This is a genomic window from Paucibacter sp. DJ2R-2, assembly GCF_025717675.1.
Lineage (GTDB): Bacteria > Pseudomonadota > Gammaproteobacteria > Burkholderiales > Burkholderiaceae_C > Paucibacter_A.
On record NZ_JAJIRT010000013.1, the window covers coordinates 1 to 57,671 of the forward strand.

Annotated in this window: 49 protein-coding genes (1 of these 49 running past the window's edge); 29 read left to right on the plus strand and 20 right to left on the minus strand. The window is 63.4% G+C overall.

Translation table 11 applies throughout. The features are described 5' to 3' along the window. The 6 genes from LNV28_RS22340 to LNV28_RS22365 all read right to left on the minus strand — a co-directional run. A partial coding sequence (locus LNV28_RS22340; RefSeq protein WP_263520021.1) for a GTP-binding protein occupies positions 1-379 on the minus strand: 379 nt, incomplete at its 3' end. Continuing rightward, positions 379-1,338, minus strand: a complete 960-nt coding sequence (cysD, locus tag LNV28_RS22345) for a sulfate adenylyltransferase subunit CysD (RefSeq protein ID WP_263520020.1) — start codon at positions 1,336-1,338, stop codon at positions 379-381. The genes LNV28_RS22340 and cysD, both read right to left, overlap by 1 nt. Continuing rightward, positions 1,335-2,135, minus strand: coding sequence for a phosphoadenylyl-sulfate reductase (locus LNV28_RS22350; RefSeq protein WP_263520019.1), 801 nt, complete (start codon positions 2,133-2,135; stop codon positions 1,335-1,337). Before LNV28_RS22350 ends, cysD begins: the two co-directional genes overlap by 4 nt. Further along, positions 2,132-2,620, minus strand: coding sequence for a DUF934 domain-containing protein (locus LNV28_RS22355; protein ID WP_263520018.1), 489 nt, complete (start codon positions 2,618-2,620; stop codon positions 2,132-2,134). Before LNV28_RS22355 ends, LNV28_RS22350 begins: the two co-directional genes overlap by 4 nt. Before the next feature lie 23 nt (positions 2,621-2,643). Beyond that, on the minus strand, positions 2,644-4,356 hold the full coding sequence (locus LNV28_RS22360) for a nitrite/sulfite reductase (RefSeq protein ID WP_263520017.1): 1,713 nt from the start codon (positions 4,354-4,356) through the stop codon (positions 2,644-2,646). Positions 4,357-4,411: 55 nt separating this feature from the next. Further along, the gene (locus LNV28_RS22365; protein WP_263520016.1) at positions 4,412-5,179 is read right to left on the minus strand and encodes a sulfite exporter TauE/SafE family protein; all 768 of its coding nucleotides are present in this window, start codon (positions 5,177-5,179) and stop codon (positions 4,412-4,414) included. Positions 5,180-5,390: 211 nt separating this feature from the next. On the opposite strand from LNV28_RS22365, the gene LNV28_RS22370 reads away from it, so the two are divergent. The 19 genes from LNV28_RS22370 to LNV28_RS22460 all read left to right on the plus strand — a co-directional run bounded on the left by LNV28_RS22370 (position 5,391) and on the right by LNV28_RS22460 (position 26,736). After that, positions 5,391-6,317 carry an NYN domain-containing protein gene (locus LNV28_RS22370; RefSeq protein ID WP_263520015.1) on the plus strand — a complete coding sequence of 309 codons (927 nt, stop codon included), beginning with the start codon at positions 5,391-5,393 and terminating at the stop codon, positions 6,315-6,317. 119 nt (positions 6,318-6,436) lie between these two features. Beyond that, complete coding sequence (locus LNV28_RS22375) at positions 6,437-6,955, plus strand: DUF1993 domain-containing protein (RefSeq protein ID WP_263520014.1); 519 nt, start codon at positions 6,437-6,439, stop codon at positions 6,953-6,955. A gap of 150 nt (positions 6,956-7,105) precedes the next feature. Then, a complete protein-coding gene (locus tag LNV28_RS22380) occupies positions 7,106-7,246 on the plus strand; it encodes a hypothetical protein (RefSeq protein ID WP_263520013.1) in 141 nt (46 codons plus the stop codon). A gap of 205 nt (positions 7,247-7,451) precedes the next feature. Next, complete coding sequence (locus LNV28_RS22385; RefSeq protein WP_263520011.1) at positions 7,452-8,999, plus strand: FAD-binding oxidoreductase; 1,548 nt, start codon at positions 7,452-7,454, stop codon at positions 8,997-8,999. Positions 9,000-9,060: 61 nt separating this feature from the next. After that, positions 9,061-9,486, plus strand: coding sequence for a gamma-butyrobetaine hydroxylase family protein (locus LNV28_RS22390; RefSeq protein WP_263520010.1), 426 nt, complete (start codon positions 9,061-9,063; stop codon positions 9,484-9,486). Positions 9,487-9,554: 68 nt separating this feature from the next. Further along, positions 9,555-10,286, plus strand: coding sequence for a bifunctional demethylmenaquinone methyltransferase/2-methoxy-6-polyprenyl-1,4-benzoquinol methylase UbiE (gene ubiE, locus LNV28_RS22395; RefSeq protein WP_263520009.1), 732 nt, complete (start codon positions 9,555-9,557; stop codon positions 10,284-10,286). Between the two features lie 387 nt (positions 10,287-10,673). After that, complete coding sequence (locus tag LNV28_RS22400; RefSeq protein ID WP_263520008.1) at positions 10,674-11,705, plus strand: EpsD family peptidyl-prolyl cis-trans isomerase; 1,032 nt, start codon at positions 10,674-10,676, stop codon at positions 11,703-11,705. A gap of 8 nt (positions 11,706-11,713) precedes the next feature. Next, positions 11,714-12,565 carry a polysaccharide export protein EpsE gene (gene epsE / locus LNV28_RS22405; protein WP_263520007.1) on the plus strand — a complete coding sequence of 284 codons (852 nt, stop codon included), beginning with the start codon at positions 11,714-11,716 and terminating at the stop codon, positions 12,563-12,565. Positions 12,566-12,574: 9 nt separating this feature from the next. Continuing rightward, complete coding sequence (gene epsF / locus LNV28_RS22410) at positions 12,575-13,984, plus strand: chain length determinant protein EpsF (RefSeq protein ID WP_263520006.1); 1,410 nt, start codon at positions 12,575-12,577, stop codon at positions 13,982-13,984. Between the two features lie 69 nt (positions 13,985-14,053). Then, positions 14,054-14,914: a polysaccharide biosynthesis tyrosine autokinase gene (locus LNV28_RS22415; protein WP_263520005.1), complete on the plus strand. Its 861-nt coding sequence runs from the start codon at positions 14,054-14,056 to the stop codon at positions 14,912-14,914. Then, complete coding sequence (gene xrtB / locus LNV28_RS22420; RefSeq protein ID WP_263520004.1) at positions 14,914-15,813, plus strand: exosortase B; 900 nt, start codon at positions 14,914-14,916, stop codon at positions 15,811-15,813. Before LNV28_RS22415 ends, xrtB begins: the two co-directional genes overlap by 1 nt. Then, the gene (epsI, locus tag LNV28_RS22425) at positions 15,803-16,495 is read left to right on the plus strand and encodes an exosortase-associated protein EpsI, B-type (RefSeq protein WP_263520003.1); all 693 of its coding nucleotides are present in this window, start codon (positions 15,803-15,805) and stop codon (positions 16,493-16,495) included. The genes xrtB and epsI overlap by 11 nt, the downstream gene beginning before the upstream one ends. A gap of 103 nt (positions 16,496-16,598) precedes the next feature. Then, positions 16,599-18,101 (plus strand): hypothetical protein, encoded by a 1,503-nt coding sequence (locus tag LNV28_RS22430; protein WP_263520002.1) that lies wholly within the window; start codon positions 16,599-16,601, stop codon positions 18,099-18,101. Continuing rightward, positions 18,098-19,621 (plus strand): polysaccharide biosynthesis protein, encoded by a 1,524-nt coding sequence (locus LNV28_RS22435; RefSeq protein ID WP_263520001.1) that lies wholly within the window; start codon positions 18,098-18,100, stop codon positions 19,619-19,621. Before LNV28_RS22430 ends, LNV28_RS22435 begins: the two co-directional genes overlap by 4 nt. A gap of 263 nt (positions 19,622-19,884) precedes the next feature. Continuing rightward, entirely contained in the window at positions 19,885-20,310 is a 426-nt protein-coding gene (locus LNV28_RS22440; RefSeq protein ID WP_263520000.1) for a serine O-acetyltransferase, read from the plus strand. Continuing rightward, positions 20,307-21,557, plus strand: coding sequence for a glycosyltransferase (locus LNV28_RS22445; protein WP_263519999.1), 1,251 nt, complete (start codon positions 20,307-20,309; stop codon positions 21,555-21,557). The genes LNV28_RS22440 and LNV28_RS22445 overlap by 4 nt, the downstream gene beginning before the upstream one ends. Before the next feature lie 61 nt (positions 21,558-21,618). Then, positions 21,619-23,487 carry an asparagine synthase (glutamine-hydrolyzing) gene (gene asnB, locus LNV28_RS22450; protein WP_263519998.1) on the plus strand — a complete coding sequence of 623 codons (1,869 nt, stop codon included), beginning with the start codon at positions 21,619-21,621 and terminating at the stop codon, positions 23,485-23,487. A 112-nt stretch (positions 23,488-23,599) separates the two neighbouring features. Beyond that, a complete protein-coding gene (locus tag LNV28_RS22455) occupies positions 23,600-24,730 on the plus strand; it encodes a glycosyltransferase family 4 protein (RefSeq protein WP_263519997.1) in 1,131 nt (376 codons plus the stop codon). After that, entirely contained in the window at positions 24,727-26,736 is a 2,010-nt protein-coding gene (locus LNV28_RS22460) for an alginate lyase family protein (protein WP_263519996.1), read from the plus strand. Before LNV28_RS22455 ends, LNV28_RS22460 begins: the two co-directional genes overlap by 4 nt. A 90-nt stretch (positions 26,737-26,826) precedes the next feature. Here the strand turns inward: LNV28_RS22460 and LNV28_RS22465 are convergent, their stop codons facing one another. The 3 genes from LNV28_RS22465 to wecB form a co-directional block, all read right to left on the minus strand. Further along, positions 26,827-29,328: a heparinase II/III domain-containing protein gene (locus LNV28_RS22465; protein ID WP_263519995.1), complete on the minus strand. Its 2,502-nt coding sequence runs from the start codon at positions 29,326-29,328 to the stop codon at positions 26,827-26,829. Positions 29,329-29,547: 219 nt separating this feature from the next. After that, positions 29,548-30,264, minus strand: coding sequence for a WecB/TagA/CpsF family glycosyltransferase (locus tag LNV28_RS22470; RefSeq protein WP_318013892.1), 717 nt, complete (start codon positions 30,262-30,264; stop codon positions 29,548-29,550). A gap of 148 nt (positions 30,265-30,412) precedes the next feature. Further along, on the minus strand, positions 30,413-31,531 hold the full coding sequence (gene wecB / locus LNV28_RS22475; protein WP_263519993.1) for a non-hydrolyzing UDP-N-acetylglucosamine 2-epimerase: 1,119 nt from the start codon (positions 31,529-31,531) through the stop codon (positions 30,413-30,415). A gap of 308 nt (positions 31,532-31,839) precedes the next feature. Here wecB and LNV28_RS22480 point away from each other — a divergent pair, with 308 nt between their 5' ends. Both LNV28_RS22480 and LNV28_RS22485 read left to right on the plus strand, forming a co-directional pair. Beyond that, a complete protein-coding gene (locus tag LNV28_RS22480; RefSeq protein WP_263519992.1) occupies positions 31,840-32,847 on the plus strand; it encodes an NAD-dependent epimerase in 1,008 nt (335 codons plus the stop codon). Between the two features lie 201 nt (positions 32,848-33,048). Further along, positions 33,049-34,386 carry a UDP-glucose dehydrogenase family protein gene (locus tag LNV28_RS22485; RefSeq protein WP_263519991.1) on the plus strand — a complete coding sequence of 446 codons (1,338 nt, stop codon included), beginning with the start codon at positions 33,049-33,051 and terminating at the stop codon, positions 34,384-34,386. Between the two features lie 63 nt (positions 34,387-34,449). On the opposite strand, the gene rfbC is transcribed toward LNV28_RS22485, so the two are convergent. From rfbC to LNV28_RS22530, 9 genes are all read right to left on the minus strand, one after another. Continuing rightward, positions 34,450-35,001: a dTDP-4-dehydrorhamnose 3,5-epimerase gene (gene rfbC / locus LNV28_RS22490; protein WP_263519990.1), complete on the minus strand. Its 552-nt coding sequence runs from the start codon at positions 34,999-35,001 to the stop codon at positions 34,450-34,452. Then, positions 35,001-35,888, minus strand: a complete 888-nt coding sequence (gene rfbA, locus LNV28_RS22495) for a glucose-1-phosphate thymidylyltransferase RfbA (protein ID WP_263519989.1) — start codon at positions 35,886-35,888, stop codon at positions 35,001-35,003. Before rfbA ends, rfbC begins: the two co-directional genes overlap by 1 nt. Before the next feature lie 48 nt (positions 35,889-35,936). Further along, a complete protein-coding gene (gene rfbD / locus LNV28_RS22500) occupies positions 35,937-36,821 on the minus strand; it encodes a dTDP-4-dehydrorhamnose reductase (RefSeq protein ID WP_263519988.1) in 885 nt (294 codons plus the stop codon). 1 nt (position 36,822) lies between these two features. Then, positions 36,823-37,881 carry a dTDP-glucose 4,6-dehydratase gene (gene rfbB, locus LNV28_RS22505; protein WP_263519987.1) on the minus strand — a complete coding sequence of 353 codons (1,059 nt, stop codon included), beginning with the start codon at positions 37,879-37,881 and terminating at the stop codon, positions 36,823-36,825. Between the two features lie 32 nt (positions 37,882-37,913). Then, positions 37,914-39,194, minus strand: coding sequence for a nucleotide sugar dehydrogenase (locus LNV28_RS22510; protein WP_263519986.1), 1,281 nt, complete (start codon positions 39,192-39,194; stop codon positions 37,914-37,916). 51 nt (positions 39,195-39,245) lie between these two features. After that, positions 39,246-40,685, minus strand: coding sequence for a mannose-1-phosphate guanylyltransferase/mannose-6-phosphate isomerase (locus LNV28_RS22515; protein WP_263519985.1), 1,440 nt, complete (start codon positions 40,683-40,685; stop codon positions 39,246-39,248). Between the two features lie 14 nt (positions 40,686-40,699). Next, on the minus strand, positions 40,700-41,722 hold the full coding sequence (gene galE, locus LNV28_RS22520) for a UDP-glucose 4-epimerase GalE (RefSeq protein ID WP_263519984.1): 1,023 nt from the start codon (positions 41,720-41,722) through the stop codon (positions 40,700-40,702). An 11-nt stretch (positions 41,723-41,733) separates the two neighbouring features. Beyond that, a complete protein-coding gene (locus LNV28_RS22525) occupies positions 41,734-42,981 on the minus strand; it encodes a porin family protein (RefSeq protein WP_263519983.1) in 1,248 nt (415 codons plus the stop codon). Positions 42,982-43,073: 92 nt separating this feature from the next. Further along, the gene (locus tag LNV28_RS22530) at positions 43,074-44,462 is read right to left on the minus strand and encodes an undecaprenyl-phosphate glucose phosphotransferase (RefSeq protein WP_263519982.1); all 1,389 of its coding nucleotides are present in this window, start codon (positions 44,460-44,462) and stop codon (positions 43,074-43,076) included. Between the two features lie 189 nt (positions 44,463-44,651). On the opposite strand from LNV28_RS22530, the gene LNV28_RS22535 reads away from it, so the two are divergent. The 8 genes from LNV28_RS22535 to LNV28_RS22570 all read left to right on the plus strand — a co-directional run bounded on the left by LNV28_RS22535 (position 44,652) and on the right by LNV28_RS22570 (position 56,263). Then, complete coding sequence (locus LNV28_RS22535; protein WP_263519981.1) at positions 44,652-45,176, plus strand: hypothetical protein; 525 nt, start codon at positions 44,652-44,654, stop codon at positions 45,174-45,176. Next, positions 45,173-46,729, plus strand: a complete 1,557-nt coding sequence (gene ubiB / locus LNV28_RS22540; RefSeq protein ID WP_263519980.1) for a ubiquinone biosynthesis regulatory protein kinase UbiB — start codon at positions 45,173-45,175, stop codon at positions 46,727-46,729. The genes LNV28_RS22535 and ubiB overlap by 4 nt, the downstream gene beginning before the upstream one ends. 68 nt (positions 46,730-46,797) lie before the next feature. Beyond that, on the plus strand, positions 46,798-50,703 hold the full coding sequence (locus LNV28_RS22545) for a two-component regulator propeller domain-containing protein (RefSeq protein WP_263519979.1): 3,906 nt from the start codon (positions 46,798-46,800) through the stop codon (positions 50,701-50,703). A 132-nt stretch (positions 50,704-50,835) separates the two neighbouring features. Next, the gene (locus LNV28_RS22550; protein ID WP_263519978.1) at positions 50,836-52,296 is read left to right on the plus strand and encodes a high affinity choline transporter 1; all 1,461 of its coding nucleotides are present in this window, start codon (positions 50,836-50,838) and stop codon (positions 52,294-52,296) included. A gap of 55 nt (positions 52,297-52,351) precedes the next feature. Then, the gene (locus LNV28_RS22555; protein WP_263519977.1) at positions 52,352-52,690 is read left to right on the plus strand and encodes an FmdB family zinc ribbon protein; all 339 of its coding nucleotides are present in this window, start codon (positions 52,352-52,354) and stop codon (positions 52,688-52,690) included. Positions 52,691-52,760: 70 nt separating this feature from the next. Then, on the plus strand, positions 52,761-53,417 hold the full coding sequence (locus LNV28_RS22560) for a DUF502 domain-containing protein (RefSeq protein WP_263519976.1): 657 nt from the start codon (positions 52,761-52,763) through the stop codon (positions 53,415-53,417). A gap of 142 nt (positions 53,418-53,559) precedes the next feature. Continuing rightward, complete coding sequence (gene aspS, locus LNV28_RS22565) at positions 53,560-55,365, plus strand: aspartate--tRNA ligase (protein ID WP_263519975.1); 1,806 nt, start codon at positions 53,560-53,562, stop codon at positions 55,363-55,365. An 82-nt stretch (positions 55,366-55,447) separates the two neighbouring features. Continuing rightward, entirely contained in the window at positions 55,448-56,263 is an 816-nt protein-coding gene (locus LNV28_RS22570) for a CsgG/HfaB family protein (protein WP_263519974.1), read from the plus strand. A 295-nt stretch (positions 56,264-56,558) separates the two neighbouring features. On the opposite strand, the gene LNV28_RS22575 is transcribed toward LNV28_RS22570, so the two are convergent. After that, complete coding sequence (locus tag LNV28_RS22575; RefSeq protein WP_263519973.1) at positions 56,559-57,056, minus strand: hypothetical protein; 498 nt, start codon at positions 57,054-57,056, stop codon at positions 56,559-56,561. A gap of 155 nt (positions 57,057-57,211) precedes the next feature. Further along, positions 57,212-57,671 carry the 3' portion of a YDG domain-containing protein gene (locus tag LNV28_RS22580; RefSeq protein WP_263519972.1) on the minus strand. The gene runs 8,348 nt beyond the window's last position, so only the last 460 of its 8,808 coding nucleotides appear in the window; its start codon lies off the right edge, out of view — the gene reads right to left on this strand; its stop codon occupies positions 57,212-57,214.

Genomic DNA, 57,671 nt, shown 5'->3' on the forward strand with positions numbered 1-57,671 from the left:
TGGTGGCGAAGTAGCGGTAGGCCACATCGATGGTGATGCCTTGCTCGCGCTCGGCCTCCAGGCCATCGGTCAGCAGGCTCAGGTCGATGGGCGCACCGGCAGCGCGCTTTTCCAGGGTGTCCAGCTGATCGGCCAGGATGGCGCGGGAATCGAACAGCAGGCGGCCGATCAGGGTGCTCTTGCCATCGTCGACGCTGCCGGCCGTGAGGAAACGCAGGGCGCGGTGGTGCGAATCTGTGGACCCCTCGCCCAGGAGTACCTGGTCGGTCCCCCGAGGGGACGCCGCAGCAGGCTGCGGCTGCAGCAGGCCTTGGGACGGCCCGGCGCCCTGCTGCAGTTCATCAATGCGGGCCGCGGTCGTGGCGGTGCTCGTGCTCATCAGAAATACCCTTCCTTCTTGCGGCGCTCCATCGAGGCCTCGGACGTGCGGTCGTCCATGCGGGTGGCGCCGCGTTCGCTGACGGTCACGGTCAGCGTCTCGGCCACGATGTCGGCCGCGCTGGCAGCCGAGCTTTCCACCGGGCAGGTGCAGGTCATATCGCCCACGGTGCGGAAGCGCACGGTGGCGGTTTCCACCGTCTCGCCTGCCTCGGGCGGGGTGACCTCGGTCACCGGCACCAGCAGGCCCTTGCGGCGGATCACTTCGCGCTGATGTTGGTAGTACAAGCTGGGCAGGGGGATGTTCTCGCGGGCGATGTAGAGCCACACATCGAGCTCGGTCCAGTTGCTGATCGGGAAGGCGCGGAAATGCTCGCCCGCGCGGATGCGGGTGTTGAACAGGTTCCACAGCTCAGGACGCTGCTCCTTGGGCTGCCATTGGCCGAAGCTGTCGCGGTGGCTGAAGATGCGCTCCTTGGCGCGGGCCTTTTCTTCGTCACGGCGGGCGCCGCCGATCAGCACATCGAAGCGGTGCTCTTCGATCGCTTCCAGCAGGGTCACGGTCTGGTGGCCGTTGCGCGATTCCAGCGGGTGGGCCAGGCGCACGGAGCCCTTTTTGATCGACTCGTCCATGTGAGCCACGATCAGGCGCTCGCCCATCTCGGCCACGCGCTTCTCGCGGAATTCGATCACTTCGGGAAAGTTGTGGCCGGTGTCCACGTGGACCAAGGGGAAGGGCAACTTGCCCTTGAACACATTGCCGGCCACGCGTTGCTTGAAGGCTTTTTCGGCCAGGCGCAGCACCACGCAAGAGTCCTTGCCGCTGGAGAACAGCAGGCCCGGGCGCTCGAAGGCGGCGGCCACTTCGCGCAGGATGAAGATGGCCTCTTCTTCCAGGTGGTCCAGGTGGCGCTGGTCCACCGTGGCGGCCAGTGCTTGCAGATTGAGGGGGGCGTTCATGCCGTGGCTCCTGACTTCAATTCTTCGTTCGAGCGGGCTTGGTGCAAGCCGCACTCCTTGGCGTTCTCGTCCTCCCACCACCAGCGTCCCGAGCGGAAATCCTCGCCGACCGAGATCGCCCGGGTGCAGGGCGCGCAGCCGATGCTGGGCATGAACTGGTCGTGCAAGGCGTTGTAAGGGACTTGGTGGGTGGCGATGTAATGCCAGACATCGGCCCAGCTCCAGTCGGCCAGCACATTGAGCTTGACGCGGCCTTGGCCGTCCAGCTCCTCGGCCGGCACTTCGGCGCGGTTCTGGCTCTGCTCGCGGCGCAGGCCGGTGATCCAGGCCGTGCGGCCGGCCAGCATGCGGCCCAGGGGCTCCAGCTTGCGCACGCCGCAGCAGGCCTTGCGCAGAGCCAGGCTCTCGTACATGGCGCGCTCGCCATACGTCTTCACGAAGTGCACCACTTGCTCGGCCACCGGACGGAAGACCTGAACCTGCAGGCCGTAGCGCGCCTCAATCTGCGGCAGCAGGGCCAGGGTTTCCGCATGCAGGGCGTCGGTGTCCAGGGTGGCGATATCGATGGTGATGCCGTGGCGCGCGATCAGGTCGGTGATGACCATGTCCTCTGCGCCCAAGCTGCTGCTCTGGATCAGGCCGGCGCCGAAGCGCTCGGCAGCCGCGCGCAACTGGGTGACGCTGGCGGCCACGCGCTCTTCAAAGCCGGGCGTGGCGCGGGCATACAGGCCCACGGCCGAGGCGCTGGCTGCGGCACCGGGCAGGCTGCTCAGTGAAGAGACGCCTCCGTCGCTCATGCCGCGCCTCGTGCAAACACCGGCTGGCTGTGGTCCACATCGCCCTGGTAGTGGGCCGGGAAGAAGGCCAGGGCGCGCTCGGCCGCCGCCTGGCTTTCGCCGGCGCGCAACTGCACGGCATTGAAGCCGCAGCGGGCCAGCAAGGGCAGCATGTCGACGATCACCTCGCCGGTGGCACGCACCTCGCCAGCAAAGCGGTAGCGGGCGCGCAGCAGGCGGGCCTGGCTGTAGGCGCGGCCGTCCACCCATTTCGGGAACTTCAGGGCCACCAGGGCCAGGCGCGGCAGGTCATGCGCCAGGTCTTCGATGGCGTAGTCATTGGGCACTTCCACGCCGGTGGCTAGGCCCGCGGGCCAGTGGTCGCGCACGGCATGCCATTGCTCCAGGCTCAGCAGCAGGTTGGGCGCCGGGTCCGGGTGCGGCATGGGGCCGTCTTCGCCAAGCACGTGGTGCCATTGGGGATGGGTGCTGTCGATGAATTTCATGGTCGTCGTCGGCTGGGCGGTAGTCATTGGGCTTCGGCAGCGGCATTCGCGCCGGTCAGCGTGCGAACGGCGTTAGCCGGTGCCTTGAAAGGCTCGAGGCCAATGCGGCGCACGGTGTCGATGAAGCGCTCGCTGTGGCCAGCGCGCTGGCTGCGGTAGGTCTGGACGATGGACTCGATCACATCGGGTACCTCGTCGGCCGCGAAGGAGGGGCCGATCACCTTGCCCGGCACCGAGGCACCCGAGAGGGTCGAGCCGTCCGAGCCGCCCAGCGAGATCTGGTACCACTCCTTGCCGTCCTTGTCGACGCCGAGGATGCCGATGTGGCCGCTGTGGTGGTGGCCGCAGCTGTTGATGCAGCCGCTGATGTGCAGGTCGATGTCGCCGATGTCGTACTGCTCGTCCAGGTCCTCGAAGCGCTCGGTGATGGCCGCGGCGATGGGAATCGAACGCGCATTGGCCAGGGCGCAGAAGTCGCCGCCGGGGCAGGCAATCATGTCGGTCAGCAGGCCGATATTGGGCGTGGCGAAGCCGAGCGTGCGGCTGGCTTCAAACAGAGCCGGCAGGTCGGCCTCGCGCACCCAGGTCAGCACCAGGTTCTGGTCGTGGCTGACGCGCAGCTCGCCCAGGCCGAAGCGCTCGGACAGCTCGGCAGCGCCGTCCATCTGCGCGTCGGTGGCGTCACCGGGGGCGATGCCGGCGCGCTTGAGCGACAAGGTCACGGCGCGATAGCCCGGCACGCGGTGGCCATGGACGTTGCGCTCCAGCCAGCGCTTGTAGGGGCCCGCTTCCACGCCCGCGAAGATGTCGCTGCGCTCGCCCGGCTGCACGCCGGCCGGCGTGATGAAGCTGGCGGCCACGCGGTCCAGTTCCGCCTGCGGGATCAGGTGCTCGCGGCCGCCTTCGTCCAGCTCCAGGATCTGCTTGAACTCGGCGTTCACGTCGTCGAAGAAGGCCTGGCCTTCGGCCTTGACCAGGATCTTGATGCGGGCCTTGTAGGCGTTGTCGCGGCGGCCATAGCGGTTGTAGACGCGCACGATGGCCTCGATGTAGACGAGGATCTGCTGCCAGGGCAGGAACTCGTTGATCACCTGGCCGATGATGGGCGTGCGGCCCATGCCGCCGCCGACCAGCACCTGGAAGCCGACCTCGCCGGCCTCGTTCTTCTTCAGCTGCAGGCCGATGTCGTGCCAGGCGATGGCGGCGCGGTCTTCGGCCGCGCCCGAGATGGCGATCTTGAACTTGCGAGGCAGGAAGGCGAACTCTGGGTGCAGGGTGCTCCACTGGCGCAGCACTTCGGCGTAAGGGCGCGGGTCGACGATCTCGTCGGGGGCGATGCCGGCGAAGCAGTCGCTGGTGATGTTGCGGATGCAGTTGCCACTGGTCTGGATGCCGTGCATGTCGACCGCAGCCAGGCGGTCCATCACATCGGCGGCCTGGGGCAGGGGGATCCAGTTGTACTGCAGGTTCTGGCGCGTGGTGAAGTGGCCATAGCCGCGGTCAAAGTCGCGGGCGATGCCGGCCAGGGCGCGCAGCTGGGCGCTGGACAGCACGCCGTAAGGCACGGCCACGCGCAGCATGGGTGCATGGCGCTGCACATACCAGCCGTTTTGCAGACGCAAGGGGCGGAACTCTTCGTCGCTCAGGGTGCCGGCCAGATTGCGTTCGAGCTGGTCGCGGAACTGCGCGGCGCGGGCGTGGACGAACTGGCGGTCGAAGTCGGTGTACTGGTACATGGCGGGCTTGTCAGGAGCAATCGGTGGATCTGAAGGGTTTCGGCCGGGCGGGCGTTCAATGAATGACTTTCCAACCCGCCAGCAGCAGGGAGCCGCAGAGCAGGCCGCGCACCACGCCATCGGGCAGGCGGCGGGTCAGCTGGGCGCCCAGCCAGATGCCGGGCATGGAGCCGATCAGCAGGGGCAGCAGCAAGGTCCAATTGACATGGCCCAGTGTCGCGTGGCCGATGCCCGCGACCAGGGTCAGGGGCACGGCATGGGCGATGTCGCTGCCGACGATGTAGCGCGCTTCCAGGCGCGGGTAGATCAGCAGAATCAAGGTGGCGCCGATCGCGCCGGCGCCGATCGAGGACAGCGAAACCAGCACGCCCAGCAGCACGCCAGCCGCCACGGTCAGCGCCGGCTTGCGCGACTCGGGGATGTGGCGTTCCAGGTGCAGGCCCACGGCTTGCCACGATTTTTTGAAGGCCACAACCAGCGCGGTCAGGAAGAGCGCGATGCCCAGGGAAAAGGTCAGCGTGCTGGCCCAGCCCTTGGTGATGTCGGTGGCGTGCATCAGGGCCACGGTGGCGATCGAGGCAGGAATGCTGCCGGCCAGCAGCAGGGCGGTCAGGCCCCATTTCACATGGCCGTGGCGCGAGTGCGCCACCGAGCCGGACATCTTGGTCAGGGCGGCAAACCACAGGTCGGTGCCGATGGCCACGGCCGGGCTGAGCCGGAATACCGACAGCAACAGCGGCGTCATCAGCGAACCGCCGCCCACGCCGGTCACCCCGACGATGGCGCCGACGCCAAATCCACTTGCAACCGCCAACCAGTCCAAATCCGCTCCTTGAGGCGAGGCGCGTTTACGCGTCTCAGGGCCCGGACTTTATGCAGTTTTCATATATCTTCAAACTATAAATTCGTAGATTGCTTATCTTGTTCTGCATATATAAAGTTCGAGCACAGGCTGGCCGGCATGGGGTCTGCCGCCGGCCTGTCACGACCCGGGGGCGATACTGGCGGCCCCGCAGCTCTGCCTTCCGCCCGCCATGACCTCTTTCCCGCACCCGCGCAGCGAAGTCACCAAGGTTGCCGTTTACTGGGATTTCGAGAACCTCCATGCGGTGCTGGCCAATGCCGCCCATGGCGACGGCGCCTACCGGGAAAACCGGCTCAAGCCGCAGCCCGTGTTCGTGGATCTGAACCCCATCCTGGAGTACGCCGCCTCCCTGGGCGACATCATCATCAACCGCGCTTACGGCAACTGGCAGTTCTTCGCCAACTACCGCCATGTGCTCAATGAAGCGGGCGTGGACTTGATCCAGATGTTCCCGCGCGGCCAGAACATGAAGAACAGTGCCGACATCCGCATGGCGCTGGACGCGCTCAGCGATGTGCACAACCACCCGCACCTGAGCCATGTCGTGGTGATCTCCAGCGACAGTGACTTCATCAGCCTGGCGCAGAAGGTCAAGCAGGCTGGGCGCTTCATCGCTGGCGTCGGCGTGGCCGGGGTCAGCAACCGCTTCTGGACCGCCAGCTGCAACGAATTCAAGTTCTATCAAAACCTGCTGGCGGCCTCGCTAGCGGCGCGTGGGCCACAGGATGAGGCTCAGCCGGCCGCAGCGCTGCTGGGCGGCGTGGTGCCGAGTGCGGAAGAAGCGGAGGACACCGAGGTGGTCGGCTCGCCTTCGTTGGTCGAGGCGCGCGGCGCGCTGCAGCGGGCGCTGACGCAGCTGGTGGATCGCAATGGCGAAAACTATGTGTCTCGCAGCGCGCTCAAGGTCTTCATCAAGCGTTTGCTGCCGTCTTTTGACGAGCAGGCTCTGGGCTGCAGCAATTTCTCCGAATTTCTCAAGCGCTTCCCCGAGCTGGTGAGCGAGATCGACAATGTCAGCGGCGGCCATGTCGCCCGAGTCGGGCAGCCGGTTGGCCAGGGGGTGGCCGAGCCCGAGGGCGAGTCGGCGCTTGATTGATTGAGGGCTTGCTGGCGCGGCCAGCGCCCTTGCGGCTTCGCTGCCAGAATGCGCGGCCAGGGGTGGCACTCCTGCCGCCCATGCCCCACCCACACACTCCCACTTCGCGAGACCGCACCATGACCCACTCCACACCGTTTCTGCAGCAAGCCAGCGTGCCCGTCTTCAAGCAAATGCTGGGCGGCCTGGCCGATGTGCTGAACAAGGCCGAGGCCCATGCCACGGCACGCAATATCGACCCCCAGGTGCTGCTGCAGTCGCGCCTGTTCCCGGACATGTTCGCCCTGCTGCGCCAGGTCCAGGTGGCCTGCGACTTCGCCAAGGGCGTGAGCGCCCGCCTGGCCGGCGCCGAGGTGCCCAGCGTGGCCGATGACGAAACCAGCTTCGCCCAGCTGCAGGCGCGCATCCAGAGCACCATCGCCTTCATCGACAGCCTGCCGGCCGCCGCCTTCGAAGCCGCCGGCGAACGCGAGATCGTCCTGCGCCCCGGCACGCCCAAAGAACGCCGCTTCGCCGGCCAGGCCTATCTGCTGGCCTACGGCCTGCCGCAGTTCTTCTTCCATGTGACCACGGCCTACGCCATCCTGCGTCACAACGGCATCGAGCTGGGCAAGAAGGACTATATGGGCGCGTACTGATCGCTAAGGCCCTGTCCTCTTTCCCCTCAGGGTTTGAGACCCGGGTGCACCGTCTGCGCTTCATGTCAAACTGTCGAGCGGTTTTTCGAGCACGCTGGAAACAACCATTCGTCAATCTGTGCAGCATGCACGCCAACTGAGGAGCGACTCATGGCCAAAGGTCAGCAAAAGAGCAACAAGGAAACCAAGAAGCCCAAGAAGGACAGCTCGCCGCCGAAGCCGATTTCCAGTGGCGCGGTGATGCCCACCGTCACCACCGTGGTGCCGGATCGCAGCAAGAAGGCCAAGTAAGCCCGCGCGTCGGGCGCCATCGGCGCCTGCACGCTGTCGCACAGGCCAGAAGAAAACAGGCCACGGTTGCTTCCCAGCAGCCGTGGCTTTTTTCTTTCTTGGCCCCGTCTCAGCACAAGCCCTGCTGCTGGTTTTTGCTTTTGGTTCTAGACTGGTTTTAAATTGGATCCAGTTTGGTCTCAAAAAAACGAGAGGGAGCAGGCGCATGGACAGACGGCGATTTTTGGCTTGGGGCGGCGTGGGCTGCCTGGCCGCCACGGGTTTGCCGGGCTGCGGTGGTGGCGGGTCAGGCACCGATGCATTGCCTCCGCCCGCCCCGACCCCCGCGCCGACCCCGGCCCCACCAGGGCCTGAGCCTGCGGAATGGCAGCGCCTGGCTGCTCAGCTGCAGGGGCAGCTGCTGCGCCCTGGCGACGCGGCGTATGAAAGCCAGCGCCTGCTCGCCAATGCCCGCTATGACGCCTTGCTGCGCCCGGCCGGCTTGGTTCGCTGCGCCGGCGCCGCCGATGTCAGCGCGGCCCTGGCCTTTGCCAGCCGCAACAGCCTGGCCCTGACGCCGCGCAGCGGCGGCCACAGCTATCTGGGCGCGTCCAGCGGCCCCGGCCTGGTGATCGATGTCGGGCCGATGAACAGCGTGCGGCTGGACGGCGAGATCGCCGTGGTGGGTGCAGGGGCGACGCTTGCCGATGTGTATGAAGGGCTGCTCCAGCACGGGCGCTGCATTCCCTCGGGCAGCTGCCTCAGCGTCGGCATCACTGGCATCACGCTGGGCGGAGGCTTCGGGGTACTGGACCGCGCCCATGGGCTGAGCTGCGATGCCCTGGTCGGAGCGAAGGTGGTCAATGCCGAAGGGCAGACCCTGGTCTGCGATGCCGGCCAGAACAGCGATTTGTTCTGGGCCTTGCGCGGTGGTGGCGGTGGGCAGTTCGGCGTTGTGACCGAGCTGCGCTTTCAAACCCATGCTGAGGGCACGCTGCTGCAGTTCAGCGCCTCTTTCCCCTTGGATGATCTGGAGCCGGTGCTGGCCGCCTGGCAGCGCTGGCCTGAGCAGGGGCTGCCGGATTCGGCCTGGTCGCAGCTTGCCCTGTCGCCGGGCGGCGGCCGGCTTTGGGGTCTGGCCCTTGGTACTCACAGCGAAGCGGCCCAGTTCGCTCCCATCTGGCAGGCGCTGCTGACGCGTATCAATCGTTCAGGCGTAGTGGCTGCCCCTCTGCAGGCCCGCAGCTATAGGGACGTGTTGCTCGGTGATTGCGCTGGTTTTAGCCTGGCGCAATGCCATTTGCCGGCTCAGAATCCGGCCGGCCGACTGGGGCGGGTGGCCATGGCGGCCAGCTCGGACTTCTTCGACCAAGCCTTGCCCGCAGAAGGCATGCTCACTCTGGCCCAGGCCCTGCGGTTGCGACGAGGCCAGGGCTCGGGCGGCGTGATCCTGAATTTGATGGGCGGCGCCATCGCCCGCGTGCCGGCGCAAGCGACCGCATTTGCGCACCGAGCGGCACGGTTCAGCGCCCAGTACGGCGTGGAGTTGCCGCCGTTTGCCGGCGCCGCTGCCGTGGAGGAGGGGGCCGCTTGGTCCCACGGCCTGCGTCAGCTGATGCAGCCTTGGAGCAGTGGCCGGGCCTATCTGAACTACCCTGACGCCGCCATCGCCCAGCCACTGATCGCCTATCACGGCGCCCACCTGGCGCGGCTGCAGCAGATCAAACAGGCCCAGGATCCGGCCGGGGTGTTCAAGACCATCCAGGGGCTTTAGCCCGGCAAAGTTACACTGGCCGCCCAGCGTTTCTCACGCGTTTCTCGCGCCCCCGACAACCATGGCCGGCCTCAGCCCCGACTCACCCAGCCCGACCGACATCACCGTGCACCAGCAGAGCCGGGTGTTGGAGGTGGCGTTTTCCGACGGCGCGCGTTTCCGCATCCCCTTCGAGCTGATGCGTGTCTACAGCCCCTCGGCCGAGGTGCAGGGCCATGGGCCGGGCCAGGAAACGCTGCAAACCGGCAAGCGTGAGGTGCAGATCACCGGCCTGGAGCCGGTCGGCCATTACGCCGTGCGGCCGCAGTTTTCCGACGGCCACGACAGCGGCCTGTTCACCTGGGACTATCTCTACCGCCTGGGCCGGGACGAGTCGCAACTCTGGCGCGACTATGAAGCGCGCCTGGCGACAGCCGGCCTCAGCCGCGATGCGGCCATGAAGCCGGCAGCGGCCGCAGGCGGCGGCCACGGCTGCGCCAGCCATTGAACGCACGAACGAGCAAGCAAGCGCAGGCCGCACGGCGCCGCAAACCCATTTTTCGAGAGCACCGCACCATGAGCAGCACCCATTTCGGCTTCCAGACCGTCGACGAGCGCGAGAAGGCCAGCCGCGTGCGCGGCGTGTTTGACTCGGTGGCGTCGAAGTACGACGTCATGAACGACCTGATGTCCATGGGCATGCACCGCGCCTGGAAGGCCTACACCGTGGCCGTCGCCAATCTCAAGGCTGGTGATCGGGTGTTGGACATCGCCGGAGGCACCGGAGACCTGTCACGCGCCTTCGCCAAGAAGGTGGGCGAGAGCGGCATGGTGGTGCACACCGACATCAATGAAGCGATGCTGCGCCAGGGCCGCAACCGCCTGCTCGACGAAGGTCTGATCCTGCCGACCAATCTCTGCGACGCCGAAAAGCTGCCCTACAAGGCCGGTAGCTTCGACCTGGTCAGCGTGGCCTTCGGCCTGCGCAATATGACCCACAAGGACCAGGCTCTGGCCGAGATGTGCCGTGTACTCAAGCCTGGTGGCCGACTGCTGGTGCTGGAGTTCTCCAAGGTGGCCGCGCCGCTGCAGAAGCCCTATGACTGGTACTCCTTCAAGATCCTGCCCAAACTGGGCCAGATGATCGCCGGCGACGCCGAAAGCTACCGCTACTTGGCCGAGTCCATCCGCATGCATCCGGGCCAGCAGGAACTCAAGGCCTTGATGAAGACGGCCGGCTTCGGCCATGTCGATGTGCACAATCTGAGCGCCGGCGTGGTGGCGCTGCATGCCGGCATCAAGTGCTGAACGCGGGAGCGTGAAGGACGGGCGCTGAGGCACCGCCCGCTGCTGTTTGGGCGACGCGTGCGCTTCGCACGTGTGTGCGAAGCGAAGCACGATCAAATCGGCCGCGGCCGATTGTGACTATTCGAAATGACACATCCATTTCGACCTCTGCCGGAGGTGGTTCAGGGTATTCCCTCGACCGCTGAATCTCGCCCCGGCGAGCGGGCCGCCACTGCGGGTAAACCGCGAGAAAGAACCCCCCCCGATTACCGGTCTGGCCGAGGCTAATTGTCATTTTCCAAAGTTACACTCGCTCGTCCCAGAGAGGGCGAGGTTGCATGCTGCGTTGCAGCATCAGATTTGGCGCCCGAAGCCGGCGCATTGCGCAAGTAGAGAGAAAGACAAGCCATGTACCTGACGAATCAAGAAAATGCCCGCGCTGTGAACGGCTCGGCTGGTTTTGCCGGCTTGCGCGTGGCGGCGGTTGCCGCTGCGGTCGTGGCCGTGATGCTGGCGGGTTGTGGTGGAGAGAGCAGCAAGTCCGACAAGGCGTCGCAGACGGCCGCCAAGGTCAACAAAGAAGAGATCACGGTTCATCAGATCAACTTTGTGCTGCAGCGCCAACAAGGCCTGAAGCCGGAGCAGGCCGAAGCCGCCAGCAAGCAGGTGCTGGAGCGTTTGATCGAGCAAGAGTTGGCCGTGCAAAAGGCGCAGGAGCTGAAGCTCGACCGCGACCCGCGTGTGGTGCAGCAGATCGAAGCCGCCAAACGCGAAATCATTGCCCGCGCCTACGTCGAGCGGATCGGTGAATCGATCGCCAAGCCGACCAGCGAGGAAGTGGCCAAGTATTACAACGAGAAACCCGCGCTCTTCAAGGACCGCCGTATTTACAGCCTGCAGGAATTGGTCATCGAAGCCAAACCCGAGCAGTTTGGTCAATTGCGCCAGAAACTCGAAAGCGCCAAGAATGTGGGCGAGTTTGCTGAGTTTCTCAAGGCCAATGATTTCCGCTTCACAGGCAATCAGGCCGTGCGTGCTGCCGAGCAGCTGCCGCTCAATGGCCTGGAGTCGATCGCCCGCATGAAGGACGGCGACTCTGCCGTGACCCAGACCGCCAATGGCATCACCGTGCTGTTCCTGGTTGGCTCGCGCAGCCAGCCGGTGGATGAGACACGTGCTCGCCCGGCCATCGAAGCCTTCCTGGTCAACCAGCGCAAGTCCGAGGTGGTGCAGAAGGACATCAAGGGCCTGCGTGACGCGGCCAAGATCGACTACATCGGCAAGTTCGCCGGTGGCCCGGCAGCTGCTGCATCGGCCGCTGCAATGCCTGCACCGTCCGCTGCACCGGCGGTGGCTCCGGCCCCTGCGGTCGAGGCGCCGGCGGCTGCCGCCAGCGGCCTCAACGCGGCTGACATCTCCAAGGGTATGGGCCTGAAGTGAAGCGCATCATGACGAAGAAGTCCTTGTCTCTCTCCTCCCTGAGCGGGCTGGCGCTGGTGGCTGCCTTGGTGGCTGCCCAGGCTCCGGCTGCGGCGCAGACTTCGGTCAAGGCCGGTGCCGCCGCCCCTGCGACGCTGGAGTACCAGCTCGGTTCCGGCGACGTGCTGCGCATCTCGGTCTACCAGAATCAGGACCTGACGCTGGAAACCCGGGTCGCCGAGAGCGGCATGATCTCCTTCCCGCTGCTGGGCAATATCCGCATCGGCGGCCTGAGCGCCACGCAGGCTGAGAAGCTGATCGCTGACGGCTTGAAGAACGGCAACTTCGTCAAAAACCCGCAAGTCACCGTGGTGGTGTTGCAGGTCAAGGGCAACCAGGCCAGCGTCTTGGGCCAGGTCAACCGCCCGGGCCGCTACCCGATCGAAACCGCCGATATGCGCCTGACCGATCTGCTGGCCAATGCCGGCGGCATCGCCGTCACCGGCGCCGAAGTGCTGGTGCTCAGCGGCTCGCGTAACGGCCAGCCTTATCGTGCTGAGATCGACCTGCCTGGCATCTTCACGCCCGGCGGCCGCGAGCAAGACGTGCTGATCCAGAACGGCGATGTCATCTGGGTCGAACGCGCGCCCATGGTCTATATCTACGGCGAAGTGCAGCGCCCCGGCCCGATGCGCCTGGAGCGCGGCATGACCGTCATGCAGTCGCTGGCCACCGGCGGCGGCATCACCCAGCGCGGCACCGAAAAAGGCATCCGCGTGCACCGCAAGGGCCCGGACGGCAAGGTCCAAGTGCTTCAGATCCCGATGGACGAGGGCTTGAAGGATGGGGATGTTGTGTACGTCAAAGAGAGCCTGTTCTGAGATCCCGCCATGAACTTCACACAAATTTTCTCAATTCTTAAGGCTCGCTGGGTGGTTGGAGCTTTGGTTCTTGGCGCCACGCTCCTCGCAACTTTGGTGATCAGCCTGATCTTGCCCAAGCAGTACTTGGCTACGGCGAGCGTGGTGGTGGATGTCAAGCCGGATCCGATTTCGGCGATGGCTTATGGCTCCATGGTTTCCCCCGGCTTCATTGCGACCCAGGTTGACATCATTCAAAGCGAGCGTGTCGCCCAGCGGGTGGTGCGCAACTTGAAGCTGACGGAGAACCCACAGATTCGGGAGCAATGGAAGGAAGCAACAGGCGGGCAAGGCAGCTTGGATGCCTGGATTGCCGATTCCTTTCAGAAGTACATGGACGTCAAACCGTCCCGTGAGTCGAATGTGCTGTCGATCTCTTATCGGGCACCCGACGCACGTTTCGCTGCTGGGCTTGCGAACGCATTTGTTCAAGCCTATGTGGAGACTTCACTGGAGCTGAGGGTGGACCCGGCTCGCGAGTACAGCAACTTTTTCGACATGCGGGCGAAGGAGGGGCGTGAGGCGGTGGAGAAGGCTCAGAACAAGTTGAGCGCATTTCAGTCTGAGAAGGGCATCACAGCTGCGGATGAGCGACTGGACATTGAAAACACACGCCTCAATGAGTTGTCCTCGCAACTGGTCGCCTTGCAAGCCCTGGCGTCTGAATCCAGCAGCCGCTTGAACCAGGCGCAAAGCGGCTCTGCGGACAAGATGCAAGAAGTCTTCAACAGTCCGGTGGTTGCGGGATTGAAGGCCGATGTTTCCCGTCAGGAAGCTCGACTGCAAGAATTCAATGTCAAGCTGGGTGAAAGCCACCCGCAGGTGGTTGAGCTGAAGGCGAACTTGAATGAGTTGCGGGATCGCTTGAATTTGGAGGTGAAGCGCATCAGCGGCGGCGTGTCGGTGAGCTACAACATCAACAAGCAACGGGAAGCGCAGGTTCGCTCCGAGCTTGCAGCTCAACGAGCAAAAGTCTTGCAGATGAAGGCGGTTCGTGACGAGGGCGCGGTTCTGGTTCGTGACCTCGAGAACGCTCAGCGTGCCTACGACGCCATCACCGCGCGACGCAATCAAAGCAGCCTTGAGAGTCAGACAACTCAGAGCAGCGTGAACGTGCTCAGCCAGGCTGTTGCCCCTGTGTTGCCGGCGTCGCCCAAGCTGGTCCTGAATCTGGTTCTGTCCCTGTTTGTCGGCAGCATGTTGGCCCTCGGCACGGTCATGGTGATGGAAATGAGGGATCGTCGGGTCCGCAGCCAAGAAGACGTCTCGACCTTGCTGGGTCTGCCGGTGATTGGGGTCCTGCCCAAACCTGGGGCACGCAATCTCAAGGCCCTTCCCAACCAAATGAAACAGCGCGTACTCGGCAACTCAGCTCTCTGATTGCCCTAGCCGCAAGTTACCCGATGCAGTCGCGACCAGTCACGTTGTCTGGCGCAGAAGAAAGACACCATGGCTGATAGTCAAACCTCCATCCAAGATCGCTCCATCGGCAACATCATTGCCGAGACTCGCAACCTTGGGGTCGATCAGGTCGAGAAAATCCTGGCTTACCAACGCGAGAAGCGCGTCAAGTTCGGTGAAGCTGCAGTGGCCTTGGGGCTGGCCAGTTCAGATGACGTTTTGTTCGCCTTGTCGCAACAGTTCCATTACGCCTACGCGCAGGATGAGACGAAGCAATTCAGCGCTGAACTGGTCGCCTTGAACCAACCCTTCTCGGCTGCCTCGGAAACTTTCCGAGCCATCCGCAGCCAGGTGATCATGCGGTTCTTTGGCGAGCCTGGAGCTGCGCCTCGTGCGCTGGCTGTAATCAGTCCGGAGTCCGGCGACGGAAAGAGTTACTTCGCCGCCAACCTGGCTGCAACGCTTGCGCAACTGGGCGGCCGTACCTTGCTCGTCGATGCGGATTTGCGTGGGCCACGCCAGCACGAGGTGTTTCATCTTCGAAATGAATCCGGGCTCTCCGGAGTTTTGGCTGGGCGAGCAGAAGCGAATGTGATCCAGCAGGTTCCGGGCATTCCGAGTCTGTTTGTTCTGCCGGTCGGCGTCACGCCGCCGAATCCAGTCGAACTGGTGGAGCGCCCGGCGTTTGGCTTGCTGATGCGTGAATTGGTGTCGAAGTTCGATCACGTGATCGTCGATACACCGGCTGCTCGCCTGGGTTCTGACGCCAGCGTGATTGCCGCGCGATGCGGCGGCGCCTTGATCGTGGCTCGCAAAGATGCGTCCCGTGTTGATGCCTTGCAAGAGCTCGTGGCAACCGTTGCCGAGTCCTCGGCGAAGGTGGTCGGCGTGATCATGAATGAATTCTGATGATGGTTGCTTCGCCGGCCAACGTGAACAAGGCTGAGCCCGAGCGTTTGATACCCAACGGTGTCGATGTTCGGGTGCTGCTCTTGGTCGCGGCAGCATTTTTGTTGCTTTACGTCCCGAGTTACATCACCTTGTCCTCGACCGTCTGGGCGAGCGATGAGCAAGGGCACGGCCCCATTATTCTGGCCGTGAGTGCGTGGATGCTTTATCGCATCAGGCATGAGCTCGTCGCAGTTCCCGGCACTCCCAGCCCGCAGTGGGCCTGGCCTGTTTTGGTCTTTGCGTTGCTGTTGTATGCGTTCGGGCGCTCCCAAGACATTTTGCTGTTTGAGGTCGGGTCGCAGATTCCGATGCTGGTCGGGCTGCTGCTGCTGTTTGGTGGGCCGCGAGTCCTGCGAAGGGCCTGGTTTCCGCTGTTCTTCCTGCTCTTCATGGTGCCGCTCCCAGATCTTCTTGTGAGTGCGGTCACCAGCCCCTTGAAGATGGCTGTTTCGAGTGTGGCCAGCACGTTGCTGTACCAGCTGGGTTATCCCATCGGCCGCTCTGGTGTGATGCTGACGGTTGGGCAGTACCAGCTTCTTGTGGCTGATGCCTGTGCGGGCCTGAACTCGATGTTCACCCTGGAAGCACTTGGCTTGCTGTACATGAACTTGATGAACTACACCTCAGCGGGGCGCAATATCACCTTGGCTGTTCTTTTGGTACCCATCTCGTTCTGCGCCAACATCGCCCGCGTCATGATTTTGGTGCTGGTCACTTACCACTTCGGCGATGAGGCTGGGCAGGGCTTTGTTCATGGCTTTGCCGGTATGGTGCTGTTCATGGTTGCCTTGGTTTTGATGTTGATTGCTGACAAGGTGCTGGGATTTTTCTTCGACGCCCGTCGGAATGGAGCTTGATGTGACTGTCAACCTGCGGCGTTCGCTGGCGGTGCTGGGCTTGTCATTGCTCACTGCGGCGGTGGCTTACACCTGGCGCCCGACTTTGCATTTGACCGACAGCATCGGGCAGCCCAAGCTTGAGGAGGCCTTCCCGGCTGCGTTTGGAGAGTGGCGTGTGGACGCCAATATGCCGGTGGTCTTGCCGGCGCCCGATGTTCAAGCGAAGCTGAATCAGATCTACAACCAGGTCCTCAGCCGCACCTATGTGTCGCCGCGTGGCGAGCGAATCATGTTGTCGGTCGCCTATGGTGGCGATCAGTCCGATGGGACTCGCGCGCATCGCCCGGAGGTGTGCTACCCCGCGCAAGGTTTCCAGGTCAAAAGCAGCCAAGTGGCTGATTTGAGCTTGCCTGAAGGTCGGACGCTGCATGTGCGGCGGCTTGTTGCGCAGTTGGGACCACGGCATGAGCCCATCACCTATTGGGTGATGGTGGGCGATCAAGTGGCGACCAGCTCAACCGAACAAAAGTTGGCTCAGCTGCGATTTGGTGTGAAAGGGGTGATTCCCGACGGCATGCTGATTCGGGTCTCGTCCATTGATGATCAAACCGATCGTGCCTACGCCTTGCAAGCGCGATTCGTCGCCGACTTGCAGACCGGCATACCCACCGCATCGCGCGCACGAATTTTTGGTGGTTGACATGACGCAGGGTGTATCGCTGCCGGGCTCTGTGCGGCGGGCTCTGTCTGGAGCACGCCGGAGCCGTTCGAGCCCCGCCAATGCGTGGCTCTTGCCTCTGGTGATGTCGCTTCTCGCCGGGTTTGCCGGCATGGTGATTGCGCTCGGCTCTTTGCCGCTTTCCATGCTGGTGGTGGCTTTGATCGTCGGGCCGGCGGTTCTGCTGATGCCTGCGACGGGCTTGATCTCCTTGTTTCTTCTGATGAGCACGGTGATCGCGGGCTGCATGCAGTACTTTTTGCGAATCGAACAATCGCATTGGTTGCCTGCTTTGCTGCTGATCGCCATGTTTGTTCGCCTTCCGGTCGATGCCTTCCGCCATTCCGCGCGCAATCCCGGCCTCGGTGGACTCAGTGGCCTCGGCCTGGTGCTGCTGGTGTTCGGCACCCTGGTGATCGGTTCCGCTCTTGTCAATTTGAGCCCGCCGATGCAGGTTCTGGTGGGGCTGAAGCAGTATGTGTTCCCGCTGGCATTGATCGCCACCATTGTTTTTGCTGGTGCCAAGTGGGGGTATTGGTTGCGTGTTTGGCGCATGGTGCCTTGGCTCATGCTCTTGCAGCTGCCTCTGTGCCTCTACCAATACATCTTTGTTGAGAAGGGCTCCGCCGCGAGTTTTGGGGCGCTGGGGATTGCTTGGGACCGAGTTGTGGGCAGCTTCGGCGGAAACCCTGAAGGCGGTGGTTCCAGTGGTGCCTTGGCCATGTTTCTCTGCTTCGGTTTGGTGGCGACCCTGGCTTTGCGCCGCGGCGGCTACATTTCTGGCCGGCTGACTTGGGCTGCGTGCGTGGCAGCGTTGGCGTCTGTGTTCCTGGCCGAAGTGAAAGTCGTGGCGGTGTTTCTGCCCTTGGCCTTGCTTGTTTACTACCGGCGGCACGTCATGCGTTCGGTCGGCAGCTTTCTTCTTTGGAGCCTGAGTTCGCTGCTGTTTGTTGTGGCCTTGCTGGTGGCCTACCAGGTCCTTCACTACAGCGACAAGGGCAGCAGGTCCATTGATCTCGCTGCGACATTCAGCTACAGCACCCGTGCTGAAAAAGACATCACGATGTACAACCGGCAGACCGGCGAAATGAGCCGGCTCGGTGCTCTGGTGACTTGGGGCCAGGAAAACGTGGGTGCCGGCAAAATGGTGGAGACCTTGATCGGCTACGGCCCTGCGGCCAGCAAGTCGTTCAGCTCCTTGTTCGGTCAAGGTGCGGAGGCCAGGAAGCATCCGTTTCAGCTGCAGGTTTCAACCGCCTCGGCTTTGCTGTGGGATGTGGGTTTGCTTGGCACCGGTTGCTTTGCGCTTTTGTTTGCATTCGGCTTCGTGCAGGCCGTGCGCCTGGCCAATCGCTTGGCCGATTCCGCGCCTTTGCAATCAGGTTTGATGGATATGGCCGCCGTGGCCATTGCGCTGACCTCGGTCGGTCTGATCTATGACGCTTCGAGTTTGTTCGTCGCTCCAGTTCAGATGCTGTCGTCCTGGGCCATCGGATTGGTGGCGCTGGTTGCTGCGTTTGCGCGCCAAGCTCCTGATTCCGCTGCAGCTGCCGTTTCAGCTGGAGCCTTTCGCTCAGCGAAGGCTTGAGCGTGACCGAGGGCGGATCGGCGTATTCGCGCCAACGCACCATCAGCAATGCCAAGGTGTTTGTTCTTGGCAAGGCTGTTTCCGCACTCCTCACCATTGCTTGGTTGGGTTGGCTGCTCCGGCTGCTTGAGCTTCGCGACTACGCCGTGTACGTGGCGGCCATGGCTTGTCTCGAGGCGGGCATTGCACTTTCATCCCTCGGTGTGGAATGGCTCTTGCTGCGCTACGTGCCGGAGTATGTGACCCACGGCGCGAGGCAGCTTCTGGGCCCCCTGATCGTCAAGGTGCTCAGCGTCAGGGTTCTTGGCGTCTTGCTGGCCATCGCTGCCAGCGGCCTTGCCTTGCAGTTTTGGGAGGGACCTGCTGCTTTGGCGAACGCCGGTGTCGGGCTTTGCCTGGCCTTGCTTCTTCTGTCCGAAGCCTGCATGCGTTTGCTCAGAGACAACTCCTTGGAGAGTGTGGGCAAACAGGGCTTCACGCAGCTGGGCATCGTTTTGAGGAACAGCCTCTTGTTGCTGGGTGTCTTCCTGTGTGGCGCAGAGCCCGGCGGCATGGATGTGCAGCGCATCCTGTGGGTCGAGCTTTCGGCATCTGCCGTGACCTTGGTGTATTCGGCTTGGGCGCTCGCTCATGTGTTGCGCACCCTGCCTGCGCGTGCTGATTCCGAGGCGGCGGCCTGGGTGCCCCCGACCTTTGCCCATGCATTCAAGATGGGCTGGAACAACTACCTCAGCAGCCTCATCAGTTTCCCGCTGTCACTCCAAGCCTTGGTGCTGATGGTTTCCAGCGTTGGCAGTGGTGCTCAGTCTGTGGCGACCTTTGGCTTCATGGTCCGCGTTTTGGAAATCATGCGAGGCTATCTGCCAGCGCTGATGTTGATGAACGTTCTGCGGCCTCGCTTCATTGGCCTGTATGCGCGCAACCAAAATCTGGTGGCTGTCGCGCGTGAAGCTGGGCTGGCGAGCCGCTTGAGCGTGCTGACCGTGGCGCCCTTGGTCGGCATTCTGGCGGTTTACGGCAACACCCTGTTGAGCCTTGCTTCTGGCGGAAAAATTGACTCGGGCCAGGGCTTGATGGCTGCGCTTTGCCTGACCCTGATGTTTCGTGTGCATCGTCAAATCACCATGGTGCTGGTGAATTGCGTCGAACAAGGGCGCTCTTTGCTGCTTGCGGCCGGCTTGGCCTTGCTGGTGCTGCCGGTGTCTTGGTGGCTGGCAGCGGCGGGTCATTCAGAATGGGCAGCCTTGCTCGCTGTCATTTGGGATGAGTGCGTTTGGGTTTCGATCTTGGTGCATGGCTTGCGGCGCGCTGGGCATGCCTGGCAGGGGGACTGGTGGTTCATGGCGCGTGCCAGCGCCTGCGCCCTCTTGAGTGCCGCGGGGGTGAGTTTCCTGTCGCTGACAGGTGGCACCATCGCCTCCTTGCTTTTGGGCATGGCCTTGATCGTGGCCATGTTCTTGTTGCTTGTTTGGGCGACCCGAACATTCCGCCCAGCAGATTTGAAACCTCTGCTGTCGTGAGTATCAGCCTGCCCCTCTGCCAATGCTGACCCCGTCCATTTTGGCGCCAGTAGCGATCGGTATGGGTGATACCTCCGAGTTCCCTGTCTTCGCTTGGCGGTGACTGATGTTTTGCTAATGGCACGACCAGTTCGTATTTCTACTTCGTGTATGTTCTGGCGGATTGATAAATGAGTCAATTGCTGCTTGCCTCGCTTGAAGTTCCGTATGCTTCCGAGTCTAAGTTTTTATCAAGCAGGTATGTTTGATTTAAAGATGATTGTATGTTGAAGATTTTTAGGGCTTCTGCTTGGCTGCAAGACCGCGGTGTGCCGCTGGTTCCGCGCCTTTTGTATATTTTCAATAGAATTGTTTTTTCCGTGGCATTGCCCCCGACGGTTCGGGTAGGAGAGCGCGTTCTATTTGGTTACAGCGGCTTGGGGATTGTGGTTCACGCTCGCTCAGTTATTGGGAATGATGTCAAAATTTCTCAGAATGTGACGATAGGCGGTCGATCCGGGTTTTGGGGTGTACCTGTTATTGAAGACGAGGTTGAGATCGGGGCCGGTGCCTGTGTGCTTGGACCCGTGAGAATCGGTCGCGGGGCGAAGATCGGTGCCAATGCAGTGGTGCTCTCCGACATTCCTCCTGGAAGCATTGCTGTTGGGGTGCCGGCGAAAGTCAGATCCCCGTCAAAAGAGAATTCATGATGTCGGGATCTGAGTGTTCAGTTCGAATTATGTTTTGGATGAGGGACTATTTGCCTGCATTCCGACCGGATGTCGCTGAGCTATTCGGGCGGGAATTACCTCGCCTTGGTGTCTGCTCTGATTTGGCTGGGCAGTTGGCAGACGGCGAAAGTAGTAGTGCAAACCAAGCTGCTTGGAAAGCCGGTGAGGTCTACGTATGCGGGCGTCAGCGCGGGGGTGTACTTGGTGATTTGCTGAGAACATTTTTTGATTTGCGGCTCTTTCTTTTCTTGAGGCCCGAACATTCAGTAATTCAGGTTCGGGATAAAATTAGAACTGGCTTGGTTGCGCTGCTCTGGGCTCGTTTCTCGCAGAGGAAATTGACATATTGGATGTCGTTCCCAATGGTCGAGGGCTATTGGGAGCGCTACATTCAAATTGGCGGGCGTCGCGGGCAAATTGTTCAGTGCCTGAATTGGGTACGTGCAAAACTCGCTGCGCAGGCCTACTACCGGTACCTGCTTCCGCGTGTGGATCACTTGTTCGTACAAAGCGACGCGATGCTCGCGATGATGTCCCGCCAAGGAATGCCTCGGGCTCGCATGACTGTCGTTCCCATGGGCGTGAGCATGTCGGTGTTCACTCAAGTGCAGAAGCCAGCGGAGCTACCCAAACAGTTGCATGGGCGAAAAGTTCTGGCTTATTTGGGAACCCTTGGAGTTTCTCGGAACTCAGACTTTTTGCTCCAGGTTCTCGCTTTGGTACGTGAGGCAGAGCCGAGTGCTTTGCTCTTGTTGGTCGGTGATGGGGCGAGCCCCGATGAACAAGCCTGGATTCGCGAGCGCATCGCAAGTTCTGGGTTGTCTGACCATGTGTCGTTGACAGGCTGGTTGCCCCAATCAGATGCATTGCCGTTTCTGAAATGTGCGGCAGTCGGTCTGTCTCCTGTGCCTCGCGGGCCTTTGTTTGACGTGTCTACGCCGACCAAGACTCTTGAGTATCTGGCGCTGGGTATCCCCTGTGTGTGCAATGACATCCCCGACCAAAAGTATGTGATTGAAGTCAGTGGCGGCGGGGTTTGTGTCCCGATGGAGGCGCGTTTGTTTGCAGATGCCTGCCTGCAGTTGCTGCGCGAGCCGGAAGCGGCGGCCTCTGCGGGCGCACGCGGGCGTGCCTGGGTGAAAGACAACCGTTCGTATGACGCGATCGCTGCCAACGTTGCCGCGGTGTACCGCCGTTTGCTGGCCGACAAACAGACTGCCAATTGAGTTCGGCTGTGGCCCTGTGACGGCCGGGCCGGCCTGCGAAAGATGATGAGGGAGTGAAACCATGTGCGGTGTGACGGGTCTGGTGTTCAAGACCGGCGGGTCGGTCCGAGCGGAAGCGGCCTTGCACGCCTTGCGCCGGCGTGGGCCGGATGCTTCGGGGGCGGTGCTCAGTGAGCTGGGGGCCAATTCGGTGTGGTTGGGCCACACGCGCCTGGCGATTCAGGATTTGACCGAAGCTGGCGCACAGCCCATGGTCAGCGTGGACCGTCGATGGCTGCTGACCTTCAATGGCGAGATTTACAACCATCAAGACTTGCGCGCTGAGTTGTCCCGCAGCTGGCGCGGTCACTCAGACACCGAGACGCTGGTCGAGGCGATCAGTCAGTGGGGTGTCGAGGCCACGGTGAAGCGCTTGAACGGCATCTTCGCCTTTGCGGTGCTGGACCAATTGAAGCGCGAGCTCTACCTGATTCGCGACCCCTTTGGCGTGAAACCGCTTTACTTTGCCCAGACGCCCAAAGGTTTTGGTTTTGCGTCGGAGATTCGCAGCCTGTGCGCGGTGACGGAGCAGCGCTTTGAGGTCGATGCAGAGTCCCTCGCCACATTCTTGAGCTTGCGCTTCGTTCCCTCTCCCAACACCTTGTTGGCCGGGGTGCAGCGGCTGCCGCCGGGGCATATTCATTGCGTGCCGGTGGACGGTGGCGCCACGTCGGTCACCCGCTACATCGAGCCCAGTTCAGCACGTTTTGCGGGCGGCCTGGAGGAGGCGGCAGCTGCCTATCAAGTGGGCGTTGCCCAAGCGGTCAAGCGACAGATGTTGTCTGATGTGCCGGTCGGCGTGTTGTTGTCGGGCGGTATTGACTCGGCCTTGGTCGCTGCGATGGCGGCCGATGCGGGCGTTCAGGCGCCGTGTTTTACCGTGGGCTACAAAGAGGACAGCGCGGACTGCGAAATTGGCGATGCCGCCCACACCGCCCAGGTTCTGGGGCTGCCCCATCACGTCGTGAAGTTGGACCATGAGGACCTGTGGCAGGCTTTTGAGCTTGCGGTCAGCGCCACGGAAGAGCCCTTGGTCACCACCTCCGCCTTGCCCATGTGGTACCTGTGCCAACGGGCCCGGGAGGATGTGACGGTGGTGCTGACGGGGCAGGGCAGCGATGAGTTGCTGGGAGGCTATCGTCGCTACCAGGGTGAGCTGGTGAGAGACATTCCGATGTTCAAGACGCTGGTCAGCGTCGCCCGCCCCTTGCTCGAACGCCTGCCCGGTGTGCCCGCTGCCGTGCTCCGGAGTGCCCAGTCTGCGGCGATCGCCCGGGTCAATGAACGCTTCGAAAGCGAGTACTGCGTGTTCAACGCAGCAGCGCGTGGGCGCTTGATCGGCAAGACCGGTTCGGGCCGGGCGCTGAGTTCGATTCAGACCTGGCTGGACTGGTCCGCTGCAGGGCGCCCCTTGAGTGCCGCTGAGCAAATGATGGCCATCGATGTGCGCATGGGCTTGGCCGACGACCTGCTCCTGTACGGCGACAAGGTCAGCATGGCGCACAGCCTGGAGGCGCGGGTGCCGCTGCTGGATACGGAACTGGTTCGCTTCGTGGAGTCCCTGCCTGCGGCTTTCAAGCTGGCGTTGGGCAAGACCAAGATCATCCACAAGCAAATGGCACAAAGCTATTTGCCCAAGGAGATTGTGAACCGCCCCAAGCGCGGTTTTCAGGTGCCGGTCGCAAGCATGCTTCGCCAGGAATGGAAGGACAGGTGCCATGCACTCCTGTTTCAAGACCCGGCCTTGGCGGGCCTGGGCTTTGAGCTGGGCGAAGTGGCGCGGCTATGGGATGAGCACCAGCGCGGCTTCCGCGACCGCAGCCGGGAGCTGTTTGCTTTGCTGGGCTTGGCCGTGTGGCGCCGGCAAATGGCCGATGTCATCGCCGCTTGAACTTGGCATGGCCGTCATTGAAGCGGGGCCTGGGCACTGTGCAGCATGTGCTGCATGTGTCGCCTGTGCAGGGCTCGCGCCTGCCAGGCTGTTGAATCTTGGACGATAGAAGATGAGCAAGCAACAGATCTGGATGCTGTCCACCGCTCCAGCCGGCAAGGGCGGGATCGCGACCGTCATTCGGCAGTACCAGCAAGCCGGGCTGTTCGACAACGGGGCCATGCGCTTGTTGGTCAGTCATCACGACCGCTCGAAGTGGGGCCGCGTGCTGCCGTTTTTGCGCGCGTGCTGGACTTTGTGGCCGGCGCTCTGCCTGGGCCGAGTGTCCTTGGTCCATGCGCACACCTCACATGGGGGCAGTTTTTGGCGCAAGCTGATCTTGCTCGCCCCGGCATTCCTTCTGCGCGTGCCCGTGGTCGTTCATCTGCATGGCAGTGACTTCGAATCGTTCCATGCCGATGGCAGCCGCTGGCGCCAAAGCTGCATTCGTTTCATGCTTCGCCGCTCCTTCCGTGTGCTCGCCTTGTCGACCGAATGGCGCCAATGGGTTTTGCGGGTGGAGCCGAATGCGCGGGTGGACGTCTTGTTCAATTCTTTGTCCTCAGCCACGGAGCAAGGCGCCGATGCGCCGGTTCTGGGCGCTGTGCCGACTGCACTGTTTCTCGGCCGAATCGGCGACCGCAAGGGCACCTTCGATCTGCTGCAGGCCTTCGCGCGAGTCTTGGAACGCCTGCCTGAGGCCCGGCTCGTGATCGGCGGCGACGGGGAGGTGGACAAGCTGCATGCCGAGGTGGCTCGGCTCGGATTGGCGGCCTCGGTTGAGTTCGCGGGTTGGGTGAATACCGAGCGCAAGGAGCAGCTGTTCCATCAGGCCTGGCTGTTCGCTCTGCCCTCCTACCACGAGGGCTTGCCCATGGCCATCTTGGAGGCCATGGCGAGGTCGCGGGCGGTCGTGTCGTGCCCGATTGGCGGTATTGCTGAGGCGGTGCAAGCGGAGCTCACCGGGCTTTTGCGCAGCCCTGGCGACATCCCCGGCCTGGCCCAGGCTTTGCTGACCATTCTGGGTGACCGGCAATGTGCGGAGCGCATGGGTGCCGAAGGCCGGAAGGCGTTTCTCGCCAAGTTCTCTCACCAAGCCAATCTGCCCAAATTGCTGGCCCTGTACAGGCAGGCAGGCCTGCGCGATGTGCCCGAACTCAGCGCCTCATCTGATCATTCGGCGTTGGCGGAATCCAAAGCATGAAGTTGCCCAGTGCCGAGCGTTTGCGTTGGCTGACGCGGCGCCTCAGCCGCATCAGTGCGGCGGAGATTCCCTATCGGGTGGGTGGCTTCGTGCGCACGGCTGCGCAGTCTCGAGGTTTCTGGGACGCGCGCCAGCCGCCGCCGCTGCTGGCCAAGCCGGGCTTTGGTGCTGCCTGGGCCTGGGCACCCGCCTTGAGCGAGGCCGATGGCCGCGAACTGGAGGCAGACGCCCAGACCTTGCTGGCGCGTGGCCCGCGCATTTTTGGCCTGGACCTTGATTTCAGCGCTGCCGCCCCGGACTGGAATGCCGACCCCAGAACCGGCCACCCGGTGCCTCTGGATTTCGGCCTGAGCATTGATTTCCGCCACATGGCCGGCGATATCGACATCAAGTTCTTGTGGGAACTGAACCGCCACCTCTGGTGGGTGCGCCTGGCACAGGCTTACGCGCACACGGGCCACAGCAAGTACCTGCATGCCCTGGGCCAACATCTGGCGCGTTGGCTTGAATCCTGCCCGTATCCCTTGGGGCCGAACTGGTCATCGCCGGTGGAGCAGGGCATTCGCTTGATCAATTGGAGTCTGGTCTGGCATCTGATTGGCGGCGCCAACTCCGCCTTGTTCGTGGGCAGTCGGGGCCAGGCATTGCGGCAGAACTGGTTGTGCAGCATCTACCAGCACATGCGCTTTGCCAGCGACAACTACTCCTTTCACTCCTCAGGGAACAACCATTTGCTGGGCGAAGCGGCGGGCGTCTTCGTTGCCGCGTGCACCTGGGACTGCTGGCCGGCAAGCCAAGCGCTGCGCAACTCGGCGCACGCAATCCTCGAGCGCGAGGCGCAGAAGCAGTTCAGTTCGGATGGCGCCAACTGGGAACAAGCCACGGGCTATCACGGCTTCGCCCTGCAGTTCGTGCTGGCGGCAGGCCTTGCAGGGCGGGCCGCTGGGCACGATTTTTCGGATGCGTATTGGCACCGTGTCGAGTCCGCCATGGTCTTTCTCGGTGCCCAGATGGATTGCCAGGGGGCCACGCCCGGTTTTGGCGATTCAGATGACGGCGAGGTCTTTCGCCTCGGCTACGGCAAGGGCACGCCTGACCAATGCTTGTTGGCTGTCGGAGCTACTTTGTTTCAGCGCGCAGACTTGCAAGCGAAGGCTTGCGCGGTGAACCCTGCCGCAGACAAGGCGGTGTCTTGGCTGACTCGGCAAGCCCCGCCGCCGACCGCTCCCGATCGACTGAGCGAGCTGCCACGACATTTTCCGGAAGGCGGGCTGATGCTGATGGGCTCAGACCTGCACCGAGGTGACGAGGTCCGCGTCAGCTTTGACTGCGGCCCCTTGGGCTGTCTGGGCATTGCAGGCCATGGCCATGCCGATGCCTTGTCGGTGTTGCTCAGCGTTGCTGGTGAAGCTTTGCTGCTGGACTCCGGCACCTATTGCTACAACTCAGCCCCACATTGGCGGAAGTTCTTCCGAGGCACGTCGGCACACAACACCTTGCGTGTGGATGGTGAAGACCAGTCCATCTACGGCGCCAGCTTTCTTTGGCTTCAAGACGTCAACACGCGCATTCATGCAGTCAGTGAAGATGGTGCCGTGATCCACGCCAGCCATGACGGCTACACCCGCTTGAAGGACCCTGTGCATCACCACCGCCGCGTCAGCTGGAATGCCGAGGCCGGCTGCCTGACGGTCGAAGACTGGTTGGAGTGCCAGCAGACCCATGGCGTGGAGCTGTTCTGGCATGGCACGCCGGACGGCCAGATGCATTGGGACGGCGCGGTGCAACGCGGCGCTCTCGTTGCATCAAAAAATCAATTGCAGCTGGAGCTTAGTGGCGCCGAACTCCAGGGTTGGGTGAGCTGCGGTGTCGAAACCGATCAGGAGTTGCAGGGCTGGGCGTCCCATGCTTTCTACGAAAAACGCCCCGCGCCGGTGCTCACGGTCGCTGCTCAGCTCAAGCCCGGTCAGATCTTGCGCACGGTCCTGAGGATTCGACCTCGATGAGGCTGCAACGATGTCGGTGCCTGTAGGTCAAGGTCCCTGAGTCCATTTGTCGCAGGCCGGCTTCACGACAAAGCGGGCCTGCGAGCCCCGTCACGGAGGCAGTTGCGTGGAGCGCTTGTCGAAGCTGATGACCTGATTGCCCAGAACCACGGCAATGCGGGTGCCTTGCTGACTGACTTGCAAGGGCGTGATCTTGCAGCCGTCGCGCAGAACGGTGAGGTGCGCCAGTTCGGTGCTTCGGGTCAAGGCGGTGAAGCGCGCATGAGCTTGGGCCGGCATGGGCGCTTCTGGCGGCACGTCCCAGGCCATGGTCTGCGCGAAGCTGGTGGCGGGGCCGTGGCGATCCAGGCAAACCGAAGCTGCGCCATTGCTGGCCTTGACGGTGCTCGCATCTGCGACAAAGGCATTGGGCGAGTGGAAATTCAGCTCCCATTGCCGGGCCTTGCTGCTGGTGGCCCAGTCGTAAATCAAGGTGACGCCGCTGGCGCGGTCCATCACCACGCTGCGGACAGCATTGCTGAGCTGAGGGGTCCAGGCGCCGGTGTTCATGTCGATGGTGCGGTAGGCCAAGGCGGCATCGCCTGTCACAGCCGAGAGCGAGCCTCTTGTCTCGTGGTAGATGATGTCACCACTGGCTTCCAGGCTGTGTGCCGGATTGGACGGCTTCGCGGAGCCAGCGACACTTTCGCTTTGACCAAAACCGCCGTCATAAGTCAGCGCATTCTTGTAGCGCGTGGCCCGCGTGACTGACTTGTGGTGCTGAGAGTTGTAGTAGGGGTAATAGCCGGCGCTGATCAACAAGGGCTTGCCCTGGGAGACGTAGACAACGGAGTTTTGGTCCGCATGCGAGTGGTTGAACGCACCAAAACGGCTGGAGCGGAAGAACAGGCTGGTGCGTGCGGACAGCTTGGCATCGACATGCAGGGCGGCCAGACCGGCATCGCGGGAAACCCAGCTGTTCTGCGTCGGCGGCAGGGCGGCAGGCATGGGTCGGTCATCAACTCCCAGTAGCAGCAGCTGCCAGATCACCGCGTCGTTGGGGTTGCTGACATTGCCCGGCTTCACTCTCCAATACCAAGCGTCCTGAGCATTGCGTGTCATTTGCGCATGCAGGCGGTAATAGCTGGCGGTGTAGTTGGCGTAGAGATCCTGGGTTTCGGTCTCGTCGCCCAAGGCACTGGGCTGCAACAGATTCGGCGCCGTGAACGCCATCATTTGTTCGCCGGACCTGCGCATGTACTCCAGCTGATAGAGGTCGAAACCGGTGATGGTCCGCACGGACGCTGCGTAGGGTATGGCCCCCACAGCTGCGTACCAGCCGTAGGCGATGCCATTGCCAAAGCTGCCGTCCACATCGCCCCAAATCCCCAGGGTGTAGCGGCTGAGATCCCAGGCCTTGACCAGCAAGCTTTGGGCCTCCGGGAAGCCGGGCAGCCCAGTTGCCAGCAGCAAGGCTTGGTTGACCCAACGAACGTTTTCAACGGCGTGCGAATCGTAGGGTTCTTTGTCGAGATAGCTAAGAGCGGCAGAGGCCTGGAGCAGGCGCGCGCGCAGCGCAGCTGTTACAAGCGTGCGCTCCGAGGCGCTGAGCTCTTGCCACAGCATGTCAATGCCTTGTGCCAGCGCCAGATAGACCTCGCGGTTCGTCTGATCGCTGTTGCTCTCACTGCTGAGCCCTGTGGCTGGCCAAGCCGCGAGATTGAGCAGGCGCAGTTTGCTGGCTGCGAGCATGGCGGCGTTGCCGTCCAAACGACCGATCAACGAGAGCCGTTCCATGAACTCGCGTTCTGTTCGGGCCGTTTGGCGCATGGTTCGCTCATTGACCACCGCGTTCAAACCGGACGCACTTTGGGATGACACAGGGGCAGCAGGCAAGGCCTGCGTGAGCGCAAATCTTGCGCCGGCGCGCAGCGTGTTCAGAACCGGTAGGTTTTCGCTGTTCTGAGCGACCTGCGCGATCTTGGCGTAGCTGCTGCCGCTGGGCAGCATCCTGGGTCGGGCCTTGTTGGTGGCCACGAGCGCGATGGCCTGGCCATCGGGAATGGTGGGCGCTGTCGTGGTTGTTGCCGCGGCGGATAGCGCCTTGCTCAAGGCATTGAGGGGCTCGGCGATAGCGAAACGCCGCCACTGGGTACTGACACGCGCTCCCTGTGTATTGGTGTAGCTGACCGCCCATTCATAGCTGCCCGGTGCCAAGACGGCGCCGAGTTGAAATCGGGGGCTGGTGATGTCGGATCGGTTGAGGAACACGGTGCCGCCACCGCGCTGCCGTATCACCAAAGTCCAGGGGGTTGTGAGTTGTCGGTTGCCTGCCTCGCCCCAGGAGAACAGCGGAGTGCTGCTCAGGCTAGCGCAATCGAGCGGTGAGATGCGCCGCATATGAGCTGGCGTTTGCTCCAACCAGTCGGCCGGCAGCGCTGTGCAGGCATCTCCGCTGGCGGGGATCAGACCGGCAGCCGGCGGGTCCACCTTCAACAGCTCTTGCTCCGGACTTCGAATCTGCGGCTGCTGGCAGGCCGCGAGCAACAGCATCAGCGAAAGCGAGGCGCTGGCGCGGCTCAGGGAAGACAAGCGGGTGGTTGGAGTGGCCATGATGGGTACTACCTAGCACTGAAGTGCGGCGGGCGATCGGCAACCGCCAAAGCGCGCCACTGCAGCAGCGGCGCGCGCCGAAGCATCAATTGTGCCGGCTGGCAGCGGATCTGGCTGTGCGCTAAGCCGGCATTAATCGCCGGAAAAGCGCTTTCTGTTCAGGGATCGCAGGGATTCTGGTCCTGGCAGCCGTCCCGGCCAGCCCTTGGCTCAGAGTCGTCAGCGACGACGCCATTCCTTCAGCAGCAGCCCGAAGAAAGCCATGTCATCAATGAAGTAGCGGCGAAACATGCGGCGCGGCTCCTGCAGGAAGCGATAGAACCACTCGAAACCTGTCTTCTGCATCCAGACGGGTGCGCGTTTGACCTTGCCGGCAACAACATCGAAAGTGCCGCCCACGCCCATGGCAAAAGGGATTTTCATTCGGGCCTGGTAGGCACCGAGGAACTGTTCCTTCTTTGGTGAACTGATGGCGACAAACAGCAGGTCTGCGCGAGCGGCTGCTATTTGGTCGACCACGGCGTTTTCCTCTCCGGCGGTCCAATAGCCATTGCGATAACCGGCGAACACGAGCTTGGGGAAACGCGCCTGGTAGAGCTGAAGCACGCGGGACACGATGTCTTCCTTGGCGCCGAGTAGATAGACGCGCCAGCCCTTTTCAGCCGCACGCGCCATCAGCGCTTCGAACAGATCGACACCGGCCACCCGCTCCTTCAAGGGCTTTCCCAGCAGACGTGAGGCCCAGACGACGGGCATGCCATCGGCATTGATGAGCGCGCACTCGTTGATGATCTGGCGCAGCTCGAGGTCGTGCTGGGCCTTGACCAATTTATCCACATTGACCACGACATGCTGGTGCGGCCGGCCGCTGGCGATGAAGCCTTCGATGGTCTGCAGTGTTTCTTCCATCGACAGGTTGTCGATGGTGCAGCCCATCATCTCGATGCGGGAGCGGTTCATGGGTGGGCAGCTTTCGGCAGTCAAATCAGGCGCGGAGGGCGGGAGCAGGCGGGCGATTCTAGGCGCCCGACATGAAAGTTCTGACCCGGTTGCAGAGTGTTTCTCCGGGCCCTCTTGTCTGGGCTCAGGCCCCGAGCCGGGTCGCAAGAATGTCGACGATGCGTTCAGCCGACTTGCCGTCCCACAGAGCCGGACGACGGCCGCGTTTGCCGCCGTTCTTCAGGGTGTCCAGCGCCAGGGGGATGATGACAGCGGGGTCGGTGCCGGCCAGGACATTGCTGCCCTCGTCCACGGTGATGGGGCGCTCGGTGTTCTCGCGCATGGTGATGCAGGGCACGCCCAGGGCGGTGGTTTCTTCCTGCAGGCCGCCGCTGTCGGTCAGCACCAGGGCTGCGTCTTTCCACAGGTGCAGGAAGGACATGTAGGCCTGCGGGCCCATCAGGGTGACATTGGCGCCCAGTTGCAGGCCGAACTTTTCGATGTTGGATCGGGTGCGCGGGTGTACCGGGAAGACCAGGGGGATCTCGGCCGAGACGGTGCGTAGCACGCTGGCAATGCGCTCCAGGGCTTCGGCGCTGTCGACATTGCTGGGGCGGTGCAGGGTGACCACACCGTAACGCGGATGCTGGCGCTTGTAGGCATCGCTTTCCAGAACCGAGGTGTCCTGGGTCTTGAGCTTCTCGGCCTGGAACAGGACGTTGTCCACCATCACATGGCCGACGTCGTAGACGGTGCTCATGTCCTTGCCTTCACGCTGCAGATGTTGGTAACCGCTGGGCTCGGTGACGAAGTACCAGTCGCTGATGGCGTCGGTGACCAGGCGGTTGATCTCCTCGGGCATGGACATATCGCCACTGCGCAGGCCGGCTTCGACGTGCGCAACCGGGATGCCGGCCTTCTTGGCGACGATGGAGCAGGCCAGGGTCGAGTTGACATCGCCGACGACCAGGCAGGCGGCCGGCTTCTCCGCGGCGCACAGGCTTTCATAGGCCAGCATGATCTTGCCGGTCTGGTCGGCGTGCGTGCCGCCACCGCAACCCAGGCGCACATCGGGCGTGGGGATGCCGAGCTCCTCGAAGAAGACATCATTCATGTCGCGGTCGTAGTGCTGGCCGGTGTGAATGATCTTCCAGGCCAGACGGCCGTCGGCCTGCAGCGCGCGCACGATGGGCGCGATCTTCATGAAATTGGGGCGGGCGCCGGCAATCAGGTGGATGCAGGGCAGGGCGGGGCTGGTGGTCATGGGGTGGCGTCTCGCTGGAGATGTGTGGCCAGACGGTCGTCGCCTCAAAGAGGCTTCGGGCATGGCAAGTGCGGGCGATTCTAGGGGCAGCTTGTGGCCGGACCGTGCGCGGCGCGGCCTTGCCTCGCCTCGAACTCCCCGACATGGGTGGTGATGGTGATTTTTGCCGCTGCTGTGCAAGGGCTGTTGCGGAACCGAGGGCGCTTGTCAGCGAGAATGCGCGCAGCAAACCGGGCACCCATTGCGGTGGAGGGCACGGTAGGGCCGAAGCGTGCAGCTTCGGCTGGGCCCCTGAACCAGGAGATTCTGTGAAAGTACTCGTCACCGGCGCGGCCGGCTTCATCGGCATGCATGTCAGCCAGATCCTTTTGGCGCGCGGCGACCAGGTGGTCGGCCTGGACAACCTCAACGACTACTACGACCCCCAGCTCAAGCACAACCGTCTGGCGCGCTTGACGCCCAAGCCCGGCTTCGAGTTCGTGCAGATGGATGTGGCGGACCGGCCCGGCATCGAAAAGCTGTTCAAGGACCACAAATTCGACCGTGTTGTCCACTTGGCCGCTCAGGCCGGGGTGCGCTACTCGATCGAGAACCCGCACGCCTATATCGACAGCAATATCGTCGGTTTCACCAACATCCTGGAAGGCTGCCGCCACAACGGGGTGCAGCATTTGGCCTATGCCTCCAGTTCGAGCGTCTACGGCGGCAACACCTTGATGCCCTTCTCGGAGCACCACAGCGTTGACCATCCGGTCAGCCTGTACGCCGCGACCAAGAAGGCCAATGAGCTGATGGCTCACACCTACAGCCATCTGTTCCGCCTGCCGACCACGGGCCTGCGTTTCTTCACCGTCTACGGCCCCTGGGGTCGGCCGGACATGGCCTTGTTCCTGTTCACCAAGGCCATCATCGAAGGCAAGCCCATCAATGTCTTCAACCACGGTCAGATGATCCGTGACTTCACCTATGTGGACGACATCGCCGAAGGCGTGGTGCGTGTGCTGGACCGCGCGGCCACACCCGAGCCCGGTTACGACTCGGACAAGAGCGACCCGGCGCACTCGAATGCGCCCTACCGCATCTTCAATATTGGCAACCATGCGCCGATCCAGCTGATGGCCTTCATCGAGGCGATCGAGAAGGCGGTGGGCCGCGAGGCGATCAAGAACTTCATGCCTCTGCAGGACGGCGATGTGCCGGCCACCCATGCCGACGTTGAAGAGCTGGCCGCCTGGACCCAGTTCCGCCCGGCCATGCCGGTGCCGGACGGGGTGACCAAGTTCGTCGCCTGGTACCGCGACTATTACAAGGTCTGATCCCAGGACCTGCCGGCCTGAGTGCCGAGCAGCGCCGCGCCGAGAACGCCAGCCCGCCCGCTTCACTGCCGGCGGGCTTTTTTCTGATCCCCCGCCAAACGGCTCATCAGACCTTCATATTCAGCGGTTAAAAACTGGCCTTGGCGCTACGCTCTGTTTGCGACGCTCTGCCTTGCTCTTACTGCACAAGAAAGCCACTGAATGAAAGTCACCGCCATCGGCACCGGTTATGTGGGTCTGGTCACGGGCGCTTGCCTGGCCGAGATGGGCAACCATGTGGTCTGCCTGGATGTGAATGCAGAAAAGATCCGCATCCTCAATGAGGGGCAGATCCCCATCCATGAGCCCGGGCTGCTGGAAATCGTGCGCCGCAATGTGGCGGCCGGCCGCCTGCAGTTCACCACCGATGTGGATCAGGCCGTCAACCACGGCACCATCATGTTCATCGGCGTGGGAACCCCGCCCGATGAAGACGGCTCGGCCGACCTGCAGTATGTGTTGGCGGCGGCTCGCTCGATCGGCCAGCGCATGACCGATTACAAGGTCATCGTCGACAAGAGCACGGTGCCGGTGGGCACGGCCGACCGGGTGCGAGCGGCCGTGGCGGAAGAGTTGGCCAAGCGCGGTTCGACGCTCAACTTCTCGGTCGTCTCCAACCCAGAATTCCTCAAGGAGGGCGCGGCGGTCGAGGACTTCATGAAGCCCGACCGCATCATCGTCGGCTCGGACGACGAGCAGGCCACGCTCTTCATGCGTGCGCTGTACTCGCCCTTCACGCGCAACCACGATCGCATGATCGTCATGGACCTGCGCAGCGCCGAGTTCACCAAGTACGCCGCCAATGCCATGCTGGCCACCCGCATCAGCTTCATGAATGAGCTTGCGCTGCTGGCCGAGCGAGTCGGTGCTGACATCGAGTTGGTGCGCCGCGGCATCGGCTCGGATCCGCGCATCGGCTACAGCTTTCTCTATGCCGGCGCCGGCTATGGCGGTTCCTGCTTTCCCAAGGATGTCAAAGCCTTGATCCGCGCTGCCGAAGGCGAGGGTATCCCGCTGCGTGTGCTAACGGCGGTCGAGGAGGCCAACGAACGCCAGAAGCTCTTGCTGGTGGACAAGGTGGTGGAGCGCTTTGGCGGCGATCTGGCGGGCCGACATTTCGCGCTCTGGGGCCTGGCTTTCAAGCCCAATACTGACGATATGCGCGAGGCACCGGCCCTGGTGATCGTGCAGGAGTTGTTGAAGCGCGGCGCCACATTGGCTGCCTACGACCCGGTCGCCATGCCCGAAGCTCAGCGTTTGCTGGGCCATCTGGACGGCCTGCGTTTCTGCGACAGCGCCGAGGCTGCCCTGGGCGACGCCGACGCCCTGCTCCTGGTGACCGAGTGGAAGGAATTCCGTACGCCTGATTTCGACGGCATCAAGAGCGCGCTGAAACAGCCCGTGGTCTTCGATGGTCGCAACCAGTGGGAGCCCGCCTTGATGCAGGCCATGGGTCTGGAGCATCACGGCATTGGCCGGGGCGGCCAGTCCATGCGCTGAAGGTGCGTTGCACGGCCTGAAGCGCTTGCGGGTCAGGGCGATGCCCGACCTTGACGCTGCAACTCAGTCGAAGTGCTTGGCGTCTTTCAGCAGCGGCGCCTTCAGGTCTTTCTCCGCCAGCAAGGGAGCCAGCCCCAGGTCCGGCCATTCGATGCCGATCGCCGGGTCATCCCAGCGCACCGAACCCTCGGCTTGCGGGGCGTAGGTGTCGGTGGTCTTGTAGAGAAAGTCGGCGCTCTCACTCAGCACCAGAAACCCATGGGCGAAGCCTGGCGGGATCCAGAGCTGGCGATGGTTGTCGGCGCTCAGTTCGACGCCTGCCCAGCGACCGAAGTGGGGACTGGAACGCCGCAAATCCACGGCTACATCGAAGACCGCGCCCGACACACAGCGCACCAGCTTGCCCTGGGCATGCGGTGGCAGCTGGTAGTGCAGGCCGCGCAGCACGCCGCGCGCCGAGCGCGAGTGGTTGTCTTGGACGAAGCGCACGGGCTGCCCCACCGCTTCGTCAAAGACCTTCTCACTCCAGCTTTCGGTAAAAAAACCTCGGGCATCACCGAAGACTCGCGGTTCGATGATCAGGAGGTCGGGCAGGGAGGTGGCGGAGACCTTCATCAGAACGCCTTTTCAGACAGCAGCTTCTGCAAGTACTGGCCATAACCGTTCTTGGCAAGGGGTTGCGCCAACGCCGCCAGCTGTTCAGCCGAGATCCAGCCCGAGCGGAAGGCAATCTCTTCCGGGCACGAGACTTTCAGGCCTTGGCGTCGTTCCAGCGTGGCAATGAACTGGCCGGCTTCCAGCAGGCTGTCGTGGGTGCCGGTGTCCAGCCAGGCATAGCCGCGGCCCATCATTTCCACCTGAAGCTGGTTCTGGCGCAGGTACTGGGCATTGACGTCGGTGATTTCGAGTTCGCCACGAGGGCTGGGCTTGATTGCAGCGGCGATGTCACAAACTTGCTCGTCATAGAAATACAAGCCGGTCACTGCGTAATTGCTTTTCGGCAACTTGGGTTTTTCTTCGATCGACAAGGCCTTTTGCTGCCCGTCGAACTCCACCACGCCGTAACGCTCCGGGTCGGTCACGTGGTAGGCAAAGACGGTGGCGCCGGTATCCGTGCTGTCAGCATGAACCAAGAGGCTTTGGAAGTCGTTGCCATAGAAGATGTTGTCGCCGAGCACCAGGGCGCTGGGCGCGCCGTCGATGAAGTCGCGGCCAAGGATGAATGCCTGGGCCAGGCCGTCCGGGCTGGGCTGTACGCAGTAGCTGATGTTCAGGCCCCAGCGAGCACCATCGCCGAGCAAGGCCTCGAAGCGCGGAATGTCCTGCGGCGTGCTGATCAACAGGATGTCGCGGATGCCCGCCAGCATCAAGGTGCTCAGCGGGTAGTACACCATGGGCTTGTCGTAGACCGGCAGCAGTTGCTTGCTCATGGCCAGGGTGGCGGGGTGCAGGCGGGTGCCGGAGCCTCCGGCGAGGATGATGCCTTTGCGGGTCTTGCTCATTGCGACTCCTTGGGCCTGTGCGCCGTGGGCGGCCCGGCCACTCAGGGTTTAGAGGATCTCGGCCAGCATGCGCTCGACGCCCTGCTGCCAGTGGGGCAGGCGAAGACCGAAGGCTTGCTGGAGTTTGTCTGTTGCCAGGCGCGAATTCAAGGGGCGGCGCGCCGGTGTGGGGTATGCCTCGGTCGGAATGGCCTGCACCTGGTCGGGCGCGACCCGCAGTGCTGTGCCGCGAGCGCGCGCGAACTCGATCACATGGCAGGCATAGGCGTACCAGCTGGTCGCTCCGGCGGCGACCGCGTGGTAGGTGCCGGCCAAGCTTGGATCGCGCAAGGTCGCTCGGGCCATGTGGGCGCACAAGTCGGCCAGGAGGTCGGCCCCGGTGGGCGCGCCGATCTGATCAGAGATCACGCTCAGCTGCTCACGTTCGGCGGCCAGGCGCAACATGGTCTTGGCAAAGTTGGCGCCCCGTGCCGCATAGACCCAGCTGGTGCGCAGGATCAGGTGCTGGCAGCCGCTGGCGCGAATCGCCTCTTCACCGGCCAACTTGCTGGCGCCATAGACGCTCAGCGGTGCCGTTGCAGCCGCTTCGTCACGGGCCTGATCGCCGCTGCCATCGAAGACGTAATCGGTGCTGTAGTGCACGAGCAGGGCGCCGAGGCGTGCGGCTTCATCGGCCAGCAGCCCGGGCGCTGTGGCATTGATCTGCTGCGCAGTGCTGCTGTCGCTTTCGGCCTTGTCCACAGCCGTGTAGGCGGCCGCATTGACGATCAGCTGTGGTGCGATGCGCCGCACGGTGGCGCTCAGAGCTGCGCTGTCCGTCAGGTCGCCGCCGTCATGGCGGTCCAGCGCAATCAGCTCGCCCAAGGGGCTGAGCGCGCGCTGCAGCTCCCAGCCGACCTGGCCGTTTTTGCCCAGCAGGAGGATGCGTGTCAATTCAGGCTCCGTACTGCTGCGAGACCCAGTCTCGATAGGCGCCGCTTTGCACCCGCGCGATCCAATCCGGGTGGTCGAGATACCACTGCACCGTCTTGCGAATGCCGCTGGCAAAGGTCTCGGCCGGACGCCAGCCCAGTTCACGCTCGATCTTGCGAGCGTCAATGGCATAACGCCGATCGTGGCCGGGGCGGTCCTTGACGTAGGTGATCAGGCGGCTGTAAGGGCCAGCCGGATCTGGGCGCAGCTCGTCCAGCAGGGTGCAGACGGTCTTGACGATGTCGATGTTCGCCATCTCGTTCCAACCGCCGATGTTGTAGGTCTCACCCAGTCGGCCGCTGGCCAGCACGGCGCGAATGGCCGCAGCATGGTCGGTGACATAGAGCCAGTCGCGGATCTGCTGACCGTCGCCGTAAACCGGCAGCGGCTTGCCGGCCAGGGCGTTGACGATCATCAGCGGGATCAGCTTCTCGGGGAAGTGATAGGGGCCGTAGTTGTTGCTGCAGTTGGTGGTCAGCACCGGCAGGCCGTAGGTGTGGTGCCAGGCACGCACCAAATGATCGCTGGCGGCCTTGCTGGCCGAGTAGGGGCTGTTGGGTTCGTAGGTCTTGGTCTCGGCGAAGGCCGGGTCCTGGGGCGCGAGCGAACCGTAGACCTCATCGGTCGAGACATGGTGAAAGCGGAACGCCGCTTTGGCTGCGTCATCGAGGCCGGACCAGTACTGGCGGCTGGCCTCCAGCAAGGTGTAGGTGCCCTCGATATTGGTGCGCATGAAGGCGCCTGGCCCGCTGATCGAACGGTCGACATGGCTTTCGGCCGCGAAATGAACCAAGGCGCGCGGCTGGTGTTCGCTCAGCAGCCGATCGACCAAGGCGCGGTCGCAGATATCACCTTGCATAAAGACATGGCGCCCGTCACCCTGCAGGCTGGCCAGGTTTTCCAAATTGCCGGCATAGCTCAGCAGATCGAGATTGATGACGGCCTCGTCGCACTGGGCCAGCCAGTCGAGTACAAAGTTGCTGCCGATGAAACCGGCACCGCCGGTGACGAGGATGGCCATGGTTTGCTCCTTCTACTGCGGGCGATCAGCCTTCAGAGACGCCAGACGCGCAATCCGGCAGCTTCCAAGGACGCTTGGTCGAAGGAGGCCTTGACGTCGATGAAGGCGCCGCCGGGAATCAGCTTGGCCGTCAGGTCGGCCACACTCAGTTGCTTGTAGCTCTTGTGCGCCACGGCCGCGACGATGGCATCGGCACGTGGCAACTCGGCCCAGCTGACCGGGCGCACGCCGTACTCATGCACAGCCTCTTCCACATCGGCATCCGGGTCGGTGACGATCACCTCTACGCCGTAGCTTTGCAGCTCGCGGATGATGTCGATGACCTTGGAGTTGCGCAGGTCGGCGCAGTCTTCCTTGAAGGTCAGGCCCAGCACATTGACGCGGGCGCCCTTGATGGCGCTGCCGCTGGCGATCATCTGCTTGATGGTTTGTTCGGCAATGAACTTGCCCATGCCGTCATTGATGCGCCGGCCGGCCAGGATGACCTGCGGGTGGTAGCCCAGCATATCGGCCTTGTGGGTCAGGTAGTAGGGGTCCACGCCGATGCAGTGACCGCCGACCAGGCCTGGCTTGAACTTCAGGAAGTTCCACTTGGTGCCCGCGGCTTCCAACACCTCGGAGGTGTCAATGCCGATCTTGTCGAAGATGATGGACAGCTCGTTCATCAGTGCGATGTTCAGGTCGCGCTGGGTGTTCTCGATCACCTTGGCCGCCTCGGCCACCTTGATGCTGGCGGCGCGGTGAACGCCCGGCTTGATGATGCGCTCATAGACCTTGGCGACGGTGTCCAGGGTGGCGGGGGTGTCGCCGGAGACGATCTTCAGGATCTTGGTCAGCGTGTGCTCTTTGTCGCCCGGGTTGATGCGTTCGGGGCTGTAGCCGACAAAGAAGTCCTGCTTCCACTTCAAACCAGACTCGCGCTCGAGTACCGGGATGCAGACCTCTTCGGTGGCGCCCGGGTAGACCGTGCTCTCGTACACGACGATGGCGCCTTTCTTCATGTGGCGGCCGACGCTGGTGCTGGAACCGATCAGGGGCTTGAAGTCGGGGATGTGGGCCTCGTCCACCGGTGTGGGCACGGCGACGATGATGACGTCGGCCTCGGCCAGGCAGGCCGGGTCATGGCTGTACTCGGCGTGCACGGCCAGGGCCATATCGGCGTCATCCAACTCACGCGAGGGGTCGGTGCCGGCCTGGCATTTGGCGACCTTGTCTTTGGCGATGTCAAAACCGATGGTGCGGCTGTGCTTGCCGAATTCCACGACCAGGGGCAAGCCCACATAACCCAATCCGACGACGGCAATGATGCTCATGATGAATGCTTGGAAAGAAGGATGAAATATTGCAAAGCTTCGCGCCGTCAGTCACTGACGGCCGTAGGTGTCTTCAAAGCGGACGATGTCATCCTCGCCCAAATAGGCGCCGGACTGTACTTCAATGATTTCCAATGGCACCCGACCGGGGTTGGCCAGACGGTGCGTCTGGCCCAGCGGGATGTAGGTGCTCTGGTTCTCGCTCAGCAGCAAGACCTTGTCGCCATTGGTGATTTCCGCCGTGCCTGAGACCACGATCCAGTGCTCGGCGCGGTGGTGGTGCATCTGCAGGCTCAGCGAAGCGCCGGGCTTGACCATGATGCGTTTGACCTGGAAGCGCTCGCCGGAGTCGATGCTGTCGTACCAGCCCCAGGGGCGGTGCACTTTGCGGTGCAGGGTTTGCTCACCGCGCTTCTCGGCATCCAGGCGGGCCACGATCTTCTTCACTTCCTGGCTGCGCGCACGGTCGCTGACCAGAACCGCGTCCGGCGTTTCCACCACCACGATATCGCTCAAGCCGACCACGCTGACCAAGCGGCTGGTGGCGTGGACCAGGGTGTTGTGGCTGTCGCTGATGATGGCGTCACCCTGCCAGGCATTGCCTTGGGCGTCCTTGTCGGCCACCTGCCAGACTGCCTCCCAAGCGCCCAGGTCGTTCCAGCCGGCGTCCAGGGCCAGCATGCGCAAAGGGATGTCGCTGCCGGGGCAGCGCTCCATCACCGCATAGTCCACCGACTCGCTGGGCACGGCGGCGAATTCGTTTTTGCCTGGGCGCACGAACTTGGCGTCGCTCTTGCGCGCCTCCCAGGCGGTCTGTGTGGCCGCGGCGATATCGGGCCGGAAACGACCCAAGGCTTGCAGCCAGACACTGGCGCGCAAGACGAACATGCCGCTGTTCCAGTAGAAATTCCCGTCGGCCAGATAGCGCTCGGCGGTGGCCGCATCGGGTTTCTCCACAAACTGGGCCACCGCCAAGCCGGTGGCATCGGCCTCGGCCCGGATGTAGCCGTAGCCAGTTTCAGCGCGGTCGGGGGTGATGCCAAGGATGACGATGGCGCCATCGGCTGCCTGGCGAACGGCGTCCTGCAGGGAGCGGGTGAAGGCCTGTGCCACGGTCACGGTCTGGTCGGCCGGGGTCACCACCAGCACCGGATCCTGGCCATTCTGCAAGGCCTGCAGGGCCGCCAGTGTTAGGGCCGGTGCGGTGTTGCGGCCCATGGGCTCAAGCAGCACGGCTCCGGGTTCTTGCTCGGTTTCCCGCAGTTGGTCCAGGATCAGGAAGCGGTGCTCTTCATTGCCGACGATCAGGGGGGCTTGCATCTCCAGGTCGGCCGCGGCCAGCGCGCCCAAACGGGCCGCCGCCTGCTGGAACAAGCTGGTGTTGCCGGCCAGCACCAGGAACTGCTTGGGGTAACCAGCCCGCGACAGTGGCCAGAGCCGGGTGCCGCTGCCGCCGGCCATGATGACGGGTTGAACGGGTATGCGTGTCATAGTCAGTGCAGTTCTCAGGTCGGCTGAAAGCCGTTGGGGTTCAGGTGCTGCCAATGCCAGCTGTCCGCGCACATGCGGGCCAGGTCATGGCGAGCCTGCCAGCCCAGACGTTCGCGCGCCAGAGTCGGATCTGCATAGCAGGCGGCCACGTCGCCCGCGCGGCGCGGCACGATGTCATAGGGTACCGGTCGGCCGCTGGCTGCTTCGTAGGCCTTCACCAAGTCCAGCACGCTATATCCCTGGCCGGTGCCTAGGTTGACGGTGATGGACTCGCTGCCGGCCAGAAGGAAGCGCAGAGCAGCCACATGACCATCGGCCAGGTCCAGGACATGGATGTAATCGCGCACCCCGGTGCCGTCCGGCGTGTTGTAGTCATTGCCGAACACCTGCAGGCGGGGCCGGCGGCCGATCGCGACCTGGGCCACATAAGGCATCAGATTGTTCGGCGTGCCGCGAGGGTCTTCTCCGATCAAGCCGCTTTCGTGGGCGCCGACCGGGTTGAAATAGCGCAGGCAGGCGGTCTGCCAGCTCGCGTCGGCGGCGCTCAGGTCGCGCAGAATCGTCTCACCCATCAGCTTGGTTGCGCCGTAGGGGTTGACGGCCGAAAGAGCGGCATCTTCGCGCAGGGGCAAATGCTTGGGCACGCCATAGACCGTGGCGCTGCTGCTGAAGACGATGCGCGAGCAGCCATGGGCCCGCATCTGCTCGCAGGTGTTGACCAGTCCGCCCAGGTTGTTGCGGTAATAGGCCAGGGGCTGCTGGGTCGACTCGCCCACCGCCTTGAAGGCCGCAAAGTGGACCACTGCCTGCGGCCGGTGACGCGCGAACACCGCGGCCATGGCCGCGGGGTCGCAAACATCGGCCTGCTCGAACACCGGCGTCTGGCCGCTGAGCGTGGCCAGGCGTTTCAAGACCTCGGGCGAGCTGTTGCTGAAGTTGTCGACGCCCACGACCCGGTAGCCGGCCGCTTGCAGGGCCAACCAGGTGTGAGAGGCGATATAGCCGGCGGCGCCGGTCAGGAGAATGGTGTTAGCCATGGGCATGGAGTTCAATTCAGGATGATCTGGCCGTAGCAGCCGTAGCTGTCGGCATCGAAGACATACACGGCGATGCTGCTGTCGCGGGAGGCCTTGCTGTATTGGCAGCCCAGCTGAATGCCTCGCGAGTAGGCCCAACGTACGCCTAGATTGAAACTCTTGTCGCGGTCGTAGCTGTCGTTTTGCTGGTTCAGGAACTCGTCGCGGCGGTCGGTCTTGCTGGTGCTGAAACCGGCGTTCAGGGCAAGCTTTGCGCTGAGCTCGTAACTCGCCGAAAACTGCATACCGGTGTTGATGCGGTTCTGATCCGAGCTGAGGCTGTTGCCGCCGACATTGAAAAAAGAGGTCTCCAGTCCAGTATCGCGACTGAATGTACTGCTCAGGTTCCAGCGTGCCGTGGGCTGCCAGAGCCAGCTCACGCGCCCGGTGATCCCCGAGAAGCTGAGGCCTTGGCCCAATTTGAGCTTGGACCGCCCGCTGCTGATGCGGCCTTCTACGGTGCTGGCTCCGCTCAGGACGACGCGGCTGGTCAGGTCCAGGTCCTTGCGTTCGAAAATGCTGGCGGTGTAGCTGCCCGTGATGGGGCTGACGAGGTTGTAGCGTGGGTATTCATCACGTGTCAGCCGACCGGCCAGGCCGACCGAGAGGTCGCTGCTGGGGCGGTAGTACAGGCCCAGGGAGGCGCGCTTTTGATCGAACTCCAGGCGTGCGTACTCCTGCGCGGTGAAGCGCCGGCTGCGCAGTCCACCCTGTGCTTCCATCGAAATCTTGGTGGCCAGACCCAGGCGGGCGACGAAATCCAACTGCTTGTTGTCCTCGACGTTCTTCTTGAAGATGGGCTGGACGCCGTTGCCGATGTTGTAGTTGGCCAGCGAGCGGCTGTTGTTGACGCTGAGGCTGCCGGACAGCCGCTCCACGGTGTCCCAGTCGAGCCCGGCTTTCAAGGTGTAGCCGCGATTGTTCAGGCCACTGTTGCTCTGATAGCGGTTGGCTTGCAGGGAGGCGTCCGCGAACAGTCGCTGGCGGCCGAAGCGCTGGTCCAAGCCGGCCAGCAGGCTGGCGGTGCTCACCGTGTCGTTGTTGGCGCTGCTGTTCTGCCGGTAGATGTTTGAGACATGGCTGAGGTTCAGTGCGGCGCCGATGTAGTAGGGGTTGGCCTCAGCGTGTGCCGGCGCGCTGAAAGCGCCGGCCAGCAAGGCGGAACTGAACAGGGCGATCTGAGCGAGGGGGGCGGGAGCACGTGGCCTGAGCGGAAGCATGAGAAAGAATCCTTGGGTGGTCGCCACCGCCGCTGTCTCGAATTGAGGGCGAGCGCCGGTGCGGCGGGGTTTCTGCGTAGCGTCCGGGCGCCTCAATAGGCGTGGCGGTCGAACAGCATCAGGCGGGCCGTGCGCAGAATGATCTGCAGGTCCAGGGCCAGCGACCAGTTGCGCAGATATTCCAGATCGTATTCGACCCGCGCTTTCATCTTGTCGATCGTGTCGGTTTCACCACGCAGGCCATTGACCTGGGCCCAGCCGGTGATGCCCGGTTTGACCTTGTGGCGGACCATATAGGCCTTGATCAGCTGCCGATACTCCTCGTTGTGGGCCACGGCATGGGGCCGCGGGCCGACGATGCTCATCTGCCCTTGCAGCACATTGACGAACTGCGGCAGCTCGTCGAGCGAGGTCCGGCGAATGAAGGCACCGAATTTGGTGATGCGCGGGTCGCCCTTGGTGGCCTGCTTGACCACCGCGCCGTTGTCCATGACGCGCATGGAACGGAACTTGTAGACCAGGATCTCTTCTCCGTCGAGGCCATTGCGACGCTGCTTGAAGATGACCGGTCCGGGCGAGCTCAGCTTCACGCCCACGGCCACGGCGAGCAGGATGGGCGAGATCAGGACGAGGATCAGGCAGGCCAGCACGATGTCGCTGACCCGCTTGATCAGTTCATTGGTGCCGGTGAAGGGGGTCTCGCAAATGCCCACCACGGGCACGCCGTTCATGTCCTGTAAGCGGCCCTGAATGATGCTGATACCGAAGACATCCGGCACAAAGAAAAGGCTGGCCGTCGTGCCCTGGATCTGTTCCAGCAACTGCACGATGCGCGGCTGCGAGCCCAGGGGCAGGGTGATGTAGACCTCGCGCACGCCGTGCTGGCGCACATAGTCGCTGAGCTCGCTGAGCATGCCCAGCAGCTTGCTGTTGGCCTCGGGATGCAGGCGCTCGTCCTGGCGGTCATCGAAGAAGCCGAGGAAATCAATGCCCTTGTCCGGCCCTTCGCGCAGCGCACGAGCAACTTTGGCGCCCAGCGGGCCGCCGCCCACGATGACGGCCGCACGACGTGTCGCACGAACGCGCTGGCGGCGCAACAGGGCGCCGCACTTGATCGCCAGAATCTGCAGCAAGGGGGTCAGGACCACCCACCACAGCAGCACCGAGTCGTCGAAATAGCCCATGCTGTTGGTCGCATAGCCGCACAGTCCGAGGATGAAAAGCAGGGCGAGCCAAGAGCCGACCACGTCAATGGCGGCGCTGATGGTGGTGTCGGCGAAGCGGTTGCGTCCGGGAAATGTCAGGGCGAAGACGAGCAGGCACAGGGTCAGGTCCGAGCGCACCACCGGTTCATGGAAGTAGAAGTTCACCGCCAGATAGCAGAGCACCACCAAGCCAGGCTCTAGAAATGCGGCGATGAAGGACTCGATGGACTGGGGCGCGCTGTAAAACGTTCTTTTGTAACTTCTATCCTCGAACATCGTTCCTGAACTCCTTGGTGCCGGGCGGCATTGTTTTTGTTTCTTTGGTCTTGCTGACTCTCGACATGCCCGAGCGCCCCTTCCTGTGAGGGAAAAATTTTGCGGATTCTCTCTCAGTTCCGTGGGTCACCTTCTCCCCGCTTCCCCCTAGAAACCGGAGCGTCGGTCGCACTCCCTACAATCCGCGCCATGCTTCAAGAATGGACTTCCATGTTTGCACCGGCCGCGCAGGATCGCATGATCTTGTTGCTCAATCATGTCATCAGCCGCGAAGCGCTGGCGATGGCGCGTTTGCAGCCATTTGCCGGGCAATCCGTGCTGCTGCACCTGCAGAACTGGCCGACCCTCTTGCCCCAGGCCCCCGATTTGGCCTTGGGCGTCACACCGGCGGGCTTGTTCGAGCGTTTGGAGCAGGCGCCCGAGGGCGCGCTGCGCATCGACATCGACGCCAGCAATCCCGCACTGCTGGCTCTGGCGTCCTTCACCGGGCAGAAACCCCAGGTGTCGGTGCAGGGCGACGCCGCCTTTGCCGGCGCGATGAACTGGTTGATCGAGAACCTGCGTTGGGACATGGAAGACGATCTGGCCGCCTTGTTGGGGCCGGTGGCGGCACACCAGCTGGCGCGCTGGGGTCGTGCCATTGCCACGGCCTTGGGTGGCCTGGCCGCTGGTGCGCGTGGCGCAATGGCTGCGGCGGGTCGCGGCAGCGCATGAGGTACTTCGCCCGGCTGTTCGTCATCGTCTGGACGATTCTTCGCTTCGGCCTGGATGATCTGGCCCTGTCGGGCCTGCGTCGCCGACGTTTTCAGCTGCTGCGTCGCACCATCTCCTTGGGCCGCAGCTGGCAGCAGCCGCGCGGGGTGCGCCTGCGTCTCGCGCTTGAGCACCTGGGCCCCATCTTCGTCAAATTCGGCCAGGTCTTGTCCACCCGGCGTGATCTGGTGCCCGAGGACATCGTGCTGGAGCTGTCCAAGCTGCAGGACGATGTGCCGCCGTTCCCGGCCGCCGAGTCGCGCGCCTTGGTCGAGAAGGCCTTCGGCAAGTCGGTGGAACAGTTGTTCGGCAGCTTCGATGCAGAGCCTGTGGCCAGCGCATCGATCGCGCAAGTCCATTTCGCCACCTTGAAGGACGGCCGCGAGGTCGCGGTCAAGGTCTTGCGGCCGGGCATGCTGGACACCATCGACGACGATATGGCCCTGCTGCGCACCTTGGCGGGCTGGATCGAACGCCTCTCGGCCGACGGCCGGCGGCTCAAGCCGCGCGAGGTGGTGGCCGAGTTCGACACCTATCTGCACGACGAGCTGGACCTGGTTCGCGAGGCCGCCAATGCCGCGCAGCTGCGCCGCAATATGGCCGGCCTGGACCTGATCATGGTGCCCGAGATGCACTGGGATATGTGCAGCACCGAGGTCATCGTGATGGAGCGCATGAAGGGCGTGCCGATCTCGCAGCTCGACCGGCTCAAGGCAGCCGGCATCGACATCCCCAAACTGGCGCGCGACGGTGTCACCATCTTCTTCACCCAGGTCTTCCGCGATGGTTTCTTCCACGCCGACATGCACCCGGGCAATATCCAGGTCAGCCTGGATCCCGCCACTTTCGGCCGTTATGTGGCGCTCGATTTCGGCATCATCGGCACCCTGACCGAGGTCGATAAAGAGTACCTGGCGCAGAACTTCATCGCCTTCTTCCAGCGCGACTACAAGCGCGTGGCCGAGCTGCACATCGCCTCGGGCTGGGTGCCGGCTGACACCCGGGTGGATGAGCTTGAAGGCGCGGTGCGCGCCGTCTGCGAGCCGCATTTCGACCGGCCGCTCAAGGACATTTCTCTGGGCCAGGTTCTGATGCGCCTGTTCCAGACTTCGCGTCGTTTCAATGTCGAGATCCAGCCTCAGCTGGTGCTGCTGCAGAAGACCCTGCTCAATGTTGAGGGCCTGGGGCGCCAACTCGACCCAGAACTCGATCTCTGGGCCACGGCCAAGCCCTTCCTGGAGCGTTGGATGAACGAGCAGGTCGGCTGGCGCGCCCTGATCAACCAGGTCAAGAAGGAAGCGCCGCGTTATGCCCAGCTCTTCCCTGAATTGCCGCGCCTGCTCCATGACGCCCTCAAGCGCCAGGCTACAGCGCCCGATTCGCGCGCACTCGAAGCCCTTTTGCGTGAGCAGCGCCGCACCAATCGCCTCTTGCAGGCCTTGCTCTACGGCGCCGTGGGCTTCACCCTGGGCTTGCTGGTCACCCAGCTGGTTCTGCGCTGGCATTTCTTCTGAAAGTGAAGGGCCTAGGGACAGACCGATAGGAGCGGGGACGCGATTCAGTTAGGCTGCGGCGCATGCCCATGGCCCTGAGTCTGAAGCTCCGTCGCTGTCTGCTGCGCTTGATCTTGGTGGCCTGCTGGCTGCCTGCTGCGGCGCTGGCCGGCAATGGCCTGCAGAGCCTGCGCTTCGAGTTGCTGGGGGGCGAACGTTCCGGCCTGCAGGCCGTGATCTCGTCTGCCCAGCAGGATTCGCGTGGCCTGATGTGGCTGGGCAGCAGTGCCGGCCTCTATCGCTTTGACGGCCGTGGCGGACGACTGTTCGCGTCGGAGCCGGCCGACCCCGAAACCCTGAGTCACCCGAGTGTGCGCAGCCTCTTGCTGCTGCCGGGTGAGCGCCTCATGGTGGGCACCGAGCGTGGCCTGGATGAGATGGATTTGCGCAGCGAAACCCTGCGCCGCCATGGCCTGCCGGGTGAGCGCCATATGCGCGAGCGTCATGTTTTGGGCTTGCAGTCGGCGTCCCGCGGGCGAGTCTGGGTTCAGACTGGTGTGGACCTGCTGCATTTCGACCCCGCCCGGCGCGAGTTCAGTCCGGTGGCCTTGCCAGCCCTGGAACCCCTGGTGCCGGGCCGCCGTCCTGTCCTGATGGGACTGCGCAGCGACGGCCGCGACGGCGTCTGGTTGATCGCCGGGCGCGATCTGCTGCATCTCGATGCCGAGGGCCAATTGCTGCAGCGCTGGCCTTTGGCCGGATTTGGCAAGGCCGAGCCTGGCGTGCGCAGCCTCGTGATCGATGCCGAGCAGCGTGCCTGGATTGGCACCAACTCGGGCGTGCAGATGCTGGACACCCGCAGCGGCGCGCATCTTGACCTGCCGGCCCGCTGGGGCCTGCCTTCCAGCCTGGTGCACAGCCTGTTCCGCGACCAGGACGATGGCATTTGGGTGGGTACCGGAGGCGCCGGGCTTTGGCACTTGCGACCGGGCAGCACGCAGTTCGAGTCCCATGTCCACCATCCAGCCTTGCCGGACAGCGTCCAGAGCAATTCGATCTCCTCCCTGTTCCAGGACCGCAGTGGCGTGCTCTGGGTCGGCACCTGGAGTTGGGGGGTGTCTCTGGCTGATCTGCGCGGCGGCGGCTTTCGCAGCTACCGCTCGGTGGTCGGCGATGCCAGCAGCCTGTCCAGCGACAGTGTGATGGCGGTGGCCGCCGACGGGGCCGACCATGCCTGGGTGGCCAGCTATGGCGGCGGGCTCAACCGCCTGCACCTGCCCAGCGGCGAGGCCGAGCGCATCGGCCCCGAACAGCTGCCCATGCGCTACATCAAAGCTTTGTTCTTGCAGCCTGGCCGGGGACTGTGGGTGGGCGGCGACGATGGCTTGTTTTTATTGGATCTCAAGAGCCGGCAGGCGCGTCGCTTTGAGCTCGGCGAGCGCCTCGGTGGCGGCATGTCGATCAGCTCCCTGGCGCTGGACGATCAGGGTCAGCTCTGGGCGGGCAGCGCCGGCGGGGTTTACCGCTTCGCGCCCAATGGTCAGCTCAGCCGTTACCGTCGCCAGGCTGGCCAATCGGGCAGTCTCAGCAACGAGGTGATCGACTGTGTGCTGCCCGTGCGTGATGGTCGGGTCTGGCTGGGCAGCAAAGGGGGCTTACAGCTCTGGGACCCTCGCAGCCAGAGTTTCAGCCAGCCGGTGCAGCCCAGCGCCGACATGCCCCAGCCGGCCGAGCTGGCCATTTACGCCTTGCGCCAGGACGGGCAAGGGCGCATCTGGGCCGGCACGCAGCTGGGCCTGTATGAGTTGCTGCAGGTCCAGACCGGAGCCTGGCAGCTCAAGTCTTGGCGGGGCCTGGCCGGCATGCCCAAGGGCTGGGCGCACAGCCTGGAGCTGGCCGAGGACGACGCGCTTTGGTTTGCCAGCCCCGAGGGTCTGAGTCGCATCGATCCGGCGCGTCAGGCCTTGCGCCACTACCCGGCGCGTTCGGGGCAATTCCGCGGCAACTTTGCCCAGGGTGGCAGCGCGCGCGGCGAGGCCGGCCGCCTGCTCTACGGCGGTGATGGAGTGCTGGCTTTCAATCCCGCCGAGCTGCGCGACAACCCTGTGGCGCCCCCGGTGGTGCTGGCCGATATCCGCATCTTCAATCGCTCCTTGCTGGATCCGGCCCAAGCCGTTCACGTGGCCCATGACGCCGCCAGCAGTCTGGCGGCACTGGGCGTGACGGGTCCGCTCCCTTTGGCCGAGCAACTGAGCTTGACTCACCGGGAGGCCATGGTCAGTTTTGAGCTGCGTGCACAGCATTTCTACAATGCCAGTCGCCTGCAATACGCTTGGAAGCTTGAGGGTTTCGATCGCGACTGGATATTCGGTGCGCCTGGTGAAGGTCTGGCCACCTACACCAATCTGGATCCGGGCCACTACCGGCTGTGGGTACGGGCGGCCAACCCGGACGGGGTCTGGGCTGATGCACGCCAGTTGCTGGCCATTTCTGTGCAGCCGCCCTGGTGGAGCAGTTGGTGGTTCCGCACGCTGGCCCTGTCTGCCTGTGTGTTGGGACTGGCTGCTGCCTGGCAGCTGCGCCTGAATCGACTGCGCCAGGTGCAGGCTCAGCTGGAGAGCCAGGTCGAGCTGCGCACCGCTCAGGTGCGAGCGCAGCGCCAGCAAATTGCCACGGTCAGCGAGATCGGCCGCGAGCTGACGGCATCACTGGATCTGGCCGCCATTCAACAGGCCTTGTACCGCCATGTGGAATCGCTGATGCCCGCGACGGTGTTCGGCATCGGCTTTTTGCGCGCCGAGGAGCAGGCGATTGCGTTCGACTTTGTGATCGACCATGGCCATGCGATGAAGCCCTACCGGCGCAACCTCAGTGCCGCCGAGCAGCCGGCCGCCCGCTGCGTGCTCAGCGGCGAAGCGCAGTGGTTGCGTCAGTTTGCTCATGACAACCGCCTGCTCGACAGCGCCGTGCGGGCGCGCGACGCACGCATCGATGCTTCACTGGAGCTGCAAAGCGGTGCCGAGCCGACCCATGCGGCCTCGGGCCTGTATGTGCCGCTGCGCGTCAAGGGTCAGGTGATCGGTGTCATCAGCGTGCTCAGCGAGCGCGCCGATGCCTACCGCCAGACTGACCTGGATTTGCTCCAAGCTCTGGCCGCCTTTGCCGCTGTGGCACTCGACAACGCCGACGCCTACGCGCAGCTCAAACGCACCCAGAACCAGCTTTTCGAGCAGGAAAAGCTGGCCTCACTGGGTTCGCTCGTGGCCGGTGTGGCCCATGAGCTGAACACGCCGTTGGGCAACAGCCTCTTGGCGGCCAGCACCTTGCAGGACGGCACACGCGAGTTCAAGCGTTTGCTGGCCGAGGGGCAGCTGCGCCGATCCGAGCTGCAGGCCTTCTGCGACACCGCCGAGGCCAGCGCCGGCCTCTTGGTGCGCGGCCTGGCCAGCGCCGCCGGCCTGGTGTCGAGCTTCAAGCAGTTGGCAGTCGACCAGACCTCGGAACGCCGCCGCGAGTTTGAGCTGGCCCAGCTCTGTGAGGAGGTGCAGCTGAGCCTGATCAACCGCTTGCGCAAGGATGGCCATCACCTGCAAATCGAGGTTGAGCCCGGCTTGAGTCTGGACAGCTATCCCGGCCCGCTCGGCCAGGTGCTCAGCAATCTGGTGTTGAACGCCATCATCCATGGCTTCGAGGGGCGTCAGAACGGCCAGATGCGCATCGAGGCCGAGGCGGCCGGTGCCGAGCGCGTGCGCCTGCGCTTCAGCGATGACGGCCGTGGCATCGCGGCCGAGCATTTGTCGCGGGTCTTCGATCCCTTCTTCACCACCAAGCTGGGCAGTGGCGGCAGCGGCCTGGGCCTGCACCTCTGCTACACGCTCGTGCGCTCCATGCTGGGCGGCGAGATCAGCGTCAGCAGCGAGCCGGGGCAGGGCGCGGTGTTCGAGCTGCTGCTGCCGCGCGTGGCGCCGCAGGCGCCGCAGCCCGCTGAAGCCTGAACTCTCGGCGCAGCGCTCTGCTGCGCTGTTCCCCCGCATTCGAGGGTCGGCGGTGAAAACCCCGCCTGTCGGATCGACACGCATTGCAGAGATAATCCGGCCCGTTTTGTCCACCCCTAGCGACCCGCCACCATGCTCTTGACTCTGGTCTTTGCCTATCTACTGGTCACCATCGCCATCGGCCTGTGGGCTGCCCGGCGGGTCAAGAACACGGCCGACTTCGCCATTGCCGGCCGCCATCTGCCCTTGGTGATGATTGTCACCACCACCTTCGCGACCTGGTTCGGCTCGGAAACCGTGCTTGGCATCCCGGCCAAATTCGTGCAAAGCGGCTTGAACGGAGTGGTGGAAGACCCCTTCGGCGCCGGCTCCTGCCTGATCCTGGTCGGCATCTTCTTCGCCGCCAAGCTCTACAAGATGACGCTGCTGACCATCAGCGACTACTACCGCGAGCGCTATGGCCGCGTGGTCGAGGTGGTGTGCAGCTTCATCATCATCCTGTCCTACCTGGGTTGGGTCTCGGCTCAGGTGACGGCTCTGGGCCTGGTCTTCAACCTGCTTTCGGGCGGTGCCATCAGCATCCCGGTCGGCATGGTTCTGGGCACGGCTTCCATCCTGGCCTACACCTTGTTCGGCGGCATGTGGTCGGTGGCAGTGACGGACTTCGTCCAGATGATCATCCTGGTCGTCGGTCTTTCCATCATTGCCTGGTTTGCGGCCGATATGGCCGGCGGCGCCGGCAAGGTCATCGACCTGGCCACCAGCAAGGACCTGTTCAAGTTCCTGCCCGAGCCCAAGTTCCACGACATCGTGTTTTTCATCGCTGCGGCCATCACCATGATGCTGGGTTCGATTCCGCAGCAAGACGTGTTCCAGCGTGTGATGTCGGCCAAGGACGAATACGCCGCCACCCGCGGCCCGGTGATCGGTGGCATCAGCTACATCCTGTTCGCCTTCGTGCCCATGTTCCTGGTCACCAGTGCCTTGATCATCATGCCGGAGCAGGCGGCCAGCCTGATCGCCGAAGACCCACAAAAGGTCATCCCGACCCTGGTGATGGAAAAGATGCCCTTCGTGATGCAGGTGATCTTCTTTGGCGCCTTGCTCTCGGCCCTCAAGTCCACCGCCTCGGCCACCTTGCTGGCGCCCTCGGTGACCTTTGTGGAGAACATCTGGCGCCAGTTCTTCCCTCGCATCAGTGACAAGCAGGAGCTGCGCACCATGCGCATCGCCGTGCTGATTTTCAGCGCCTGCGTTTGCGCCTATGCAATTGCCTTGCAGGGCACGCCCATCTATGAAATGGTCTCGGCCGCCTACCAAGTGACCCTGGTCGGCGCCTTCGTGCCCTTGGTGTTCGGCCTTTACTGGAAGCGCGCAAGCACCCAAGGCGCCATCTTTGCCATCGTGCTGGGCGTGCTGACATGGGTGCTGTTCCAGGTGACGCCGGCCGGCGAGATTTTTCCGTCCCAGCTGGCTGGTTTCCTGGCCGGCGTGGTGGGCATGCTGATCGGCTCGCTGGGCCCCCAGGCCATCAAGAACGTGCATGCTTCGCACCACAAGCTCAGTGGCATCGAGCCGGGAGCGGCCGTCTGAGGCCCGGGTCACGCCGGCCCTTATAATTTACGGTTTTGAATCAACGGTTTAGACCATGCCGATCTACGCTTACCGCTGCGCCGAATGCGGTCACGCCAAAGACGTGCTGCAAAAGATGTCTGATGCTCCGCTGAGCACCTGCCCGCATTGCGGTGCCGAGGCCTTCCAGAAACAAGTCACGGCCGCGGGCTTCCAGCTCAAGGGTTCGGGCTGGTACGCCACCGATTTCAAGGGCAGCGGCAGCGCTGCTGCTGCCACCGGAGCGACCGGCGGTGTGGTTGCGGGCGCGCCGGCTGCCGCTTCAGCCAGCGAAAGCGGCGGCAGCTCCGGCGAGAGCGGCGGCAGCAGTGCATCGGCTCCGACCGCCTGCGGCGGTTCCTGCGCCTGCCACTGAGCTGCGCTTGAACCCTTCGTCTCAGCGCACGCCTCAGCCCAAGCCTCTCGCGCCCCCGAATAGGACCTCCGTGAAAAAGTACATCGTCACCGGCCTGCTGGTCTGGCTGCCTCTGGCCATCACCATCTGGGTGCTGCTGTGGGTGCTGGGGCTGATCAACAGCGTGTTCGCCTCCATGCTGGCGGCCTTGCTGGCGGTGGCGCCGGCCTCGCTGCACGACAGCATCGACGGCCTGCGCCATGTGCCGGGTCTGGGCTTGGTGATCCTGGTCGGCGGCATGCTGCTGACGGGCGTGTTCGTGGCCAATATCTTTGGCCAATGGTGGTTGCGCCAATGGGACCGCCTGCTGTCCAACATCCCCATCGTCAAGAGCATCTACAGCTCGGTCAAGCAGGTCTCCGACACCTTGTTCTCCAGCAGCGGCAACGCCTTCCGCGAAGCCGTGCTGGTGCAGTACCCGCACCAGGGCAGCTGGACCATCGCCTTCGTCACCGGCAAGCCGAGCGGCGAGGTGGCCGAGGCCCTGGGTGAGGAGCATGTCAGCCTTTATGTGCCGACCACACCCAACCCGACCTCGGGCTTTTTCCTGATGATGCCGCGCGCCAGTGTGCGCCCGCTGAAGATGAGTGTGGACGCAGCGCTCAAGCACATCATCTCCATGGGCGTGGTGGCGCCGGAAGGCGAGATCAGCGCTGACGAGGGCTCGGCCCGAAATCAGCCGGGTTGAGCGCCCCGGCACGCGCTCAACCCTGAGGGCTTTGGATGCAGCCCCTCAGCGCCGCTCAGCCTTGAACTGAATGCCCCCGCGGCCGTGCCCTGTTTGCTGGCGCCGCCGCCTCGAATCAAAGAAATTTTGGAGTGAATCTGCAATGAGAACCTGTTACGCCGGCCAAGTCACCGAGACCCTGCAGGGTCAGACCGTCACCCTGATGGGTTGGGCCCATCGCCGCCGCGACCATGGCGGCGTGATCTTCATCGACCTGCGCGACCGCGAAGGCCTGGTGCAAGTCGTCTGCGACCCGGACCGCCCCGAGATGTTCGCCATCGCCTCCGATGTGCGCAATGAGTTCTGCCTGAAGATCGTCGGCTTGGTGCGCCTGCGTCCGGCCGGCACCGAGAACGCCAACCTGACCAGCGGCAAGATCGAAGTGCTGTGCCACAGCCTGGAAGTGCTGAACCCCTCGGTCACGCCCCCGTTCCAGATGGACGACGAGAACCTGTCCGAGACCACGCGCCTGACCCATCGCGTGCTGGACCTGCGTCGCCCCTATATGCAGAACAATCTGATGCTGCGCTACCGCGTGGCCATGGAAGTGCGCAAGTTCCTCGACGAGCGCGGTTTTGTCGACATCGAAACCCCGATGCTGACCAAGAGCACGCCTGAAGGTGCGCGTGACTACCTGGTGCCGAGCCGCGTGCACGACGGCATGTTCTTCGCGCTGCCGCAGAGCCCTCAGCTGTTCAAGCAGCTGCTGATGGTGGCCGGTTTCGACCGCTACTACCAGATCACCAAGTGCTTCCGCGACGAAGACCTGCGCGCCGACCGCCAGCCTGAGTTCACCCAGATCGATATCGAGACCTCCTTCCTCAGCGAGGAAGAGATTCGGGCTATGTTCGAAGGCATGATCCGCCACGTCTTCCAGAAGGCGCTGAACGTGGACCTGGGCGAGTACCCGGTCATGAAGTATGCGGACGCCATGCACCTCTACGGCTCGGACAAGCCTGATCTGCGCGTCAAGCTGCAGTTCACGGAACTGACCGATGTCATGGGCGATGTCGACTTCAAGGTCTTCTCGACCCCGGCCACCACCAAGGGTGGCCGTGTCGTGGCCCTGCGCGTGCCCGGTGGCGCTTCGATCAGCCGCGGCGAAATCGACAGCTACACCGAGTTCGTCAAGATCTACGGCGCCAAGGGCCTGGCCTGGATCAAGGTCAATGAAGTGGCCAAGGGCCGCGAAGGTCTGCAGTCGCCCATCGTCAAGAACCTGCACGATCAAGCCGTGGCCGACATCTTGTCTCGCACCGGCGCGCAAGATGGCGACCTGATTTTCTTCGGCGCCGACAAGGCCAAGGTGGTCAACGACGCCATCGGTGCCCTGCGCCTGAAGGTGGGCCACAGCGAGTTCGGCAAGGCCAATGGCTTGTTCAACGATGTCTGGGCACCGCTGTGGGTGGTCGACTTCCCGATGTTCGAGCACGACGAAGAGAACGACCGCTGGGCGGCCGTGCACCACCCCTTCACCGCGCCCAAGGACGGCCATGAGGATCTGATGGTCACCGACCCGGCGGCCTGCATCGCCAAGGCCTATGACATGGTGCTGAACGGCTGGGAACTCGGTGGCGGCTCCATCCGTATCCACCGTGCCGAAGTGCAGAGCAAGGTCTTCGACGCGCTCAAGATCAGCAAGGAAGACGCACAGGTCAAGTTCGGCTTCCTGCTGGACGCGCTGCAGTACGGCGCCCCGCCGCACGGCGGCCTGGCTTTCGGTCTGGACCGCATCGTCACCATGATGACCAAGGCCGAATCGATCCGCGACGTGATCGCCTTCCCCAAGACCCAGCGCGCCCAGTGCCTGCTGACCGGTGCACCGAGCAATGTCGACGACAAGCAGCTGCGCGAGCTGCACATCCGCCTGCGCAATGCCGCGGCGGTGTCGGGCACCAGCGGCACTTGATGCGCAAAGCATTTGCATCACACCAGGGCAGCTTCGGCTGCCTTTTTTTTGGCCTGTTACCAAACGTAGGGAGTGCTACCGGATGTTCCTGTCGAAGACACGTCGAAGCCCCGCCGCGCTGTCCGTGCTGGCGCTGACTCTCACCCTGGTCGCCTGCGGCAAGCAGGGCGCCACTCTGGGCGAAGGCAGCTCGGAGATCACCGGCTCGGCCGGCGCGGCCGGCGCCCACAAAGCCAGCCGCGAGCTGATGAAGTGCGAGGCGCCGGTGGCCACCCTGGCCCTGGTCGAGAACCCCAGCGGCTACACCGTCGCCAGCAGCTACAACCTGCCCAGCTCACCCGTGCCGCTGATCCGCCTGCTGGCCCAGCAAAGCGGCTGCTTCCGCGTGGTGGACCGCGCCGCCGGCCTCAAGGCCACCATCAAGGAGCAAGAGCTCAAGGATGCCGGCATCCTGCGCCAACAGGGCAGCACGGTGCACAAGGGAAAAGGCTATGAGGCCCAGTACAGCCTGACGCCCAGCCTCAGCTTCAGCGAGCAAAACGCCGGCCGCGAAGTTGGCGGCTTGATGGCGCAGATTCCGGTGCTGAACAAATTCGTCGCCGCGGCCGAGCAGGTCAAGCTCAAGGAAGCTCAGGTGGCCCTGCTGCTGACCGACAACGAAACCACCGAGCAGATCGCCGCAGCCACCGGCTCGGTGCGCGTCACCGACCTCGGCATGGGCGGCCTGGTGGTCGGCAAGCTGGGCGGCGCCGGTGGCGCCGGTTGGGCCAATACCAACGAAGGCAAGGTGATCGCCGCGGCCTTTCTCGACGCCCACAACAAGCTGGTCGTGCAGGTGCGAGAGCTGGCGGCCAAGGACCTGCCGCCGCCGGTGGCGACCAAGTCCGGCAAGGGCTGAAGCACCGCGCATGCCCGTGTCATTTCCCTCGGCTCATGCTTCCCGCATGAGAGCGAGTTCTTGCGGCACGGCCTTACAAGATCTCGGAATCGGTGCTGGTGGTCATTCCCACGCCCGATCTGCAGGTGCTGATCGGTGCTGCAACTGCTAAAGCCCAGGCAACGTGGTTGTAGCCACCTGGCCGGTTCATGGCGCTCAAGCGGGTGCGGCGCCCGGCTTGACTGCGACTCGGTAGACCAGGGTTGATGCTGGGCCACCCATCGTCAGCGTTTTGCAAGAGCCTTGAGGACGAGCGCTATTCGTCGACCTTGAATCGCAACTCTGTCTCGGCCATGCGGCCGAATTCGTCAGCAACTTGAATCAGCAGCTTGTGGTCGCCTTTGGGTATGACCGCTCCCTCGGCCAGGATCCCCGTATCGCTGATCTTGGCGTTCTCGCGGATCTTGCTGGTCAGGTCAATCTTGAGGAAGCCGTACAGAATCTTCAGCGTGTTTGGGTTGATCTTGACTTCACCTGACGGCTCGAAGAGCAGTTCGAAGCGGATGGGGGATTTCAACGGACCGATGCCTGACTTGGGTGACAGCACCACGATGCGCGGACGAAGCGAGCGCGTCCTGGCTACGGGCAGGGGGCTCGTGTCCGCCTGAGGGCCCGCTGCAGCGACCGCAGCCTGTTCGGCCCGACTCTGTTCTGGGCTGACCAACTCAAAATCTGCTGCCCGCACCGCAGTGCCTAGCAGCAAGGGCAACAGGAGTGCGGGCCATCGGTAGGAAAGCAGGGTCATGTTTTTCATCGAAGGAGGTACGAAGACATTGATGCTCAGGCCAGATTGAACACCAGATTGCTACTTGTACCCGAAGTCAACCACTTTGAAAGGGCGCTACTTCCGCTCGCGGCGCCGCCGTCCAAGAAACCAACCCAGATGTCCATGAATGCCTGCTGGCATCTTCACTGCTTGTCAGTCTGGCGGCGCTCAAAGACGTAGTCCGTGTTGTCCTGGTGGCCTGCGGCTCGGGCGGCACCGTATTGAGGGGTTTGGGGGAAGTCCTTGAGCACGGCATCGCGCACCTGGGCGAAAGCCTGGCTGCCAACTTGCCAGGCGGTGGTTTCGCGGAGCTTTTGCATCAAGTGCCAGGCAAACACCGAATGACCATCGCGCCCCTCATCCGAAACGGGCTCGTTGCCGCCTGAGGACATCACCACCACCGCTTTGCGACTGAGCAGATCATCGGCGGCCAGGTTGCCGGCGAGTTGCACGCGGTCGGTGCCTGCCAAGGTGCCGGAATAGCAGCTGTCCGACACCAGCATCACCTGCTTGGCGCCGATCAAGGCGACCATGCGGGCAATGTCAGCGTTTGACAGCCAGCTTTGCGGCTTGTCGACCCTGGCGTCGGCTGGCAGCCAATAG

Coding starts and splice junctions, on each gene's coding strand:
- LNV28_RS22400 (WP_263520008.1), top strand. CDS start 10,674: ATGTACCTGACGAATCAAGAAAATGCCCGCGCTGTGAACGGCTCGGCT.
- LNV28_RS22485 (WP_263519991.1), top strand. CDS start 33,049: ATGAAAGTCACCGCCATCGGCACCGGTTATGTGGGTCTGGTCACGGGC.
- LNV28_RS22570 (WP_263519974.1), top strand. CDS start 55,448: ATGTTCCTGTCGAAGACACGTCGAAGCCCCGCCGCGCTGTCCGTGCTG.
- LNV28_RS22430 (WP_263520002.1), top strand. CDS start 16,599: ATGTCGCTTCTCGCCGGGTTTGCCGGCATGGTGATTGCGCTCGGCTCT.
- LNV28_RS22470 (WP_318013892.1), bottom strand. CDS start 30,264: ATGGGCTGCACCATCGACAACCTGTCGATGGAAGAAACACTGCAGACC.
- LNV28_RS22545 (WP_263519979.1), top strand. CDS start 46,798: ATGGCCCTGAGTCTGAAGCTCCGTCGCTGTCTGCTGCGCTTGATCTTG.
- LNV28_RS22530 (WP_263519982.1), bottom strand. CDS start 44,462: ATGTTCGAGGATAGAAGTTACAAAAGAACGTTTTACAGCGCGCCCCAG.
- aspS (WP_263519975.1), top strand. CDS start 53,560: ATGAGAACCTGTTACGCCGGCCAAGTCACCGAGACCCTGCAGGGTCAG.
- LNV28_RS22350 (WP_263520019.1), bottom strand. CDS start 2,135: ATGAGCGACGGAGGCGTCTCTTCACTGAGCAGCCTGCCCGGTGCCGCA.
- LNV28_RS22555 (WP_263519977.1), top strand. CDS start 52,352: ATGCCGATCTACGCTTACCGCTGCGCCGAATGCGGTCACGCCAAAGAC.
- LNV28_RS22385 (WP_263520011.1), top strand. CDS start 7,452: ATGGACAGACGGCGATTTTTGGCTTGGGGCGGCGTGGGCTGCCTGGCC.
- LNV28_RS22415 (WP_263520005.1), top strand. CDS start 14,054: ATGGCTGATAGTCAAACCTCCATCCAAGATCGCTCCATCGGCAACATC.
- LNV28_RS22465 (WP_263519995.1), bottom strand. CDS start 29,328: ATGGCCACTCCAACCACCCGCTTGTCTTCCCTGAGCCGCGCCAGCGCC.
- LNV28_RS22445 (WP_263519999.1), top strand. CDS start 20,307: ATGATGTCGGGATCTGAGTGTTCAGTTCGAATTATGTTTTGGATGAGG.
- LNV28_RS22460 (WP_263519996.1), top strand. CDS start 24,727: ATGAAGTTGCCCAGTGCCGAGCGTTTGCGTTGGCTGACGCGGCGCCTC.
- epsI (WP_263520003.1), top strand. CDS start 15,803: ATGGAGCTTGATGTGACTGTCAACCTGCGGCGTTCGCTGGCGGTGCTG.
- LNV28_RS22575 (WP_263519973.1), bottom strand. CDS start 57,056: ATGAAAAACATGACCCTGCTTTCCTACCGATGGCCCGCACTCCTGTTG.
- epsF (WP_263520006.1), top strand. CDS start 12,575: ATGAACTTCACACAAATTTTCTCAATTCTTAAGGCTCGCTGGGTGGTT.
- cysD (WP_263520020.1), bottom strand. CDS start 1,338: ATGAACGCCCCCCTCAATCTGCAAGCACTGGCCGCCACGGTGGACCAG.
- epsE (WP_263520007.1), top strand. CDS start 11,714: ATGACGAAGAAGTCCTTGTCTCTCTCCTCCCTGAGCGGGCTGGCGCTG.
- rfbC (WP_263519990.1), bottom strand. CDS start 35,001: ATGAAGGTCTCCGCCACCTCCCTGCCCGACCTCCTGATCATCGAACCG.
- galE (WP_263519984.1), bottom strand. CDS start 41,722: ATGGCTAACACCATTCTCCTGACCGGCGCCGCCGGCTATATCGCCTCT.
- rfbB (WP_263519987.1), bottom strand. CDS start 37,881: ATGGCCATCCTCGTCACCGGCGGTGCCGGTTTCATCGGCAGCAACTTT.
- LNV28_RS22550 (WP_263519978.1), top strand. CDS start 50,836: ATGCTCTTGACTCTGGTCTTTGCCTATCTACTGGTCACCATCGCCATC.
- LNV28_RS22515 (WP_263519985.1), bottom strand. CDS start 40,685: ATGACACGCATACCCGTTCAACCCGTCATCATGGCCGGCGGCAGCGGC.
- LNV28_RS22455 (WP_263519997.1), top strand. CDS start 23,600: ATGAGCAAGCAACAGATCTGGATGCTGTCCACCGCTCCAGCCGGCAAG.
- LNV28_RS22535 (WP_263519981.1), top strand. CDS start 44,652: ATGCTTCAAGAATGGACTTCCATGTTTGCACCGGCCGCGCAGGATCGC.
- LNV28_RS22390 (WP_263520010.1), top strand. CDS start 9,061: ATGGCCGGCCTCAGCCCCGACTCACCCAGCCCGACCGACATCACCGTG.
- LNV28_RS22525 (WP_263519983.1), bottom strand. CDS start 42,981: ATGCTTCCGCTCAGGCCACGTGCTCCCGCCCCCCTCGCTCAGATCGCC.
- LNV28_RS22380 (WP_263520013.1), top strand. CDS start 7,106: ATGGCCAAAGGTCAGCAAAAGAGCAACAAGGAAACCAAGAAGCCCAAG.
- rfbA (WP_263519989.1), bottom strand. CDS start 35,888: ATGAGCAAGACCCGCAAAGGCATCATCCTCGCCGGAGGCTCCGGCACC.
- LNV28_RS22355 (WP_263520018.1), bottom strand. CDS start 2,620: ATGAAATTCATCGACAGCACCCATCCCCAATGGCACCACGTGCTTGGC.
- wecB (WP_263519993.1), bottom strand. CDS start 31,531: ATGACCACCAGCCCCGCCCTGCCCTGCATCCACCTGATTGCCGGCGCC.
- LNV28_RS22375 (WP_263520014.1), top strand. CDS start 6,437: ATGACCCACTCCACACCGTTTCTGCAGCAAGCCAGCGTGCCCGTCTTC.
- LNV28_RS22370 (WP_263520015.1), top strand. CDS start 5,391: ATGACCTCTTTCCCGCACCCGCGCAGCGAAGTCACCAAGGTTGCCGTT.
- ubiE (WP_263520009.1), top strand. CDS start 9,555: ATGAGCAGCACCCATTTCGGCTTCCAGACCGTCGACGAGCGCGAGAAG.
- asnB (WP_263519998.1), top strand. CDS start 21,619: ATGTGCGGTGTGACGGGTCTGGTGTTCAAGACCGGCGGGTCGGTCCGA.
- LNV28_RS22360 (WP_263520017.1), bottom strand. CDS start 4,356: ATGTACCAGTACACCGACTTCGACCGCCAGTTCGTCCACGCCCGCGCC.
- ubiB (WP_263519980.1), top strand. CDS start 45,173: ATGAGGTACTTCGCCCGGCTGTTCGTCATCGTCTGGACGATTCTTCGC.
- LNV28_RS22440 (WP_263520000.1), top strand. CDS start 19,885: ATGTTGAAGATTTTTAGGGCTTCTGCTTGGCTGCAAGACCGCGGTGTG.
- LNV28_RS22510 (WP_263519986.1), bottom strand. CDS start 39,194: ATGAGCATCATTGCCGTCGTCGGATTGGGTTATGTGGGCTTGCCCCTG.
- xrtB (WP_263520004.1), top strand. CDS start 14,914: ATGATGGTTGCTTCGCCGGCCAACGTGAACAAGGCTGAGCCCGAGCGT.